At 63.4% G+C, this 56317-nt stretch carries 51 protein-coding genes and 1 riboswitch (2 of these 52 only partly in view); of the genes, 33 read left to right on the top strand and 18 right to left on the bottom strand.

The features are described 5' to 3' along the window. The 3 genes from WG899_RS17745 to WG899_RS17755 form a co-directional block, all read right to left on the bottom strand. Positions 1-681, bottom strand: the 5' portion of a protein-coding gene (locus WG899_RS17745; protein WP_339596987.1) for a glutathione S-transferase. The gene continues 3 nt to the left of window position 1, outside the view; the window shows 681 of its 684 coding nt (coding positions 1-681); the start codon lies at positions 679-681; the stop codon falls past the left edge of the window. Positions 682-784: 103 nt separating this feature from the next. After that, positions 785-1747 carry a complex I NDUFA9 subunit family protein gene (locus WG899_RS17750; RefSeq protein ID WP_339596988.1) on the bottom strand — a complete coding sequence of 321 codons (963 nt, stop codon included), beginning with the start codon at positions 1745-1747 and terminating at the stop codon, positions 785-787. Then, positions 1747-3714 (bottom strand): lytic transglycosylase domain-containing protein, encoded by a 1968-nt coding sequence (locus tag WG899_RS17755; RefSeq protein ID WP_444718870.1) that lies wholly within the window; start codon positions 3712-3714, stop codon positions 1747-1749. The genes WG899_RS17750 and WG899_RS17755 overlap by 1 nt, the downstream gene beginning before the upstream one ends. A 146-nt stretch (positions 3715-3860) precedes the next feature. On the opposite strand from WG899_RS17755, the gene WG899_RS17760 reads away from it, so the two are divergent. From WG899_RS17760 to WG899_RS17770, 3 genes are all read left to right on the top strand, one after another. Beyond that, positions 3861-4505, top strand: coding sequence for a 5-formyltetrahydrofolate cyclo-ligase (locus WG899_RS17760; RefSeq protein WP_339596990.1), 645 nt, complete (start codon positions 3861-3863; stop codon positions 4503-4505). 96 nt (positions 4506-4601) lie between these two features. Continuing rightward, positions 4602-5873 carry an AGE family epimerase/isomerase gene (locus WG899_RS17765; RefSeq protein ID WP_444718867.1) on the top strand — a complete coding sequence of 424 codons (1272 nt, stop codon included), beginning with the start codon at positions 4602-4604 and terminating at the stop codon, positions 5871-5873. 8 nt (positions 5874-5881) lie between these two features. Then, the gene (locus WG899_RS17770) at positions 5882-6820 is read left to right on the top strand and encodes a carbohydrate kinase family protein (RefSeq protein ID WP_444718871.1); all 939 of its coding nucleotides are present in this window, start codon (positions 5882-5884) and stop codon (positions 6818-6820) included. On the opposite strand, the gene WG899_RS17775 is transcribed toward WG899_RS17770, so the two are convergent. Next, positions 6817-7407 carry a Crp/Fnr family transcriptional regulator gene (locus WG899_RS17775; protein WP_339596992.1) on the bottom strand — a complete coding sequence of 197 codons (591 nt, stop codon included), beginning with the start codon at positions 7405-7407 and terminating at the stop codon, positions 6817-6819. The genes WG899_RS17770 and WG899_RS17775 overlap by 4 nt on opposite strands. 49 nt (positions 7408-7456) lie before the next feature. On the opposite strand from WG899_RS17775, the gene WG899_RS17780 reads away from it, so the two are divergent. Next, positions 7457-8506, top strand: coding sequence for a sterol desaturase family protein (locus WG899_RS17780; RefSeq protein ID WP_339596993.1), 1050 nt, complete (start codon positions 7457-7459; stop codon positions 8504-8506). Here WG899_RS17780 and WG899_RS17785 read toward each other — a convergent pair. Both WG899_RS17785 and WG899_RS17790 read right to left on the bottom strand, forming a co-directional pair. After that, a complete protein-coding gene (locus WG899_RS17785) occupies positions 8406-10229 on the bottom strand; it encodes an ABC transporter substrate-binding protein (protein WP_339596994.1) in 1824 nt (607 codons plus the stop codon). The two genes, WG899_RS17780 and WG899_RS17785, sit on opposite strands and share 101 nt — an antisense overlap. Positions 10230-10332: 103 nt before the next feature. Continuing rightward, on the bottom strand, positions 10333-11139 hold the full coding sequence (locus WG899_RS17790; RefSeq protein WP_339596995.1) for a basic secretory protein-like protein: 807 nt from the start codon (positions 11137-11139) through the stop codon (positions 10333-10335). A 351-nt stretch (positions 11140-11490) separates the two neighbouring features. Between WG899_RS17790 and WG899_RS17795 the strand changes: the two genes are divergently transcribed. The 3 genes from WG899_RS17795 (at position 11491) to WG899_RS17805 (ending at position 17842) form a co-directional block, all read left to right on the top strand. Next, positions 11491-14250 carry a TonB-dependent receptor gene (locus tag WG899_RS17795; RefSeq protein WP_339596996.1) on the top strand — a complete coding sequence of 920 codons (2760 nt, stop codon included), beginning with the start codon at positions 11491-11493 and terminating at the stop codon, positions 14248-14250. A gap of 229 nt (positions 14251-14479) precedes the next feature. Beyond that, on the top strand, positions 14480-16816 hold the full coding sequence (locus tag WG899_RS17800; RefSeq protein WP_339596997.1) for a GH92 family glycosyl hydrolase: 2337 nt from the start codon (positions 14480-14482) through the stop codon (positions 16814-16816). A gap of 3 nt (positions 16817-16819) precedes the next feature. Beyond that, on the top strand, positions 16820-17842 hold the full coding sequence (locus tag WG899_RS17805; protein WP_339596998.1) for a LysR family transcriptional regulator: 1023 nt from the start codon (positions 16820-16822) through the stop codon (positions 17840-17842). Between the two features lie 8 nt (positions 17843-17850). On the opposite strand, the gene WG899_RS17810 is transcribed toward WG899_RS17805, so the two are convergent. Then, positions 17851-18519, bottom strand: coding sequence for a YiaD family glycine zipper/OmpA-like lipoprotein (locus tag WG899_RS17810; protein ID WP_339596999.1), 669 nt, complete (start codon positions 18517-18519; stop codon positions 17851-17853). Between the two features lie 195 nt (positions 18520-18714). Between WG899_RS17810 and WG899_RS17815 the strand changes: the two genes are divergently transcribed. From WG899_RS17815 to WG899_RS17840, 6 genes are read left to right on the top strand one after another with little or no spacing between them, the layout of a single operon-like run. Beyond that, positions 18715-21750: a monovalent cation/H+ antiporter subunit A gene (locus tag WG899_RS17815; RefSeq protein ID WP_339597000.1), complete on the top strand. Its 3036-nt coding sequence runs from the start codon at positions 18715-18717 to the stop codon at positions 21748-21750. Beyond that, the gene (locus tag WG899_RS17820) at positions 21750-22130 is read left to right on the top strand and encodes a Na+/H+ antiporter subunit C (protein WP_339597001.1); all 381 of its coding nucleotides are present in this window, start codon (positions 21750-21752) and stop codon (positions 22128-22130) included. Before WG899_RS17815 ends, WG899_RS17820 begins: the two co-directional genes overlap by 1 nt. Then, a complete protein-coding gene (locus WG899_RS17825; RefSeq protein ID WP_339597002.1) occupies positions 22127-23854 on the top strand; it encodes a monovalent cation/H+ antiporter subunit D in 1728 nt (575 codons plus the stop codon). The genes WG899_RS17820 and WG899_RS17825 overlap by 4 nt, the downstream gene beginning before the upstream one ends. Then, a complete protein-coding gene (locus WG899_RS17830) occupies positions 23851-24372 on the top strand; it encodes a Na+/H+ antiporter subunit E (protein ID WP_339597003.1) in 522 nt (173 codons plus the stop codon). Before WG899_RS17825 ends, WG899_RS17830 begins: the two co-directional genes overlap by 4 nt. Then, the gene (locus tag WG899_RS17835) at positions 24369-24647 is read left to right on the top strand and encodes a K+/H+ antiporter subunit F (RefSeq protein WP_339597004.1); all 279 of its coding nucleotides are present in this window, start codon (positions 24369-24371) and stop codon (positions 24645-24647) included. The genes WG899_RS17830 and WG899_RS17835 overlap by 4 nt, the downstream gene beginning before the upstream one ends. After that, positions 24644-25012, top strand: coding sequence for a Na+/H+ antiporter subunit G (locus WG899_RS17840; RefSeq protein WP_339597005.1), 369 nt, complete (start codon positions 24644-24646; stop codon positions 25010-25012). The genes WG899_RS17835 and WG899_RS17840 overlap by 4 nt, the downstream gene beginning before the upstream one ends. A 5-nt stretch (positions 25013-25017) precedes the next feature. Here the strand turns inward: WG899_RS17840 and WG899_RS17845 are convergent, their stop codons facing one another. Next, positions 25018-26037: a LysR substrate-binding domain-containing protein gene (locus WG899_RS17845; RefSeq protein ID WP_339597006.1), complete on the bottom strand. Its 1020-nt coding sequence runs from the start codon at positions 26035-26037 to the stop codon at positions 25018-25020. A 134-nt stretch (positions 26038-26171) separates the two neighbouring features. Between WG899_RS17845 and WG899_RS17850 the strand changes: the two genes are divergently transcribed. Further along, on the top strand, positions 26172-26510 hold the full coding sequence (locus tag WG899_RS17850; protein ID WP_339597007.1) for a DUF2917 domain-containing protein: 339 nt from the start codon (positions 26172-26174) through the stop codon (positions 26508-26510). A 13-nt stretch (positions 26511-26523) separates the two neighbouring features. After that, positions 26524-27006 carry a cupin domain-containing protein gene (locus WG899_RS17855; protein WP_444718868.1) on the top strand — a complete coding sequence of 161 codons (483 nt, stop codon included), beginning with the start codon at positions 26524-26526 and terminating at the stop codon, positions 27004-27006. On the opposite strand, the gene WG899_RS17860 is transcribed toward WG899_RS17855, so the two are convergent. The 3 genes from WG899_RS17860 to WG899_RS17870 all read right to left on the bottom strand — a co-directional run bounded on the left by WG899_RS17860 (position 26988) and on the right by WG899_RS17870 (position 29070). Then, positions 26988-27935, bottom strand: a complete 948-nt coding sequence (locus WG899_RS17860) for a class I SAM-dependent methyltransferase (protein ID WP_339597009.1) — start codon at positions 27933-27935, stop codon at positions 26988-26990. The genes WG899_RS17855 and WG899_RS17860 overlap by 19 nt on opposite strands. 158 nt (positions 27936-28093) lie before the next feature. Then, on the bottom strand, positions 28094-28330 hold the full coding sequence (locus WG899_RS17865) for a hypothetical protein (RefSeq protein ID WP_339597010.1): 237 nt from the start codon (positions 28328-28330) through the stop codon (positions 28094-28096). 335 nt (positions 28331-28665) lie between these two features. Then, positions 28666-29070: a TfoX/Sxy family protein gene (locus tag WG899_RS17870; protein ID WP_339597011.1), complete on the bottom strand. Its 405-nt coding sequence runs from the start codon at positions 29068-29070 to the stop codon at positions 28666-28668. A 136-nt stretch (positions 29071-29206) separates the two neighbouring features. On the opposite strand from WG899_RS17870, the gene WG899_RS17875 reads away from it, so the two are divergent. After that, entirely contained in the window at positions 29207-29776 is a 570-nt protein-coding gene (locus WG899_RS17875) for a 5-formyltetrahydrofolate cyclo-ligase (RefSeq protein WP_339597012.1), read from the top strand. 12 nt (positions 29777-29788) lie between these two features. Next, positions 29789-31102: a Xaa-Pro dipeptidase gene (gene pepQ / locus WG899_RS17880; RefSeq protein ID WP_339597013.1), complete on the top strand. Its 1314-nt coding sequence runs from the start codon at positions 29789-29791 to the stop codon at positions 31100-31102. A 74-nt stretch (positions 31103-31176) separates the two neighbouring features. Here the strand turns inward: pepQ and WG899_RS17885 are convergent, their stop codons facing one another. The 4 genes from WG899_RS17885 to ahcY all read right to left on the bottom strand — a co-directional run bounded on the left by WG899_RS17885 (position 31177) and on the right by ahcY (position 35182). Then, entirely contained in the window at positions 31177-31839 is a 663-nt protein-coding gene (locus WG899_RS17885) for an OmpW/AlkL family protein (protein ID WP_339597014.1), read from the bottom strand. 140 nt (positions 31840-31979) lie between these two features. Further along, on the bottom strand, positions 31980-32825 hold the full coding sequence (gene metF / locus WG899_RS17890; RefSeq protein ID WP_339597015.1) for a methylenetetrahydrofolate reductase [NAD(P)H]: 846 nt from the start codon (positions 32823-32825) through the stop codon (positions 31980-31982). Next, positions 32822-33598: a TlyA family RNA methyltransferase gene (locus tag WG899_RS17895; protein WP_339597016.1), complete on the bottom strand. Its 777-nt coding sequence runs from the start codon at positions 33596-33598 to the stop codon at positions 32822-32824. Before WG899_RS17895 ends, metF begins: the two co-directional genes overlap by 4 nt. Positions 33599-33745: 147 nt before the next feature. Further along, entirely contained in the window at positions 33746-35182 is a 1437-nt protein-coding gene (ahcY, locus tag WG899_RS17900) for an adenosylhomocysteinase (protein WP_339597017.1), read from the bottom strand. 72 nt (positions 35183-35254) lie between these two features. Further along, positions 35255-35370: riboswitch (S-adenosyl-L-homocysteine riboswitch) on the bottom strand. Positions 35371-35439: 69 nt separating this feature from the next. On the opposite strand from ahcY, the gene WG899_RS17905 reads away from it, so the two are divergent. Continuing rightward, positions 35440-36231 (top strand): HAD-IIB family hydrolase, encoded by a 792-nt coding sequence (locus WG899_RS17905; protein WP_339597018.1) that lies wholly within the window; start codon positions 35440-35442, stop codon positions 36229-36231. Here the strand turns inward: WG899_RS17905 and WG899_RS17910 are convergent. Beyond that, positions 36228-37319, bottom strand: a complete 1092-nt coding sequence (locus tag WG899_RS17910) for a DNA glycosylase AlkZ-like family protein (protein ID WP_339597019.1) — start codon at positions 37317-37319, stop codon at positions 36228-36230. The genes WG899_RS17905 and WG899_RS17910 overlap by 4 nt on opposite strands. 124 nt (positions 37320-37443) lie before the next feature. Between WG899_RS17910 and WG899_RS17915 the strand changes: the two genes are divergently transcribed. After that, entirely contained in the window at positions 37444-38409 is a 966-nt protein-coding gene (locus WG899_RS17915; RefSeq protein WP_339597020.1) for a chemotaxis protein CheX, read from the top strand. Positions 38410-38445: 36 nt separating this feature from the next. Then, on the top strand, positions 38446-38817 hold the full coding sequence (locus WG899_RS17920) for a response regulator (RefSeq protein WP_339597021.1): 372 nt from the start codon (positions 38446-38448) through the stop codon (positions 38815-38817). A 133-nt stretch (positions 38818-38950) separates the two neighbouring features. Here the strand turns inward: WG899_RS17920 and metK are convergent, their stop codons facing one another. Next, a complete protein-coding gene (gene metK / locus WG899_RS17925; protein WP_339597022.1) occupies positions 38951-40132 on the bottom strand; it encodes a methionine adenosyltransferase in 1182 nt (393 codons plus the stop codon). 176 nt (positions 40133-40308) lie between these two features. Here metK and WG899_RS17930 point away from each other — a divergent pair, with 176 nt between their 5' ends. The 8 genes from WG899_RS17930 (at position 40309) to WG899_RS17965 (ending at position 48963) form a co-directional block, all read left to right on the top strand. Then, entirely contained in the window at positions 40309-41202 is an 894-nt protein-coding gene (locus WG899_RS17930) for a lysophospholipid acyltransferase family protein (RefSeq protein WP_444718869.1), read from the top strand. A gap of 2 nt (positions 41203-41204) precedes the next feature. Next, a complete protein-coding gene (locus tag WG899_RS17935) occupies positions 41205-42095 on the top strand; it encodes an LpxL/LpxP family acyltransferase (RefSeq protein ID WP_339597023.1) in 891 nt (296 codons plus the stop codon). A 45-nt stretch (positions 42096-42140) separates the two neighbouring features. Beyond that, positions 42141-42998 (top strand): diaminopimelate epimerase, encoded by an 858-nt coding sequence (dapF, locus tag WG899_RS17940; RefSeq protein WP_339597024.1) that lies wholly within the window; start codon positions 42141-42143, stop codon positions 42996-42998. Positions 42999-43006: 8 nt separating this feature from the next. Next, complete coding sequence (locus tag WG899_RS17945) at positions 43007-43723, top strand: DUF484 family protein (protein ID WP_339597046.1); 717 nt, start codon at positions 43007-43009, stop codon at positions 43721-43723. A gap of 16 nt (positions 43724-43739) precedes the next feature. After that, complete coding sequence (locus tag WG899_RS17950; RefSeq protein WP_339597025.1) at positions 43740-44708, top strand: tyrosine recombinase XerC; 969 nt, start codon at positions 43740-43742, stop codon at positions 44706-44708. Continuing rightward, positions 44708-46243, top strand: coding sequence for a hypothetical protein (locus WG899_RS17955; RefSeq protein WP_339597026.1), 1536 nt, complete (start codon positions 44708-44710; stop codon positions 46241-46243). Before WG899_RS17950 ends, WG899_RS17955 begins: the two co-directional genes overlap by 1 nt. Positions 46244-46265: 22 nt before the next feature. Further along, a complete protein-coding gene (locus WG899_RS17960) occupies positions 46266-47447 on the top strand; it encodes a class I SAM-dependent rRNA methyltransferase (protein ID WP_339597027.1) in 1182 nt (393 codons plus the stop codon). Between the two features lie 397 nt (positions 47448-47844). After that, complete coding sequence (locus WG899_RS17965; protein WP_339597028.1) at positions 47845-48963, top strand: trypsin-like serine protease; 1119 nt, start codon at positions 47845-47847, stop codon at positions 48961-48963. Positions 48964-49055: 92 nt separating this feature from the next. Here WG899_RS17965 and WG899_RS17970 read toward each other — a convergent pair whose 3' ends face one another. Further along, entirely contained in the window at positions 49056-49544 is a 489-nt protein-coding gene (locus WG899_RS17970) for an Lrp/AsnC family transcriptional regulator (protein ID WP_339597029.1), read from the bottom strand. A 149-nt stretch (positions 49545-49693) separates the two neighbouring features. Between WG899_RS17970 and glmS the strand changes: the two genes are divergently transcribed. The 5 genes from glmS to WG899_RS17995 form a co-directional block, all read left to right on the top strand. Further along, complete coding sequence (gene glmS, locus WG899_RS17975) at positions 49694-51565, top strand: glutamine--fructose-6-phosphate transaminase (isomerizing) (protein ID WP_339597030.1); 1872 nt, start codon at positions 49694-49696, stop codon at positions 51563-51565. 56 nt (positions 51566-51621) lie between these two features. Beyond that, on the top strand, positions 51622-51891 hold the full coding sequence (locus tag WG899_RS17980) for a hypothetical protein (protein WP_339597031.1): 270 nt from the start codon (positions 51622-51624) through the stop codon (positions 51889-51891). A 66-nt stretch (positions 51892-51957) separates the two neighbouring features. Then, positions 51958-54411 carry an alpha/beta hydrolase family protein gene (locus tag WG899_RS17985; protein WP_339597032.1) on the top strand — a complete coding sequence of 818 codons (2454 nt, stop codon included), beginning with the start codon at positions 51958-51960 and terminating at the stop codon, positions 54409-54411. A 221-nt stretch (positions 54412-54632) separates the two neighbouring features. Then, positions 54633-56012: a cache domain-containing protein gene (locus tag WG899_RS17990; RefSeq protein ID WP_339597033.1), complete on the top strand. Its 1380-nt coding sequence runs from the start codon at positions 54633-54635 to the stop codon at positions 56010-56012. Continuing rightward, a protein-coding gene (locus WG899_RS17995) for a response regulator transcription factor (RefSeq protein WP_339597034.1) crosses the window boundary here: on the top strand, positions 56009-56317 show its beginning. 327 nt of this gene lie beyond the right edge of the window; 309 of the gene's 636 nt are visible here — the first part of the coding sequence; its start codon is at positions 56009-56011; its stop codon lies beyond the right edge, outside the window. Before WG899_RS17990 ends, WG899_RS17995 begins: the two co-directional genes overlap by 4 nt.

Consider the following 56317-nt stretch of genomic DNA (forward strand, 5'->3'; position numbering starts at 1 on the left):
TGGGCATTTGCGGTAGGGCTCTTCGAAGTCTAGAAAGTCTTTTTCCGCAATCGCATCAGCCACCCAGGCGGCGACGGCTGGATGCTGCTCCACCGCCTTGGCATAGGCGGCAGCCGAGGCGCTGAGCGGCAAGCCATAACGGGTCACGCGCATCACCACCGGTGCAAAGTAGGCGTCGACAGCGCCAAATTCCCCAAACAAAAAGGGCCCCTTGCTGGCAGCGACGGCCTCGCTCCACAGCGCGTCGATACGGGCGAGGTCGGCGCGCAAGCCCGCTTCCTCGGCCAGCATCTTGGCGCCTTGTTCGCGCAAATCTGCGTCGATATTCATGGGGCACAGGCTGCGCAGCTTGCCAAAGCCGGCATGCATTTCGGCGCACAGGCTGCGCGCCCGTGCGCGTTGCTGGCGGTCTCGCGGCCAGATCGCATGCGCCGGATATTGGTCGGCAATCGCCTCGGCAATGGCCAAGGTATCCCATATGGAGAAGCCATCGGCTTCGACCAGCACCGGCACCTTGCCGGTCGGCGTCAGCGGTGCGATGGCTTGGTAGAAGGAGGACCCAGGCGTGAAGTCAAAACGCAGCTTCACTTCCTCGAAAGCGATGCCAAAGGCCTTCATCAGCACCCACGGGCGCATCGACCAAGAGGAGTAGTTTTTGTTGCCGATATAGAGCTTATTCATGGTCATGATCCTGACTGAGATGCGTGATTCGTGGCGTTCAGCTTAGGTCATTCCTGGGCGCGCTTGGGTGAGAGATTTGCACGCCACTGATGCGCTTTCAGCATCAGCGCCCCGCCTTGGCGCGCCAGCTTTCAAGCCGCCCACAGCCTTGTTCTGCGCCGAGGTAACTCGGCAGCACGGCGGACATCGCTTGCGGCGTGATCCCCAGCGACTCCAGATCCGGCAAGCTACCGCTGGCCACATTGGGCACGCGCATCGAGGCGAGGTTGTCGCGCGACATCATTGGCTCGCCCGGCATCAATTCCATCATCAGCGCCTGCGCCCAGGCCATGGGGGCGGGCAAGGGCAGCACCGGGCGCGCGTGGCCAGAGTACTGACCGGCCAGGCGCACGATGTCGCCCAGGCTCAGTACTTGTGGCCCCGCCAATTCAATGGTCTGACCTGCCGTGTTTTTGTCCTGCACACAAGCGACGATGGCCTGGGCGACGTCTTCGACCCACACCGGTTGAAAGCGTACCGCGGCGCCGGCCAAGGGCATCAGCGGGAACCAAGCTTGCAGCTTGGCGAACAGATTGACGAAACGATCGGCGGCGCCGAAAACGACCGAGGGCCGCAACAGCGTCAGTTCCAGTCCGGCTTCCTTCAGGATTGCCTCGCCGCGTGTTTTGGAGCGCAGGTAGCGCGAAGGCGCATCCGCTTGCACACCCAGGGCGCTGACATGGATCAGGCGCCGCACGCCGGTGGCCTGGCAGGCCTTGGCCAAGGTCGCCGGTAGCTGCACATGGGCGCGCTCAAACTGCGCTTCCGAGCCTTGCAGAATTGCGATCAGGTTGATGACGATGTCTTGCCCTTGCAGCAAGGCCTGGAGTTGCTGTGGGTCGTGCACGTCGGCGGCCAGCACCGTCAGCCCCGGCATGCCTTGGATGGCCTGGGCGTGGGTCAGGCGGCGTGTCGGCACGGTGATGCGCGCCCGGCCGCCAAACTGGCGCAGCAATTGTTCGCACAGGCTGCGGCCGATGAAGCCGCTGCCGCCCAGAATCAGAATGCGCGGATCGAAATCACTCATCAGGAATTGTCTCCGGGTGTTGTGCCGACGGTTGGCGCGGCGCTGTCGCGCGGCCCGATGCTGCGGCCGAGTCTGCTGCGCAGTCCTTTGCTGGAGTCTTGGCCCAATAGTTGACCGTACAGCGTGGCATTGCTCAGCACCTTTTTGACGTAGTCGCGGGTCTCGTTGAAGGGCACGTTCTCGACCCAGATGGCGGCGTCCAAAGTTGCGCCCTCGCGCCAACGCCGGGGCCGGCCCGGTCCGGCGTTGTAGGCCGCGGCGGCCATCGCCATCGAACCTTCGAAATCATCCAGCACCAGTTTCAGGTAGCTGGTGCCGATGCGGATGTTGAAGTCGCGGTCGGTCATGAACTCGGGCTTGAATTCGGCGCCGATCTTCTTGGCCGTCCAGCGTGCCGTGGCCGGCATCACTTGCATCAGGCCCGAGGCCCCCACATGCGATCGCGCATCCATCACGAAGCGAGACTCTTGTCGGATCAGACCGTAGACATAGGCCGGGTCAATGCCGGTGTCGCGCGACTGATTCAGCAGGGCTTGCCGGTGCGGCGTGGGGAAGCGCTGGGCCAGATCAATCTCCAGCTTGCTGCGTTCGCTGGTGTTGATGCAGCGGTCCCAGATTTCGCGATCACAGGCCTCTTGCGCGGCGGCGCGTAACTCCCGGTCACTCATGCCGCGCAGGGCGTAGTTCCATTCCCGTACGCCCTCGTTGCGCAGGCCGATGGCGATCATCATCAGGGCGCTGTTCAAGCCGGGGTGCATTTGCGCCTGCTTGCGTTCGGCGCTGCTCAGGGCGCTGGGCGTGGGCGGCAGGGTCAGGTTTTGCCCCAAGTCTTCGGCGGCCAGGCGGCCGTAGAAGGTCATCGGTGAAACGATGTTCTGTTGCGCGGTGCGCGCCTCTTGCCGCAGCGCTTCACCGGGCGCGCCGTCGGCGGCCGTGGCCAGCGAGGCACGCGCGCGCCAGTATTGCCAGCTGGCGTCGCGCTGTTCATTGGCGCTCATCAAATCCATCGCGCGCAGGCTTTGGTGCCAGCGGCCGCTGCGCAGCGCCGAGCGTGCGGCCCAGGCCAAGGTGTCGTCGCTCCACTCCATGGGGCTCTTGAGCTTTTGACTCAGTTTCAGTGCGCGTTCAAAGTAGTCGCTGGCTTCGGGCTGCAGTTTGAAGGCCGACTGACGGCCGATTTGGGCCCAGGTCCAGGCGGCCAATTCGGTGGGCAGTTCTTTCTCCCAGCGGCCGGCCAAAAGATCGGCGGCTTGGGCCGGATCGGCGGCGGCCATGCGCATCAGGCCGATCGTGGCCAATTCGCTGTGCGTGCGTCCACCGGTCTTGGCCTTGCGGGCCATATAGCGCAGTGGGTTGTCTTGAATATCTGCCAGATGCAATTCCACTTGCTTGCCGAGCAAGGCTGCCGCCTGTTTGGCGGCGCGCGGCTTGATGGCCTCAATGCTCAAGCGCAGCTTCAGCCAGACATCGTCCACGCTCAGCTGCTTCGCTTCAAACAAGGTGCGGGCCAGGGTGTTGCAGCCCTCGTCGCCATCGCGCTGCGCCAGCCAAGCGCTGCGTGCGGCCTCACGGATATTGCGGCCGGCGGCTTGCTCGGCCATCAGGGCGTAGCAGACCACCTCGCGGTCATCGCGCATTTGGTAGCGCGCATGGTCGATCGAAAAATTCGCCCAATCCCGGCGCCGACCCAACTCCAGCAACCAGTCATTGCGAAGCCGGTCTTCGACATAGCTGCCCGGCCAGCGGGCATAGAAGGCATTCACTTCCGGCTGGCTGACTTCGTACAGGCGCAGCCCCAAGTCCCAGTAATCGACCCAAGCCGCCAAAGGGTGGCGCTGTGCTTGTGCGGCTTGGTTCAGTGCGGCCAAGCGCTTGCGGTCTTTCTTGCGCTGCGCATCATGTGCGTCGGTGATCAACTCGGCTTGACTGACTACGGGCATGGCTTGTGCCTGAGCCTGCGCGTGCATCGGCTGCAATGCACTCAGACTCAGACTGATGGCGCCTATCCAAGCCAGGGCGCGCCGGCCGGCCACTCCTTCATATACTGCCAAAACAATCCTCTTTCTCGATCAAGGGACGCGTGTCCGAAATGCCAAGCCAATCAGCACCCATCATGCCGCATGAACGCGGCGCATTGCGCAAGCAACTCCTGACGCAGCGTGCCGATTGGCTCGCCACACCCGCGGCCCACGCCGCCAGTGCGGCGTTGGGTCACCATCTGCGTGAGGTGCTGAAACAGCTGGAGCCGCAATGCTTGGGCCTGTTCTGGCCGCTTGAGGGTGAATTTAACGCAGTGCAGGCCTTGTCGCAGCCTGTGCTGGAGACCGGCCACAGCCCCGTCGTGCATGAGCTGCACGAGCCTGGCGAGGATTTCGACGCCGAAGAGGAGGATGGCGATGAAGACATGGCCGCCGGCCCGGCGCAATGGAGCTTGCCCTTTGCGTACAAATCGCCCCGCCGCATGGACTACCGTCGCTGGGATGGCACGGAGCCCTCGGTCCAGGATGAATGCGGCATCGCCAGCAGCAGCGGCGCGGTGGTGGTGCCCGATGTGGTCTTGGTCCCTTGTGTGGGCTTCACCCGCGAGGGCTATCGCCTGGGCTATGGCGGCGGCTACTACGACCGCTGGCTGGCTGCTCACCCCGGCGTCACCAGCATCGGCATCGCCTGGCAGCTCAGCGAATGCCATTTCGCGGCCGAGCCACATGATCAGCCCTTGACCTTGATTCTCACCGAGCGCGAAGTGATCTCTCCTTGAGACTTCGGTACCGCGGCAAGCGCTGGATCTGGCCTAGAAATGCTCAGGCCATGACCGAGCAAGTCTCGCGTGTCCAGCCTGCGCGGCGCGACGCTTATGTCTTCTAATTCAGCGATGCACAAACTGAACGAAGCGACCATGGGCGTTCCTGAGGCTCCAGATTTCCGTGACCCCGCGGCTCTACGGGCCCATGTTCAGCACATGCTCGCGTTTTACGATCCGCGCTGCGTTGACCCCAGCGCCGGCTTCTTCCATTTCTTCAAAGATGCGGGCGAGGTCTATGACCGCGAGACCCGGCACCTGGTCAGCAGCACCCGCTTTGTTTTCAACTACGCCATGGCCTATCGGCACTTTGGCGATGCCGATTATTTGGCCAAGCTGCGCCACGGCTTGCAGTTCTTGCGTCAAGCTCATCGCCAGGCCGATACCGGCGGCTATCTCTGGTGCCTGCGCTGGCAAGGGGGCCAAGCGTTGCCGCTGGACGCCGACAACCATTGCTATGGCTTGGCCTTTGTGATGCTGGCCTACGCACATGCGCTGATGGCGGGCGAAACGCAGGCCAAGGCGTGGCTGGAGGAGACCTGGGACTTGATGGAGTCGCGCTTCTGGGAACCGCACGCGGGCCTCTACGCCGATGTGGCCAGCGCCGACTGGACCAGGCTCGACCCCTACCGTGGTCAGAACGCCAATATGCATGCCTGCGAGGCGCTGCTCGCCGCCTTTGATGCCACCGGCGAGTCGCGTTACTTGTTGCGCGCGGAGCAAGTGGCTAAAAACATCACGGTGGTTCAGGCCGCGCTGGCGGATGGTTTGATTTGGGAGCATTACCGCAGCGACTGGCAGATCGACTGGGACTACAACCGCGATGACAAGAGCAATATTTTCAGGCCCTGGGGCATTCAGCCCGGCCACTTGAGCGAATGGGCCAAGCTGCTGCTGACGCTGGAGCGGCATCGCACGCACCTGAGCGGCGATGCAAGCTGGTTATTGCCGCGCGCGCGCGCCTTGTTTGATGCCGCGATGCGGCATGCCTGGGACGAACAGCATGGCGGCCTGGTCTACGGCTTCGCGCCCGACGGCACGGTCTGCGACGCCGACAAGTACTTCTGGGTGCAGGCCGAAAGCCTGGCCGCGGCCGGCCTCTTGGCACTGCGGACCGGTGATGCCAACTACTGGAATGAATACGAGCGCATCTGGCGCTATGCCTGGGCGCATATGGTCGACCACCGCCATGGCGCCTGGTACCGAATTCGTCGGCCCGACAACAGCGCCTACAGCGATGAAAAAAGCCCAGCAGGCAAGACCGACTATCACACCATGGGCGCCTGCTACGAGATGATGGCCGCGCTGGAGGCCGCCTCGCAATGACGCTGCCGATGTGCTCGCCCAACGTCCACTGGCCCAGGTTTGTATCGTTCGGCGAAGCCCTGACCGACATGATTCGCGTTGCCCCGGATCAATGGCTCTCGGTCAATGGTGGTGCGCCTTGGAATGTGGCGAGGGCGATGTCCAGCTTGGGCGTGCCGTCTGCATTCGGCGGGGCCATCAGCGCGGATGTGTTCGGTGATGCGCTGCTGGCCGCCAGCCGATTGGCCGGCTTGGATTTGCGCTTCATCCAGCCAGTGCCGGGCAAGTCGCCCTTGCTGGCGATGGTGCATCAGTTGACGCCGCCGCAGTACTTCTTTGTCGGCGACGACAGTGCCGACCTGCACTTTCATCCCGAAGCCTTGCCTAGCGGCTGGCGCGAGTCCCTGCTGTGGGCGCATTTCGGCGGCATCAGCCTGGCCCGCGAGCCGCTGGCGACACGCTTGCTGGTTTTGGCCCAGTCGCTCAAGGCCGCGGGCAAGCGCATCAGCTACGACCCCAACTTCCGCGCTGCCGCCATGGGTCGCCCTTATGACGAGACGCTGCAAGCCATGTGCCGCCTGGCGGACCTCATCAAGGTGTCGGACGAAGACCTGCGCGGCTTGTTCCGCAGCGATTCGATCGACGCGGGGCTGGCGCAGATCCGGGCTTGGAATCCGCGCGCCTTGCTGCTGCTGACCCAGGGCGCTGAGGGCGCCACGCTTTGGCAGGATGAGCAAGTGTTCCATGCCAGCCCGCCGCAGATCGAGGTGGTCGACAGCGTGGGTGCCGGCGATGCTTCCATGGCCGGCGTGCTGTTCAGCTTGATGCAGGGGCCCGATGCCGAGCCTGGCCAGCATTTGCGCTGGGCGGTGGCCGCCGGTGCCGCGGCCTGCCAGTCAACGGGCGCCAGCGCCTTGAGCCCCGCGCAGATTGAAGCGCTCTTGCCGCTGGTTCAGATCAAGGCTTAAGTCCGGCCGGCGCCTTCCCGCTGGCGCCTGCGGATGCGCGAGAGCGCCACTTCGGTGATGCCCAAATAGCTCGCGATGTGTTTTTGACTCAAGCGTTCGGCCAAGGCCGGGGCGCTGTTCAAGAACGATTGATAGCGCGCCGCCGCATCCAACATCAGCAAGTCCTGCTCACGCTGCGTCTGCCGCGCCAAGCCGGCAAGCAAGGCTTGCATGATCAAGGCTGGGGCTTGCGGCCAATCCGCTTGCAGGGCTTGCAAATCTTGGGCGCTGAGTTCGACGGCAAGGCCAGCCTCCAAGGCTTCCAAATGCCAGGGGCTGCGGGCGCCGATGCTGGCCGCACCCAACCAGTCAAGTTCGGCGTAGAACGCATGGTTGCGCTCGCGGCCTTCGGTGTCGAGGAAAAAGCCGCGCGCCAAACCCTGCTCCATCCACCAGATCCGGTCTATGGTCTCCCCTTGGGCCAAGAGGCGTTGGCCGCGGCGCAGCTTGCGTCGCGGCAGCGCTTGCCAGCGCGCCGAGCGCTGGGGGCAAGCCGCCAACCATTCGACAAAGGCGGGGCCGCAAAGTGGGCAGGGCTGTGATTCCATGAACCTAGGTTAATGCGCAAGGCGATCAGAAGGCTCAGCATCATGCCCCATGAAAGACCATGATGCCTCGCGCCGCCAAGTCCTATTGCCTACCGCTGAATTCAATCCCGAGCCGCTCAATTGGCCGCACCTGATCCTGCTGTTGGCCCTGCCAGCCTATGCTTTGCTGACTTGGCACTGGGGCTGGAGTCATGAGTTGACCCTTGCCGCGGGCACGCTGCTGGCGCTGGCCTGGTTGATGCTGTGCGAACGCTTGCGACCGGGGCGTGCCGATTGGCAGGCCAATGCCGCCGATATGCGGCGCGATGCCAGCTCGCTAGGTCTGGCCGCGCTTGTGGACACCCTGTTCTCGCTGGGGGCCAATCTGGTTGCGCTGGCTTGGCGTGAATACAGCATGGTTGGGGGTGCACAAGCTGGCGTCAGCCTACTGTTGCAGCAAGGCTGGCAAATCCTGCCCTTGCCGATCGCATTGATCTTGGTGATCGCCGTGGGTGAGTTCCTGCCGTACTGGCTGCATCGCTGGGCCCATGAGCGGCCCGCGCTGTGGCGATGGCATGCCCTGCATCACTGGCCGACGGCCGTGAACACCAGCAATAGCGTGTTGGTCCATCCCTTCAATCTGCTGTGGAACAAGTTGGGGCGCTGGCTGCCCTGGTTCTTGCTGCAGGTGCCGGCGGACTTGATGCTTTGGGCCGCGCTATTCATTCAGGCACAGGAGTTGGCGGCGCATGCCAATGTGGCGGGCAGTCTGCGCGGTTTGCGCGTTTGGCTGGGTGGGGCGGAGCCGCATCGCTGGCATCACAGCGTGTTGCTGAACGAGGCCGGCAACTATGGCACCGTCGTACCCTGGTGGGATTGGGTCTTCGGCAGTCGCTTCCATCCGATTCACCAGGGGCCTGCGCATGTGGGCTGGGCCGCTGGGTCTTGGCGGCCGGAACGCCTGCATTTGCGCGAGCTGATCTGCGGACCACTGCCGGGCGAAAGCCGCCGGGGCAGCGTCAGCGCGGGGTCGAACTCAGATCCACATACTGCCACCAGTCGCTCCAGAACAAGGGGCGGCGATAGCCCTGCACCCAGGGCTGAGCGACATCGTTGCTGATCAAATGGGCGACAATTTTGTAGGGCGCGAACGCCACTGCGAGGCGCTTGCTTTCGCGGAACACGGCTTCGCGTTCGGGGCCGTCGGGCAAGGCTTCCAGACGCTGGTACAAGCGATCCAACTGCGGTAGCGAAAAGCGCGAGACGTTTTGCGAACCGGCCTGCGGACCGTTGTAGCGCGCCAGCGCAGCCAGCCCGTCGGGCACGTCGGACTGCACGGCAAAGCCCCAGATCATCAGCTTGCCGGCGCGCGCCGACTTCAGATGTTCGGGGAATTTGGCGGTGATGAATTGGACCCGCAGACCCAGGCGCTGCAGATTGATGCGCCACAGCTCATCGCTCTGCCTTGCGGCCTGGTCGGGCGTGGTGGCCACCTCCAGCGTCAGGCGCTCGCCCTGCGGCTGCAAGCGAAAGCCCTCGGCATCGCGCTGGCCCCAGCCATAGGCATCCAGCAAGGCATTGGCGCGTTGCGGGTCGAACTCGCCCATCTCGCTCTTGAAGGCGGGGTCGTAGCCACTGGTGTGCGGCACGATGGGGCTTTGCGCCGGGATGCCCTGGCCGCGGCGCACCAAGGCGATATTGCGACGCACGTCGTAGCCCAGGGAAATGGCGCGGCGCAGCGCGATGCGCTCGGGCGAGAGGCCGCCCACCACCGGATGGGTCATGCCGAAATAGATCAGCGAGCAGTCGGCATTGAGTTGCCTGAACAGCTGCACCCCGCGCTTGGCCAGAAACGGCGCCAGTTGGCCGTGCGGCACGGCTTGGCTGATGAAGGGCGGTGGCACGCCGTCGCCCGGGGCCGCGAGGATGTCCAGCTGACCGTTCAAGAAGGACAGCCAACGCGGCTGGTCTTCTTCAATGATGGCGATCTCCACCCGATCCACCATCGGCAGCAGCCGGCCCTTGAAGCGCTGTAGCAAGGCCTGACCCTCGGCGTCGTCGGCCGCCGGCGCGGCGTCGTAGAAGCGTTCCCGGTAGACCGGATTGCGCTCCAACACAATGCGCGAGGAACGCCGCCATTCCGCCAGCCGGTAGGGGCCGGTGCCGACCGGATGCGCGTCGACATCGCGGCCATAGGCTTCGACCACCTCGCGGGCCACCGCGCCAAAGATATCGCTGCTGGCCAGGCGTTCGATCAGGCGCGGGCGCGGTTCGGCCACGCGGATCTGCAAGGTGTAGCGGTCCAGGGCGCGCAGGCCGGGGATGTCTTGTTCGTAGTCCAGGCCCTTGCCGCTCTTCAGCGCCTGCTCGCGCAGCTCGTTCAGGCCCAGCATTTGGGCCGTTAGCAAAAAGGGCAGCATCGGCGACATAGTCGCCGGGTCCACGATGCGCTTGAAGCTGTAGACATAGTCGGCCGCCACCAACTCACGCGGCTGGCCTTTGAAGGCCGGGTCGGGGGCGAACAAGATGCCGGGCCGCAAGCGAATGGTGAAGGTCTTGAAGTCGCTGCTGATCTCGGGCAGGGCCGCCGCCGTCAAGGGCTTGATCAGTACCGGCCGGGCCAGCGGATCGAAGCAGAACAAGGCTTCAAAGATATGGCCGGTCACGGCGCGCGAGTAGCCGTCGGAGATGCGGGCCGGGTCGAAACCGGTCTCGGCCGCCTTGAAGGCCAAGCGCAGGGTTTTGGTGCCGTCTGCGGCTTGGCTGAGTTCGGGCGCGGCGAGCCAGGGCAGGCCAATGCCGGCACCCAGAAGTTGGCGGCGACGCAAGGAATTCGGGGTCATGTTTGCTCTGTTGGCATTGCGCGAGGACGGCGGATGATGCCTCGCCTGCCCACTATTGTGGCGAGATCGGTCCCCTGTGAGCCCATGGGATGACGCACGCGCATTACTTCGTCGTTTGAGTGGGGATCCATGCCTGGTACTCGGACCATAGCGCTTTCACGTCGCCGCCGCCGGCGCAAGCACCGATCGCGTTCTCCCAGGTCCATTTGAACTGGGAGCCAGGTTTTGCTGTGGCATTGAAGCAGGGGCCAAAGTCGGCGAAGCCTTTTTGCTCAACCAGGTAGGCAAAGAAGAAGGCGCCCGACTTGTAGGGGTCGGTGTAGCTGCCGCCCACGCGGCGGTCCTTGGCATAGCCGAAACCAGCTTGGTAGCGCACCAAATCGGCCAAGCTTTCCAGGGCTGCGCCGTGCATGCCTTCGTAATGCTGGTAGGCATGGACCATTTCGTGGAACAGGATGCCCTTGACCTCGTCGGCCATATTGCCGCCCTTGGCCGCGTACTTTTCTAGCCAGCGGGTGTTGACGTTGACGATGATGCGCTCGGGCGGTTCGCCGTCCTTCCAGGCGATGCCGTCTTGGGGTTCTACGCTGCCTTTTTCGCCATGCCATTCTCGAATGCGCAGCTCCAGCGTCTTGAAGGCGGGGACGTCGGCCGGGCTTTTGTAGAGGCGCTGCACCACGCCGCGCGCGATGGCGTGCACATAGCGGTCGATATCGGGGACCAGGGCCGCGAAGGCCTGGGCACCCGGGGATCCGTCGTTCTTGTAGTCCACCGCCGGTGTGGCCACCCTTACCCAGCCGGCGTCATCGGGCGCGACGGTGGGCGAGAGCTTGGGCGCTGCGGGCGGCAGCTCGGCCCGGGCGGCGGACCATGCCAGTAGCGCGAGCGACAGAAAGAGGCGAATGTTCATTGGATGTGTTTCAAGCGTCATGTCAGCGGCCTCGTCAGCGTTTGAGCTGCGTTTCGGCATGGCTGGACCTGCGCCTTGGCTAAGGATGGCTCCATTCTTCGTGCGCAAGGCAGGGAAGGCGATAGAGCAGAACTGAGTCTGGCTCGCAGCTTTTCTGGGTCAGGGGTTTGTCCTCGCCCAGTTTTCTTTGAATTCAGCCGCAGCTTTGCTCGCTTGTGGGGGCGCCATGTGCCCACCACACTGCGCCGCTTGGTTTGCCGCAAGCCGCTCGAGGTCTACGTTAGTGCCTTCCTGCTGCGGGCAAGTCTTGAGAGTTCAAAGATTCTTTCGCACACCGAGGAGACATCATTCATGTTCAAGCCCACACATATCTCGCGAGCCCTGGCCGTTCTGGTCTCGGCCTGCACGGCCCTGAGCGCGGCTCAGGCGCAGACCCAGGCAGACGCCGCACAGCTGGAGCGGGTGGAGATCACCGGCTCGTCCATCAAGCGCATCGCGTCCGAGGGCTCGCTGCCGGTGCAGGTGGTGACAGCCAAGGAAATCGCCCGCAGCGGCGCCACTTCGGCCGCCGAGGTGATCCAGCGTCTGCCGGCCATGCAGGGCTTTGCGGTGATTGACAGTGCTGTCGGCGGAGGTGGCGGTCGCGCCGAGGCCAGCATCCATGACATCGGGGCCTCTTACACCCTGGTGCTTTTGAACGGTCGCCGCGTGGCGCCCTATGGTTCGGGCAATGCGGTGGACCTGAACTCCATCCCCCTGAGCGCCGTCGAGCGTGTTGAAGTGCTGACCGATGGCGCTTCTGCGCTTTATGGTGCCGACGCCATTGCTGGGGTGATCAACTTTGTGCTGAAGAAGAATGTGCAACGCTTCAGCATCGAGGCAGGGCTGGGTGTTCCCCTGGAGGGCGGCGGCCGCAACGGCAATCTGAGCATCACCGGCGGCGTGGGGGATATCGACAAAGACCGCTTCAATGTGATGCTGTCCTACCGCCACGACGAGCAGCGCCAGTTGGCCGCCACCGACCGCAAGTTCGGCAGCACCTCCTATTTGCCGGTGAGCTTCCAGGGCAAGAACTACATCTACGACCAGACCAGCTCCTACGCCGTGCCCGCCAATGCCACGGTGAAGTTCAAGCCTGAGGCCAAGCTGCCGGCCTGGGTTTTCAATCCCTACTACAAGGGCAATGGCAATCAGTGCGCGGAGCGCAATTTCTATAGCTTGTCCAACGCCGTCAGCAAGGATGTGGTGACCGAGCGTTGCAGCTTTGACTTCGCCAGCACCATCGAGATCTATCCCGAAAACAAGCGCGACGCACTGTTTGTCTCCGGCCAATTCAAGGTCAATGACTCGCTGCGCCTGTTCTCGGACGTCGCCTTGTCCAAGTTTTTGATCACCTCGCGCGTGGCGGCCAACCCGGTGCCCATCGACATTCCGCTGAGTTCGAGCTACTTCAAGAAGTCCATCCTGCCCTATCTGAGTGCCGAGCAGGTCGCCAACGTCACCGATGTGACCGCCGCTTACCGCGGCCAGGACTTCGGCCTGCGCACCACTCGCCAGCACTACGACACCCAGCACCTTGTGCTGGGTGCCGAGGCCGAGCTGGGTTCTTGGAGCCTCAGCGGTGGCCTGACCTATTCGGCCAGCAAGAGCGATGAGGTCTATGACGGGGGCTACTTCCGCACCGACAAGTTTGAGGCCATGATGGCCAATGTCAGCTTTGACCCATTTGTCCCCGCCGGCAATCAGACGCCCGAGGCGCTGCAGAAGATGCAGGATTCGATCTTCCACGGCCAGACCTCGACCGCCAAGACCGCTTTGACCGGCATCGATGTGCGAGCCTCCGGCGAGGTCCTCAAACTGCCCAGTGGCGCTTTGAGTCTGGGCCTGGGTGGCGACCTGCGTCACTACAGCTATGAGCAGGCACCTTCCGTCGCGGCCACCAATGGCGATATCTACAACTACAGCCCGACCGAAGCCTACAAGCTGGAGCGCCACACGGCCGGCGTCTTCGTCGAGGCCCTGATCCCCATCATCAAGGGGCTGGAGCTGACCACAGCCCTGCGCTATGACAACACCGGCGCGATCAAGGACAAGCTCAACAACAGCACTGTGGGCAAGAGCGCCAGCGGCACCACCTACAAGATCTCGGGTCGTTATCAGGCGCTGTCTAGCCTGCTGCTGCGCGGCTCCTACGGCACCGGCTTCAAGATGCCTTCGATGCTGGACATCGCTCAGCCCGAAGTGCCTTTTGGTGTGACCGGCGGCCGCTACGACTGCCCCGTCCCCAATACAGCGCCTTGCAAGCTGGGCCCGGACCAGTACACCCAGATGTCTGGCGGCAATGCCCAGCTGCGGCCCGAGACCTCCAAGCAAGCGGCCTTCGGCATTCGCTTCGAGCCCACGGCCCAATTCGGCATCGGCCTGGACTATTGGCAGGTTAAGCTGAAGGATGCGGTTTCCGGCGTGTCGGAAGAGCAGGCCTTTGCTGACCCGGCCAAGTACAAGGACTTGTTCACCACCTTTCAGCAACCCAAGGAGAAGCAGGCCTATTACGCCTTCCGCAACGTCTCCACCAATATTGGTCAGGCCATTTACCGTGGCGTCGACTGGAACCTGATCGCTCGCGCCAACACCGACATTGGGCGCCTGACCGGCGAGCTGAGCGGCACGTACATGATCGAGTCCTCCTACACCCGCGCGGGCACCACGGACGACTTCACCAGCAGCCTGGGCCGTTACGGCGAAAACGGCGGGGTGACGGCGCGCAATATTGCGCGTGCCACGGTGACGCTGGACTCAGGGGGCATCAGCAATAGCTTTGCCCTGAATATGCGCTCGGGCTATGCCGATCGCACGGCGCCTGTGCGTGACCTGGCGACCAACAAGAACACCACCATCACCCTCGATGTGCCCCGCTATATGACGCTGGACTGGCAGGGGCAGTGGAACGTCAACCCGGCCTTGGAGCTGCGTCTGGGTGTGAAGAACCTGCTTAACCAGGAGCCGCCCCTGAGCCTGCGCTCGGGCTCGGGTCACCAGGTGGGCTATGACTCGCGCTACGCCAGTCCCATGATGCGCACCGTCTACCTGACCGGCGCTTATCGCTTCTGAGGCGGCTGAACCAAGGCCACCGGCTGAGTGCGGGGGCCATGAGATGAGAAGGGCGGGCGCTTGCAAGAGGCCCGTCCTTTTCTTGCGTTTTGGAAGCCCCTTAAAAAAGCTGACCCCAGCACCCAGAAACAATCGCCCATCGTGGCCGCGCGCTTTGACCCTGCCGCCACTAGCATGGCTGCACTTCGAAATTCTCTCCGCTGCCGGTGTCGCCCCGGCGCTCAAGACCATGTCTATTTTCAACACGCCCAGCCAGCCTCAAGGGCCGGCATCGCAGGGCCAGTTCGCGACCGATTCGGCCTATGCCGCGGTTGACGTTTTCATCGGCACCGGCGGCGACGGCCATTGCCACCCGGCGGCCACCCGACCCTTCGGCATGGTGCAGGTCGGCCCGGACACCCAGCATCGCCACCACCGCCAGGCCTACCCCTGGTGCGCTGGCTATCGTTATGAAGACGATTCCATCCTCGGCTTCTCGCACACGCATTTCTCTGGTACCGGCCATGGCGATCTGGGCGATGTGCTCTTGATGCCCTTCACCGGCGCCACCAAGCTGGAGCCCGGCTACCCCGAGCGCGCCATGACTGGCTATCGCTCGCGTTTCTCGCATGATCTGGAGCGCGCTCAGCCCGGCTATTACGCGGTGCGCCTGCTGGACCATGAGATCGATGTGGAGTTGACCTGCAGTGATCGCGTCGGCCTGCACCGTTATCACTTCGAGCCCGGCGCAGCCCCAAAGCTGCTGCTGGACCTGCGCTCCAGCGTCTACAACCACCCGGGGAAAAACCTGTGGTCAAGGCTGCGCCTGCGCACGCCGCAGCTGCTGACCGGCATGCGCGAGACGCGCGGTTGGGCGCCGGGCCGCCAGCTCTATTTCGCCATCGAGTTCTCGCGTCCGCTTGCCCGCCACGAGTTCCACAACACCGAGACCGATGTGGAGTACCGCGGCTTTCGAACGCCCGGCCGCGAGGCGCATGAGAAGCGCGTGCTGGAAGGCCGCGCGCTGGTGGCAGCCTTTGAGTTCGACATCCCGCCCGACCAGCAACTACTGATCAAGGTGGGCATCTCGGCCGTCAGCGAAGACGGCGCCATCGCGAACCTGAGCGAGATGCCGGGCTGGGACTTCGAGGCCCAGCGCCTGCTGGCCGCCAAGGCCTGGGCCGACACCTTGGAGGTGATGGCCATCGACGCCGAGCCCGAACTGCGCACCAGCCTTTACACCGCGCACTACCACGCTTGCCAGGCGCCCAGCCTCTTCATGGATGTTGACGGCCGCTACCGCGGGCCCGACAACGCGGTGCACCAGGCCAAGGACTTTGGCCCGTCTTTCAGCTACCACTCCACCTTCTCGCTCTGGGATACCTATCGGGCCCTGCATCCCTGGCTCTTGCTGACGCAGGGCGCACAACGCAATGGCGACTTCATCAACTCGCTGCTGGCCTCTCAGCAGTACAGCCCGCATGGCATCTTGCCGGTCTGGCAATTTCATGGCCTGGAGACCTGGTGCATGATCGGCTACCACGCCCTGCCGGTGATCGCCGACGCCTACCTCAAGGGCTTGCGTGGCTTTGACGCCAAGGCCGCGCTGGGCGCCATGCAGGCCAGTGCCGAGTACACGCCTTACGGCGGCATCGGTGACTACCTTCAGCATGGCTATGTCCCGTTTGATAAGGAAGGCGAGGGCGCCTCCAAGACGCTGGAGTACTCCTTCGACGACTGGACCCTGGCCCGCATGGCCGAAGCTCTGGGCGAGCACTCGGTGGCGGCCCGTTACTACCAACGTGCGCAGAGCTTCCGTCATCTGCTCGACCCCGCCACCGGCTTTGTCCGCGGCAAAGGCAGCGACGGCCAGTTCCGCCTGCCTTTTGACCCCACGGCCGCCGGCTATGGCAGCGACTACACCGAGGGCAGCGCTTGGCAATATTCTTGGTATATGCCGCATGACTGCGCGGCCCTGGTGGGCAATCTGGGCGGTGATGCCGGCTTGGTGAATCGCCTGGATGAGATCTTCGAGGCCGAAACCAATCCCAAGATGTACGCGCATATGGAGGACATCTCCGGCCTGATCGGCCACTACGCGCATGGCAACGAACCCAGCCACCACATCGCCTATTTGTATGCCTATGCGGGTGCCCCGTGGAAGACCCAGCAACGCCTGAGCCAAATCGTGCCGATGCAGTACGCCAGTGGGCCGGCCGGTCTGGCGGGCAATGACGATCTGGGCCAGATGTCGGCCTGGCTGCTCTTCACCGCCCTGGGCTTTTACCCGGTGGCGCCGGGCAGCAATGAATATGTGATCGGCCGGCCCTTCGTCCAGCAGGCCCGACTCAAATTGCCCAATGGGCGTGAGTTCAGCGTCCGTGCCGAAGGGCTGACGGCGCAGAATGCTTTTGTTGGTGAAGTCTTTTTGAACGGCCAAGTGCATGCGTCCAGCGTCCTGCGCCATGAAGATCTGATGCAAGGCGGCGAGCTGGTGTTTCAGATGCAGGCGGCGCCGAACACCGAGCGCGGCGTCGCTCATGCGAACCGGCCTTACAGTCAGACGCCGTATCTTGATCTGCCTTGATTCATGAGTTCATCCCGCGCCCCCTTGGAATCGCTGCGCCCCGTGTTGAAGGAGCGTCTGCCGCCGCTGAATGCTTTGCGCGCCTTTGAAGTGGCCGCCCGCAAGCTCAGCTTTACGGCGGCCGCCAAAGAGCTGTTTGTCACGCCCGGCGCGGTCAGCCTGCATGTCAAGCAACTGGAAGATTATCTGGACGTGCAGCTCTTTGTGCGCGAAACCAAGAGCCTGCGTTTAACAGCGGAGGGTGAGCGCTACCTGCCCTTGGTCAGCGAAGCCTTCAGCATCTTGCGCCAGGCGACGCAGGGCTTGCGCGGGCGCCAGCTGGAGACGGTGCATCTGTCGGTGCGACCCTTGCTGTGTCATCGATGGTTGCTGGCACGCCTGCCGGCCCTGATGGCGGCGCTGCCCAACTGCCATCTGGAAATCGAGTCCGAGCTGGATCGCGATGTCGAGCGGCAAGACCTGTTGCTGGACTATCAGCCCGCCGTGGGGGCCGAGCTCAGTAGCCAGTTGCTGTTCAGCACCGAGGTGATTCCGGTCTGCAGCCCGGCCTACTTGCAGAGCTTGGGCCTGCAGGGCTTGAGTTTGGACAGCGACTGGACGCGCTTGCGCCTGCTGCACGATCGCCCCTTGCAAGGTATGAGCGAGTACCCCAGTTGGCCGCGCTGGCTGCAGGCCTGTGGCTTGATGCTGGAGCAGCAGTTGGAAGAGGGCGGCGTCGGTAGCGCCAGCTTTGCCAACGGCATGATGTGCTTGGAAGCGGCGCGCGCAGGCTTGGGGCTGGCGCTGGCACCGCGACTCTTGGTGCAGGACGACCTGCGCGAGGGGCGCTTGCTCGAGCCTTTGGCGGGGCAGACCCTAGCGAGCAAGGCCAAACCGCCGAGTGAGCTTGGCCCCTTGCAGCAAAGCTATTACCTGGTTTATCGCCGTGCGGCGCTTGACCGCCCGGTCGTGCGGCAGCTACTTAGCTTCTTGTTGAGCGACTGCTCGGCTTCAGCGGATGCGGCGGCAAGTCCGCAAAGCCCTTAAGCCCAGGCTCAGCTCTTGGCCTGCGGCTCGCGCAGGAAGATCTCCACCCGGCGGTTCTTGGCGCGATCCTCGGCGCTGTCATTGCCGGCCACCGGCTCGCGAGAGCCGCGGCCGACGGCTTCAATGCGGTTGCCGCTGATGCTGCGATCCTCCAGATAGTCGCGCACGCTCTCAGCGCGACGCTTGGACAGCGGGTCGTTGATGCCATCGGAGCCGGTGCTGTCGGTGTGGCCGACGATGCGCACCAAGAGATTGCCCTGGCCGCTCAGGCCGTTGGCAAAGGCATCCAGCACCGGCCGCAAGCGCGGCTCAATCGCTGCGCTGCCCACGGAGAAGGAGATGTCGCTGGGCACTTCCAGCTTCAGCTGGTTGTCCGGCGTGCGCGTCACTTCCACGCCGGTGCCTTGGGTGGCTTGCTCCATGGCGCGGCGCTTTTCTTCCATGTTTTTGGACCATAGATTGCCGCCCACGGCGCCCAGCGCGCCGCCAATGACGGCGCCTGTGCCCGCGTTGCCGCCGGTGGCCGAGCTGAGAATGGCACCTGCCACCGCACCGATGGCCGCGCCGCTGGCCGTTCCCCTTTGGGTTTCGTCCATATTGGCGCAGCCGGCCAGGCTGAGCAGGGCGAGCACCAACAGGGTCGGGGCAGCCGAGTTCTTGCGAGAGATAGAGGGCATGACGGCTTCCTTCTTGAATGCGTGAATCGGTGCGGATGAATGGGAATCGGGGCGCTGAGGATGCTTGATGTTAGCGCTGGAAAATGACTCCGGTATGCTTGGGCGCCAAGCTCGCAGGCTGATGTCCCGCTGGCCCACCCTTGGTTGGCCAGGCCTGCGCGGCCTTGATCACACGCGAAGGACAGCCCTGTCTCCATGACTTTTTCGTTCGACAGCATTCAGCATTTCTTTCAAAGCTTCGGGCTCATCAGCCTGGTGGCGCTGCCGTTTCTGGCCAGCTTGTTGGCGGCGGTCTTGCCCGCCAATGCGCGCAATCTTGAGTCCACGCTGGCCGGCGCGGTGGCCTTGTTCTGCGTGCTGCAAGCGGCCTTACTCTTTCCTGAAGTCGCTGCCGGCGGCGTGATCCGGCAGGAGTTTGAATGGCTGCCTTCGCTGGGCCTGAACTTTGTCTTGCGCATGGATGGCTTTGCCTGGATGTTCTCCCTGCTGGTGCTGGGCATGGGGGCGCTGGTGGTGCTCTATGCGCGCTACTACATGTCGCCGGACGACCCGGTGCCGCGCTTCTTCTCCTTCCTGCTGGCCTTTATGGGCGCGATGAGCGGGGTGGTCTTGTCGGGCAATCTGCTGCAGCTGGTGCTGTTCTGGGAGCTGACCAGCCTGTTCTCCTTCCTCTTGATCGGCTACTGGCATCACCGGCGTGATGCGCGGCGCGGCGCCCGCATGGCATTGACCGTCACCGGCGCTGGCGGCCTGTGCTTGTTGGCCGGCGTGCTGGTGCTGGGCCATATCGTCGGCAGCTATGACTTGGATGTGGTCTTGGCCGCGGGCGAGCAGGTGAGGGCGCATCCGCTCTATGTCACCACCTTGGCGCTGGTCTTGCTCGGCGCCTTCACCAAGAGCGCGCAGTTTCCGTTTCACTTCTGGCTGCCTAACGCCATGGCCGCGCCGACGCCGGTGTCGGCCTATCTGCATTCGGCCACCATGGTGAAGGCCGGCGTCTTCTTGCTGGCGCGCTTGTGGCCGGTGCTGGCCGGCAGCGATCAATGGTTCTGGATCGTCACCGGCGCGGGCTTGTGCACCTTGCTGCTGGGTGGCTTCATCGCCATTTTCCAGACCGATTTGAAAGGCGTGCTGGCCTACTCCACCATCTCTCATCTGGGCTTGATCACCACGCTTTTGGGCCTGAACAGCCCCTTGGCCGCGGTGGCGGCGGTCTTCCACATCATGAACCACGCCACCTTCAAGGCCTCGCTCTTCATGGCCGTGGGCATCATCGACCATGAGACCGGCACCCGCGACATTCGCCGTCTTAGCGGCCTGCGCCGCAGCATGCCGGTCACCGCCACCCTGGCCATGGTGGCCAGCGCGGCCATGGCCGGCGTGCCGCTGCTGAATGGCTTTATTTCCAAGGAGATGTTCTTCAGCGAAGCCGTCTTTGTGACCAGCGCGCCTTGGTTTGACTGGCTGCTGCCGGTGGCTGCGGTGCTAGCGGGCATCTTCAGCGTGGTCTATTCGCTGCGCTTCACGGTTGATGTCTTCTTCGGGCCCGACAGCAGCGCCGAGCTGCCGCGCCACCCGCATGAGCCGCCGCATTGGATGCGCGTGCCGGTTGAGTTATTGGTGCTGGCCTGCTTCTTGGTGGGCACGCTGCCGCAATGGACCATGCAGAGCGTCTTGAGCGCGGCTGCTGCGCCGGTCGTCGGCGGGGTCTTGCCTGAATTCGATTTGGCCGTTTGGCACGGCTTCAACACGCCTTTGTTGATGAGCTTCATCGCCCTGTTCGGCGGCATTGCGCTGTATGCCTTGTTGCGCGGCCCTTTGCAGCGAGAGCACTTCAAGCGCACGCCGATCATCGGTGCGCTCAGTGGCAAGCGCGCCTTCCAACAAAGCTTGGCGCGCTTGACCGCTGGCTCGCGCAGCTTGTTGCGTCTGTTCAGCAGTCGGCGCCTGCAAACCCAGTTGCTCTTGTTGGTGATGGTTGTGCTCGCAGCGACGGCGCTGGCGGCTCAGGGCGCGCAGTTCTTCGCGGGGCAACGGCCGCCGGTGCCTTTTGCGCCGATGTTTGCCTTGCTCTGGCTGATCGGTGGCGCGGCGGCCTTGGCCTGCGCGCGTGCCGCCAAGTTCCAGCGTTTGACGGCGCTGGCCATGATGGGCGTGGCGGGCCTGTGCACCGTGATCACCTTTGCCTGGTTCTCGGCACCTGATCTGGCCCTGACCCAGCTCTCGGTGGAGACCGTCACCACCGTCTTGCTCTTGCTCGGCCTGCGCTGGCTGCCCAAGCGGATTGAGGCGCTGGAGGCTGCCGAGGCTTTGGCCGAAACGCTGCTGGACAAAGCCCGCCGCCGCGTCCGCCGCGCGCGCGATCTGCTGCTGGCGTTGGGCGTCGGTGGCGGCATGGCCTTGCTGTCCTACGCCATGATGACGCGGGACTTTTCGCAAAGCATCTCGCCATTTTTCTTGGAGCGCGCCCTGCCCGAAGGCTTTGGCACCAATGTGGTCAATGTGATGTTGGTGGACTTCCGCGGCCTCGACACCTTGGGCGAGATCACCGTGCTGGGCATCGTCGCGCTGACGGTCTACGCTTTGCTGCGGCGCTTCCGCCCCGCCAGCGAAAGCACCGAGTTGCCGCTGCAACAGCAGGCCTTGGCGGGTGATATCGACACCGATTTGGTCCACGCCAATACTGCCACCGATACGGCCAGCGGCTATCTCCTGGTCCCTGCGGTGCTGGTGCGCTTGCTGCTGCCGGTGGCGGTGGTGTTCGCGGTGCATCTCTTCATGCGCGGCCACAACCAGCCGGGCGGCGGCTTTGTGGCGGGTCTGGTCTTGTCCACCGCTTTCATCCTGCAATACATCGTCTCGGGCACCCAGTGGGTGGAGGCCAATATCCGCCTGCGACCGCAGCGCTGGATCGCCAACGGGCTGCTGATCGCCACGCTGACCGGCATGGGCTCCTTTGTCTTCGGCTATCCCTTCCTGACGACGCATACCGCGCATTTCCACGTGCCGCTCTTGGGCGAGATCCATATTGCCAGTGCCTTGTTCTATGACATCGGCGTGTTCAGCCTGGTGGTGGGGGCGACACTGCTGATCCTCACGGCCCTGGGCCACCAAGCGGTGCGTGGGCATCGCATTCAACGCCAGGAAGAACTGGAAGACATGAAAGAAGCCGCCGAGCGGGCTGTGCAGGCCGCCCGGGTCGCAGTAGTGACGCAGAAAGGGCTCAGCTGATGGAATTCGTCATGGCCTGTGCCATCGGTCTGCTGAGCGGCTGCGGCGTTTGGTTGCTGCTGCGTCCGCGCACCTATCAAGTCATCATTGGCCTGAGCCTCTTGGGCTACGGCGTCAACCTCTTCATCTTCAGCATGGGGCGCTTGGGCATCGACAAAGAGCCGGTCTTGGCTGCCGGCGTGCCGGCCACGCTGCAAAACTATATTGACCCGATGCCGCAGGCCTTGGTGCTGACGGCCATCGTCATCGGTTTCGCGATGACGGCGCTGTTCCTGGTGGTCTTGCTGGCGCAACGCGGCTTCTTTGGCAATGACCATGTGGATGGCACGCCCGACGAGTTGTCCGAGCCAAGTGCTGCTGCAAAGGAGCCGCAGCCATGATGGCGCTCTTGACGCACTGGGCGCTGGTGGCCAATGCGGCGCTGATGCCGCACCTGACCATGGCGCCGATTCTGCTGCCGCTGCTCGCCGCCTGCTTGCTGCTGATGCTGGGCGAGCGCCGCCACCGCCGCAAGGCCTTGCTCTCGATGTTGGCGGCCGTGGGCAATCTGGCCGTGGCGGTGTTCTTGATGCTCAGCGTGGCCATGGAGGACGCGCAGCCCATCGGCTTTGGCGTCTATCTGCCCTCCAACTGGGATGTGCCCTTCGGCATCGTGTTGGTGCTGGACCGGCTCTCGGCCTTGATGCTGGTGGTGGCCGCTGTGGTGGCCTTGATGGCGCTGTTGTTTGCCTCGGCGCGCTGGCACAAAGCGGGCGCGCATTTCCATGTGCTGCTGCAGCTGCAAATCATGGGCTTGAACGGCGCCTTTTTGACCGGTGACCTGTTCAACCTCTTTGTCTTCTTCGAGGTGATGCTGGCGGCCTCGTATGGGCTCTTGCTGCACGGCAGCGGGCCGGCGCGGGTGCGCTCGGGCCTGCATTACCTGGCCATCAATTTGGCAGCGTCTTCGCTGTTCTTGGTGGGCGCTGCGCTGATTTACGGCGTCAGCGGCACTTTGAATATGGCCGACTTGGCGGCGCGCATCCCGGATATCCCCGACAGTGACCGCGCCCTGTTGCACGCCGGCTGCGCGGTCTTGGCGGTGGCCTTTTTGGCCAAGGCGGCGATGTGGCCGCTGAACTTCTGGCTCAGCCCGGCCTATACCGCCGCCAGCGCACCCTCGGCCGCGATCTTTGCTTTGCTGACCAAGGTGGGCGTTTACGTCTTGCTGCGCTTGTCCACGCTTTTGTTCTCAGACCAAGCCGGCGCCTCGGCCGGCTTTGGTCATTTGTGGCTGCTCTGGGGTGGCATGGCGACGCTGGCTTTTGGCGCCCTGGGTCTGCTCAGCGCGCAGCGGCCCGCCAGGTTGGCCAGTTATGCGGTGATCGTGTCCTCCGGTACCTTGATGGCGGTGTTGGGTTTTGCCAAGCCCGAGTTGACGGCCGGCGCGCTCTACTACCTGCCGGGCTCCACTTTTGCGGTGGCTGCTTTCTTCTTGCTGGCGGAGTTGATGGATCGATCGCGCAACCCGGACCCAGCCGCGCAGCGTGCGCCGGAGGATGAGGAAGACCATCTGCCTTTTGCCCTGGTCGAACAAGAGTTGGCGCGCGAGGCCAATCTGGATGAGGACGAAGAGGTGTTGGTTGGGCGCGCCATTCCCGCCGCCACCGCTTTGCTGGGCTTGGCTTTTGTGTGCTGCACCCTCTTGGTGGCGGGTCTGCCGCCCTTGTCGGGTTTCGTCGGTAAGCTGCTGATGCTCTCGGCCTTGCTGGGGCCGCCGAGTGCGCCGGTGTCGGCCCCGGCCTGGGTGTTCTTGGGCCTTTTGATGCTCTCTGGCTTGTTCGCTTTGATTGCCTTGTCGCGCACCGGGATTCGCTTTTTCTGGACGCCGGTGGACCGCGCAGCGCCGGTCTTGCGGGTGGCCGAGCTGACGCCCATCGTGCTTCTGCTGGGGGTGTGTGTGGCCATGACGGTGCACGCTGAGGGGCTGTTCCAATACGCCCGTGCCACGGCGCAATTGCTTTACCAGCCGCAGGGCTATATCGAGGCCGTCTTGAGCACCCAGCCGGTGCCCACGCCGACCAACGCAGAACGCCTGCGGCAAGCGCAGGAGGCCAAGCCATGACTCGGGCCACGTCTCGCAAGCCCTGGCTGAAGCGCCTCTTCCCCGCGCCGCTGCTGAGCTTGGCCCTGGTGGCCCTGTGGCTGCTGCTCAACGATGCCTTCAGCCTCGGGCATTGGCTCTTGGCCATTGCGGTGGGCGTGTTGGCGCCGAGCTTGACGGCCTCCTTGCGGCCCACGCCGGGCAGCTTCAAAAAGCCCGGCCTGGCTTTCCGCTTGTTTTGGCAGGTGGGCCTGGATGTGCTGGTATGGAACTGGCGGGTGCTGTGCGGCACGCTGCGGCCGGCTGATCGCTTGCCTCAAGGGGGCTTTGTCACCGTGCCGCTCGATCTGCGCGACCCGAATGGGCTGGCGGTCTTGTCGGCCATCATGTGTGTGATCCCCGGCACCATCTGGTCGGAGCTGGCCCTGGACCGCAGCGCCTTGCTGGTGCATATGTTCGAACTCGAACATGCGGAGGCGGAAGTGGCCCTGATCAAGTCGCGCTACGAGCGCCCCTTGATGGAGATTTTTGAATCATGAGTACCTTCCTGTTTGGTGCCATTCTTTGCACCCTGGCGCTCTATGTGGCGGGCATGACCCTGTGCTTGTGGCGCATGGTGCGCGGCCCGGCCTCGCAAGACCGGGTGCTGGCGTTGGATGTGGTGTGCACCATCGCCATGCTGACGCTGATGGTGCTGGCGATTCGCTACCGCAGCGCCATGTACTTCGAGGCTGCGCTGCTGATCGCCTTGTTTGGTTTTGTCGGCTCCACGGCCATGGCCAAGTTCTTGTTGCGCGGCGAGGTGATCGAATGAGCCCTGAATTGGCCTTGCCACTCTGGGTGGAGATCCCGGTGGCCCTGCTCTTGCTGGCCAGCGGCGTGTTTGTGTTTGTCGCGGCGCTGGGCCTGGTGCGCTTCAAGAGTTTTTTCATGCGCATGCATCCGCCAGCGCTGACCTTCACCATTGCGGCCTGGTGCGTGACCCTGGCCACCATCATTTACTTCTCGGCGCTGGAGCAAGGCCTGGCCCTGCATGCCTGGCTGATCATCATCTTTCTTGCACTGACGGTGCCGGTGACCACCATCATGCTGTCGCGCGCGGCGCTGTTTCGCAGCCGCACCTCAGGCTCGCCTGAGGAGGCGGTGCCGCCCTCGCTGAGTCGGCCCAAGCCCGACTGAGTCCTTCAAGCGGCCGGCGCGGCCTCTTCGCCAATGTCGCGCCGCGTCTGCTCGGCCTGCTTGAGCAACCAGTCTCTGAACTGCATGACCTCGGGCCGCCCTTCGCTGTGGCGTGAGCAGAGCAGCCAATAGGCCACCGGGCTGCTCATGCGGCCCGCCCGGCCAAAGGGCTCGACCAGATCGCCGCGCTCCAGCTGTTCGCTGACCAAGGCCAGCCTTGCCAGCGCCACCGCCTGACCGCCCAATGCCGCTTGAACTTGCTGGTAGGTGAAGTTCAGGTACATCCAGCGGCGCGGTTGCAAGTCAGGCTCGCCATGCGCACGCAACCATCGCCGCCAGCTCAGGAACTCGGCCGTGGGACGGCTGTCGTCCTCCTCGGCCAAGGTGTAATGCGCCAAATCAGCGGCGCTGCGCAGCGCCGGCCGCTCGCCTTGTTCGGCTTGGGCTGCCAGCCAGCGGCTGACCGCCGGCGTCAGGGTCTCACCGAACAATCGGGTGGCTTGGTTCGGCGTGTTGCCACGCTCGGTGTAGCGCAGGGCAATGTCGAATTCGCTGTCGTCCAGCTCGATCACCGCGTCATTGGCCGAGACGCGGATATCGATGTCCGGATGCTCGCGCTGAAAGGCCTCCAGGCGCGGGATCAGCCAGAGTGAAGCAAAAGAGGCAAAGGTGGTGACATTGACCACCCGGCGCGAGCGCTTCTCGCGCATCTGCCGCACGGTTTGGTCCAGTCGCTCCAGCAGCGGCACCGTCGTGGCCTGCAGCGTCGCGCCGTCGCTGGTCAGCTGCACATGGCGGGTACCGCGCAAGAACAGCGCGCAGCCCAATTCCTCTTCCAAGGATTGGATCTGCCGGCTGATGGCCGATTGCGTTAGGAACAACTCCTCGGCCGCGCCTCTGAAGCTCAAGAGCCGCGCCACCGCCTCAAAGGCGCGCAGCGGCCCTACCGCCAAGGGGCGCTGCCGCAAGGGCTGGGGCTGGGCGCGCGGCGGCGATGCGGTTTTGTTGTCAGCGTTTTGATTCATGCGTGAATGGTATCAATCCATTTCGCCGATCTCATTGGACGCGCCGAGGCTCCATCCCTAGCATTCAAGCCTGTCAGTTAAGAGTCGCCGCGGTTTCGGTGATGCTGTCAGGGGATGAAGAAGGGAGTGAAGTCATGAGCAATTCGCAAGAACAAGCGCTGTGGCGCCTGGCCTCGGGCGAGGCCTTGAGTCTGCCGATTGGGCCCGGTGCCCGTGAACTTAGCGTCAGCGAAGGCCGTCTATGGCTGACGCTGAAGGGCAGCGCCCAGGCGCCAGCGCAAGACATCTGGCTGCAAGCCGGCGAAAGCCTGGCCCTGGCCTCGGGCAGTCAGGTGGTGCTGGAGGCCTGGCCGCAAGCGGCGTTTCAGCTGCTGGTGCCGCCGGCTGCGTGCAAAGAGTTTGCGTCTCGGCCGGTGGCGCGGTCACGGCGACAGTCCGCGATGGCGCTGACTTCGCTGCAGCCCGCAGCCTGATCAGCTTGCAGCCGTGGTGCAAACCAACCCTGTCAGCCTACTCAAGGCCGCCGATATCGCTGTACTGCCGCAGCTCAGCAAGATTCATGCACTGAATCCGCAGGCGATGCGTGACAGTCGATCTTTGTCGGACTTGACGGGGTTAAAAGCCCTGGGCATTCAACTGGTGACGCTGCAACCGGGGCGGCAAGCCTGGGAATACCACCGCCATCTGTATGAGGAGCAGTGCTTCTACATCCTTGCCGGCCAGGGCCATGCCGATATCGACGGTGTCTTGCATGCCCTCGGCCCTGGCGACTTTCTTGGCTTTGCGGCCCAGGGTGCGGCGCACACCTTGATCAACACCGGCACAGAGCCTCTGGTCTTTATCGCGGCACGAACGCAGTTGGAGTTGGATGTCTGTGACTACCCGCGGCTGGGAAAGCGGCTCTATATGAACGGTGACGAAGAGGCCTTGGTTGATTTGGCGGCGGTCAGTCAGCCCGGGGTTCTGTAAATCAAGACCTTCAGCGATCGCTCGTCCGACACATCGGCAAACACCGCCGGGTTGGCCACGCGCTCGACGAACTGCAACTCCGGCGCCAGGGCCTGCATCTGGTCTTTCAAGAAGGCCTGATCAAGCTTGGGTGTGTTCAGACACAGCATGGCATGGCCGCCCGAGGCCAGTAGATCGGGCAGGCGGCGCATCAGGCGGGCGTAGTCTTTGGTCGCCACAAAGCTGCCTTTTTGATAGCTGGGCGGGTCCAGGATGATCAGCTCATAAGGCCCGCCGCGAGTGATCTTGCCCCAGGAATTGAAGATGTCATGGGCCAGGAAGCTGGCGCCGGCCTCATGGCCGGTCGGCAAATCGTTCAAGCGATGGTTCTGTCGCCCAATGGCCAGAGCGCCGGCGCTCATGTCCATATTGACGACCTTGTGCGCGCCGGCCTGCAGCGCCGCCACCGAGAAGGCGCAGGTGTAGGCGAACAGGTTCAGCACCTTCAGCTCGGGTTTGACGGCGCGCCGCTGCTGCACAAACTCGCGAACCCAGCGCCGGCCCTCGGCCATGTCCAAAAACAGGCCATGGTTCTGGCCTTTCAGCACATGCACCTGATAGCGGGCGCCGGCCTCGACCACCACATGAGGCTCCGGCACCTGGCCTGCCATCAAGCGGGTCTCGCTGAGCTGCCCTTCGGCGCGGCATTGGTAGACCCAGTTCAGCGCCTGCCCTGGGGCCAGGTCTTGCCAGCGCGCGGCGAGAGCGGCGTGGATGGTTGCCAATACTTCATCGCTGCAGGGCTCAAAGCTGGTCAAGACCAGCACCGGCGGATAGGCGTCCAGCGACCACTGCTCGCAACCAGGGTAGAGGCCACCTCGGCCATGAAAAATGCGCTGGGCGTCGGCGGGCAGGGCCATCGTGGCGATGGCGTTGAGCAGGGCTTGCATGGGCGGGATGAACTGAAGGGCGCGGAAGAAGAGGCTGACAAAAGTCTAGCGAAGCAAGTGCAGCGACGGGCATTGCCGCTTTGCTGGGCCCCAGGGTCAAGCCCCTTCGTCGGCTTTCAGCGATAGCAAAAGAATGCTGCTCTGCTGGGCGTACGGCCTCACTTTTCGGCGGCAGCCCCATTCGGAGAGCTGGCGGCTGATGTCGCTTTAACACCCGCCTGGAAGCCGGACTGTGCATCGCTCATCGCGACGTGCGCATAGTCGCCGAACACGCCCGAAAGATAGAGTGCAATCGCTGCAGCCAACATGATCTGGCGGTGGTTCTTGAAGTAACCATAGAGCAGGGTGGCGAAGCTGCAGATGAAGAGCGCGATCGAGAGTGTGGCGATGGTCATGATTCAAGCAAAGAGTGTTGCTGTTAATGGCAAGGTCCGAGACGTACCCTGGGCCTTATTGCCAGGCGCTGCAGCCTGAGACGCTGGACGGTGTGGGCACTATTTCCATGTCGCCATTGTCGACGCTGGCTGAATAAATAGGCAAAAGCCACGCCCAGGGGAGCGGACAGTGTTTTCGGCACGAGGTACAGGAGCCTTCGGAGGGTCTGAGTGAGCGAATTTCTCATAGACGCCTCAGGGATGCCTCGACAGCATGCGGCGAACTCTAGCGGCTTGAGAGGGGCGAGAAGAAAGTTGTACCAGCAGCAACTCGCGTAGCTCCGATGTAAGTAAGCTCAAGGGGTAGTTCGTTTGACTGGCGCCTTCTTGGCCCTGGTCAAGCCTTTGGACGTCTTGGGGCGAGCTTTCTCAGCCCGTGCTCTGAGCGCGGCACCCAACGCCAGCCGTCCCCAAGGCTCCATCAGCGCCGGAGACTCCATTGCTTCCTCGGGCGCCACGAAGTAGCCCAAGGTCGCCACTTGCCCTTCGCGCTCGTATTGAAAGGGTGCGCAGCCGGCGGCCAGGAATTGCTCGCGAGTCTGGGCGTCGGCTTTCAGGTAGAGCTGATCAAAGGCGATGATGGCGATGAACAGGTCGTCCACGTAAATGCCCCAGCCACCAAACATGCGGCGATGGCGCAAGGGGCCCAGGGGGCTGAGCAGCTCAAGGCTGTGGTCCAGCAGTTCTTGATGGTTTGCCATGCGTCAAATTAAGGGTTTGAACGGACAGGATGGCCCGGGGCAGGACGCCGACTGCACTCACAATCAGACTCAGCCGGCGCGAGACCTCGAGCCAAGTACCGGCTGATTGTTACGTCCTTTGCCAGGGGAATTGTCCGTGGATCTGAATGACCGCAGCGCTTTGCGCCACAAGCTGATCGAAGATCGCCTGAATCTGCCGCATCGGCTGGAACTCGCCGACCACTTGCAAGAGGTCTTGCGCGTTTGGCTCTTGCGCCGCCCCGAGTTGACGATTGGTGCTTATTGGCCGATCAAGGGCGAGTTTGACCCGCTGCCGGCCTTGTACCGCTGGAGCGAGAACCACCCCGAGCGCCGCATCGGCCTGCCGGTGGTGGACAAGGCCCATGGCACGCTGCGCTTTCACGTGTGGTATCCCGGCTGCCCGATGGAGGAGGATGCTTACGGCATCCCCAAGCCCAAGGACACCGAGGTGTTCGAGCCGCAGCTCTTGATCGTGCCTTGCGTGGGCTATGGACCTTTCGGCTTGCGCCTGGGCTATGGCGGGGGCTTTATGGATCGCACGCTGGCCGCCTTGCAACCGCGCCCCGCCACGGCCGGTATTGCTTATGCACATGGCTTTCAGCCGCTGTTGAAGGCCGAGCCTCATGATGTGCCGCTGGAAGCAATGCTGACCGAAGAGGGTGTGGTCTGGGACATCCATGGCTGACAATCTGCGCCCATGACTACCTACGCTCAACACCTGACCCTGCTGCAGCAGCGCACCGAGAGCGCGCTGGCCCGTTGCGGCTTCGACGCGCTGCTGATCGCCTCCGGCATCGAGAAATTTGCCTTTCTGGACGATCGGCCCTATCTGTTTCAGCCCAATCCGCATTTCAAGCAGTGGCTGCCCTTGGTCAACCACCCCAATAGCTGGCTCTTGCTGCGCCCCGGTCACAAGCCGCGCGTGGTCTATTACCAGCCCGATGATTACTGGCATGTGCCGCCCAGCGCTCCGACCGGGGAATGGATTGAGCATGTGGAACTGATCGTCATCAGCCGTGCCGAGGATGCGGCCGCTCATCTGAAAGTGCCCGGCCGCTTGGCCATCATCGGTGAGGCCGATGCGGCGCTGGACGGCGTGCAGCCGAACAACCCCGCCGACCTGCTGAACCTGCTGCACTACCCACGAGCTTGCAAGAGCGAGTATGAGTTGGAGCAGATGCGTGCCGCCTCACGCCGCGCCGCGCCAGCGCACCTGGCCGCGCGCGCTGCCTTTTTGGCCGGCGGCTCCGAGGCCGAGATCCACCGCGCTTACTTGATTGCCGCCGGGCACACCGACCGTGATCTGCCCTATGGCAGCATCGTTGCGCTGAACGAGCACTGCGCCGTGCTGCACTACCAGTATCAAGACGAGCAGCGTCCCGCAGAGAGCCTCAGCTTCTTGATCGACGCGGGCGCTCAGGTGAACGGTTATGCCTCCGACATCACCCGCACCTGGACCCATGGTAATGCCGCCAGCGCCGAGTTCGACGCGCTGCTGGCCGCAATGGAGAGCGCCCAGCTGGCGCTGGTGGACGAGGTGCGCGCCGGGGTGGACTACCGTGAGATACATCTCAGCACCCATCGTCGTATCGCTGCCATCCTGCAGCAGCAGGGCATCGTCAAGATGAGCGTCGAGGCACAACTCGCTGAACGCGTGACCTCGAGCTTTATGCCGCATGGCATCGGCCATCTGCTCGGGCTGCAGGTGCACGACATTGGTGGCTTCATGGCTGACGAGCGTGGCGCGCTGGCGCCCAAGCCCGAGGGCCATCCCTATTTGCGCCTGACCCGCACGCTGCAAGCCGGCATGGTGGTGACGATCGAGCCGGGGCTGTATTTCATCCCGACACTGTTGCGCCAACTGCGGGCCAGCCCTGCATCTGCTTCGGTGGACTGGGCCTTGGTGGAGCGCCTCGGCCGCTTCGGCGGCATCCGCATCGAGGACGATGTGGTCTGCCGCGCCGAGGGTGGGCCGGAGAATATGACGCGGGATGCGTTTGCCGTCTTGTAAGGCGAACGAGTCGAAAGAGAAAAGCCGCTGCGGCCCTGATGGGCGGCAGCGGCTTTTTCAATGGCTAGGCTGGCTTAGAAGCGCATGCCCAGGCCCACGCCGACCAGCAGCGGATCGACCTTGAATTCGCCGATGTCCGTGCCCTTGGAGTAGACGGTGGTCTTGATCTGAACCTTCTTGATGTCGATGTTCAGGTACAGATTCTTGGCAACTTCAATGTCAGCACCGATCTGTGCGGAGAAGCCCCAGCTGTTGTTCTTCAGGCTCAGGTCCAGCGGCGCCACGTTCGAGTCGAACTTGATGCTGGACAGATTGGTGTAGTTCACGCCCAGACCCACGTAAGGACGGAAAGTGCTGGTGGGGCTGAAGTGGTACTGCGCGCTCAGGGTGGGAGGCAGGTGCTTGAAGCTGCCGATCTTGCCCACGCCAGTGACCGACAGGTCTTGCGATTGCGGGTAGGTCAGGATCAACTCGGCGGCAATATTGGGGGTGATGAAGTAGGTGATGTCCACTTCAGGCAGCCACTTGTTGTTGATCGAGGCTTCGGCAGGCGAACCCACCACGGCGCTCAAAGTGGTGCGCAGTTTGTCGCTGTTGGTGTTGGCCGAATCCAGATGCACAGCGCGTGCGCGCACCAGCCAAGGGCCTTCTTGTTGGGCTTGAGCGGCGAAAGAGGTGCAGGCCAAAGCGGCGGCTGCGGACACGGTGGCGATAACGCTGAAGAGCTTGCTTGTCATTGATCTACTTCCTAAAAAGCCGGGAACAGCCCCGATGGAAGAGATTTGAAGCTGTTGGCCTGGGTAAACCCTTGATCTAACGCAAAGTCAAAAAAGCCCTCGCGGGGAGGGCTTCTTCAAATTGATCTTGCGCAAGAAGCTCAGCCAAGACTGAGGCGTTTGCACAACTCCAACGTCAAAGCGGATTGATTGAGCGTATAGAAGTGGATGCTGGGCGCGCCGCCGGCGATCAGGCGCTCGCAAACGCGGGTCATCACCTCCAGCCCGAATTCGCGAATGCTGGCCACATCGTCCATATAGCCTTCCATCTTCAGGGCCACCCAGCGCGGGATCTCAATGCCGTCGCGTGCCGCGAACTGGGCGATGCGAGCGTAGTTGTGGAAGGGCATGATGCCCGGCACGATCGGCGCGTCCACACCCAACTTGCGTGCTTCATCGACGAAGTGGAAGTAGGCATCGGGGTTGAAGAAGAACTGCGTGATCGCCGAGTTAGCCCCGGCACGCATCTTGGCGGCGAAGTGTTGCAGGTCCTTGGCCGCGTAGCGCTGCTGCGGGTGGTACTCGGGGTAGGCGGCCACTTCGATCTGCCAATCCGCGCCTTGGGTTTCGCGGATGAAGGCGACCAGCTCGGAGGCATAACGGAACTCACCGGCGGTAGCGGTGCCGCTGGGCAGGTCGCCGCGCAAGGCCACCACACGGCGAATGTTTTGCGCGCGATAGGTGGCCAAAATCTCGGCGATGTTCTCGCGCGTGGAGCCTACGCAGGAGAGGTGTGGCGCGGCCTCAAAGCCGGCCGCCGCAATGTCCATCACCGTGCTGAGGGTCTTGTCGCGGGTGGAGCCGCCGGCGCCATAGGTGACGCTGAAGTAATGCGGCTTCAGCACGCTCAGGTCTTGCACCACGGTCTTGAGCTTCTCGGTGCCCACCGGTGTGTTGGGCGGGAAGAACTCGAAACTGACTGGAATGCGGGGTGTTGCTGTGCTCATGGCTTGTCTTTCGCAGCCTCGGGCGCTTGCGCCCAGAGGAAAAATTCTTTGTTGCCGTCACCGCCGGTGATGGCACTCTCAAAATAGCCCAGCACCTGCCAGCCCTGCTCTCGGGCGGCTTGGCGTGCCTGGGTTTCCAGCAGCGGGTATTGCTTGGCGTCTTTGACCAGGCCGCCGCGGGCCAGCGCCTTCTTGCCCAGCTCGAACTGCGGTTTCACCAGCAGCAAGACCTGACCCTTGGGCGCCAGCCAGGCGGCCAGATGGGGCAGGGCGCCCAGCATCGAAATAAAGCTGAGGTCACCGACGATCAAGGCAAAGCCTTCGGGCGGCGCGTGCTGCGCCAGCGCCGAACCTGCCAGCTCGCGCACATGCAAATGCTCCAGCCCCACCACCTGGGGGTTCTGGCGCAGCTGCTCGTGCAACTGGCTGTGGCCCACGTCCACGCCGACCACCTTGGCCGCGCCCGCTTTCAGCAGGCAGTCGGTGAAGCCGCCGGTGCTTTGACCCATGTCCAGCACCGTCAGGCCGCTCACATTCAAGCCGCTCTGGTGCAGCGCGCCCTCCAGCTTGAGCCCGCCGCGCGAGACGAAGCGCAGTTCCGCGTCATCGCTGACCCGCAACTCGCAGTGCTCCGGCAATTCCTCACCCGCCTTGCGGATCGCCTGCCAGTCTTTGGGGCCTTGCCACTGCGCCGCACCGGCCGTGATCAGCCGCTGCGCCGCCGAACGAGTCGGCGCCAGGCCTTTGGAAACTAACAGTTGATCAGCGCGCATAGGAGAGGGGTCAGGTGTGTCGAGGCGTAGCGAGCGGTCGTCAGGCTAGACGCGGGCGGATCCGCAGACCGGAGCGTAGCTTGGGCTACGTGAGGATCTGCGGAGGGACCCGCAACAACGCCTGGCGACCGCGTAGTAGCCTTCAGATCAATAGCGGTAGGTGTCGGGCTTGTAGGGGCCTTGCTTCGGCACTCCGATATACGCCGCCTGCTCCTCGGTCAACTCGCTCAGCTGCGCATTCAGCGTGGTCAGCTGCAAGCGCGCCACCTTCTCGTCCAGGTGCTTGGGCAGCACATAGACCTTGCCGATGTCATAGGCGTCCTTGTGCGCGAACAGTTCGATCTGGGCGATCGTCTGGTTGGCGAAGCTGGAGCTCATCACATAGCTCGGGTGGCCGGTGCCGCAGCCCAGGTTCACCAGACGGCCCTTGGCCAGCAAGATGATGCGCTTGCCATCGGGGAAGATCACGTGGTCGACCTGTGGCTTGATCTCTTCCCACTCGTACTTCTCGAGCGCGGCGACATCGATCTCATTGTCGAAGTGACCGATATTGCAGACGATGGCGTTGTTCTTCATCGCGGCCATATGTTCATGGCGGATGACGCTCTTGTTGCCGGTGGTAGTGACGAAGATGTCGGCCTTGTCGGCGGCGTATTCCATGGTCACGACGCGGTAGCCTTCCATCGCTGCCTGCAGCGCGCAGATCGGGTCGATCTCGGTCACCCAGACCTGGGCCGACAGCGCGCGCATGGCTTGGGCCGAGCCCTTGCCCACATCACCGTAGCCGGCGATGACGGCAACCTTGCCGGCGATCATCACATCGGTGGCGCGCTTGATACCGTCCACCAGCGACTCGCGGCAGCCGTACAGATTGTCGAATTTGCTCTTGGTCACCGAGTCGTTCACATTGATGGCGCGGAACAGCAGCGAGCCCTTGGCGGCCATTTCCTGCAGACGGTGCACGCCGGTGGTGGTCTCTTCGGTCACGCCCAGAATCTCGGCGCTCTTGCGGGTGTACCAGGTCGGGTCAACGGCGATCTTGGCCTTGATGGCTGCGAACAGCACGCGTTCTTCTTCGCTGCCTGGCTTGTCGAGCACGCTCAGATCCTTCTCGGCCTTCTGGCCCAAGTGCATCAGCAGCGTGGCGTCGCCGCCGTCGTCCAGGATCATGTTCGGGCCTTCGCCGGGCGTGCCCTTGGCGCCGAAGTCGAAGATGCGGTGCGTGTAGTCCCAGTAGTCCACCAGGGTCTCGCCCTTGTAGGCGAACACCGGCGTGCCCACGGCCACCAGCGCGGCGGCGGCTTGGTCCTGGGTCGAGTAGATATTGCACGAGGCCCAGCGCACTTCGGCACCCAGGGCTTGCAGTGTTTCGACCAGCACAGCGGTCTGGATCGTCATGTGCAGCGAGCCGGTGATGCGCGCGCCCTTGAGCGGCTGGGTGGCGGCGTATTCCTTGCGGATCGCCATCAGCGCCGGCATTTCGCTCTCGGCGATGTTCATTTCCTTGCGGCCCCAGGCGGCGAGGCTCAGGTCGGCAATGTGGTATTGGTCTTTGGACAGGGTTGTCGATGCAGCGGTGGTCATTGCGGGCTCCTTCAGAATTTGAAGCCGCTACCGTCATCATTTGGGCAAACCGATCACCCACGCGAAGACGTCAGCGGGTGAGCGCGGTTGCAGGTCTTGCCGGTCGATTCAAGTTGAATGCAGCCTGGCGCAAAACTTTTCCGAGCCTGGCCTGCTGTGTGTAGCAGGTTGCAACGCTCCTCGGAACGGCGCAATTCTAGACGCATCATGGCTGGCAATTGCGGGAACAGCCCATTGTTTTGCGGACAATCCTGCCCATGCGACCTTTCAGCCAATGCCCTCCCGACTCGCTGCGCGGCCTGCGCGGTGTCCTGACCGATATCGATGACACCTTGACCGCCGACGGTCAGATCGCCCCGGCCGCCTTGCAATCCCTGCATGATCTGCGTCGGCATGGGCTGCCGGTGATTGCCATCACCGGACGGCCCGCCGGTTGGAGCGAGCCCTTTGCCATGGCTTGGCCGGTGGCGGCCATCGTGGCCGAGAACGGCGCGGTTATGCTGCGCGGCGAAGGCGAGCAATTGCGCATTGCCTTCAGTCAAGATGAGCCTACCCGACTTGCCAATTTCGAGCGGCTGCAGGTCTGCGCGGCGGAGATCCAGGACCGAGTCCCAGGTGCGCGCTTAGCCACTGATTCGGCCGGGCGCCTGACCGACATTGCCATCGACCACAGCGAGTTTGCCCATCTGGATCAGGCTCAGATCGCCGCCGTGTGTGGGCTGATGCGGGCCCATGGCTTGGTCGCCACCGTCAGCTCGATCCACGTCAACGGTTGGATCGGCGAACACAGCAAATGGACGGCCGCACACTGGGCGGTGCAGGCCGTGTTGGGTGAGGCCTTCGAACCCGGGCAATGGCTGTATGTTGGCGATTCGACCAATGACCAGCAGATGTTCGCACGCATGCCCTTGAGCGTCGGGGTGGCCAATATCGCTCGCTTTGTGCCGCAGCTGCAGCATCTGCCGAGCTATGTGACGGATGCGGAGCAGGGCATCGGGTTTGCCGAGGTGGCGGCCGCCTTGCTCGCCGCTCGTTCGGCCTTGGCTTAGGCCGCGGGCAAGGCCAGGAATTCGCGCATACGGGCCAGTTCGGCCTGCCAGGCCGGACCGAAGGCTTTGTCCGGCGGCGCGTCTCCGTTGATGAAACCGCTTTGGGCTTGCAGGCTGTCTTGTTGCACCGCAAGATTGGCCCATCCCAACACCTGGCCTCGCCACAGCATCGGCAGGGCGTAGTAGCCGAGCTTGCGTTTCGGTGCCGGGGTGTAGGCTTCAAAGCGATAGGCCCAGCCCCACAGCAATTCGAAGCGCAGGCGATCCCAGACGATCGGATCGAATGGGGCCAGCAGGCGCAATTCCTCATCGAACTGCCAGCGCTTGGCGCAGGGGTTTTCCCCTTCGGGCCAGAACCAGCGCAGGCCGTCGAGCTCCACGCTGGGCCAGTTTTTGCGGGCGAGCAGCAGGGCCTGCTTGAGTTCGGCCGCTAGATGCGGCGCGCCATAGCCCAACAGACTGCACAACTGCCCGAGGCTGCGCGAGGGCAGCGGCGCGTATTTGGCCAGTACCAATTGCAACAGCGCCTGGGCCTTCTCCATCGGCGTGCGTTCGTCGACGGGGTGCTCGGCGGGGGCGTAAATACGAGTCCCAGCTTCGCGTTTGTGGACGCGCAAGAGGCCGCGGTAATGCATGCTGTCAAGCAGATGGGTGGTGGCATTGCTGCTGCCTCCCCAGGCATTGCGAGTGTTGCCCAGATCTAGCCGGGCCTGGATGTCGCGCGGGTGGCTCGGGCCGAGTTCTTGCAGCAAGGCGAGCAGTTGGGTGGCATGCTGGGTGGTCTCTGCGTTCCAGCCGCGCCGAGCCACGCGCGGGTGCATCAGGCGCAAGTGTTCGCGAGGCAGGAAGCCGTAGTTGACCAGGCAGTCTTCCTCGACGTCCAAGCGCGGGTAGCGGCGCTCTAGATCGCCGACTCGGTAGCCCTTGACGCGCAGCCTCAGGGTCAGGTCTTGAGCTCGCGCCGGAGCTCGGATCGGATCGGCCTGCACAAAACCGAGCCGAGTAATCGCCTGCGGCAGGCTGGTCGGGGTGAAGAGGGTGCGAGCGACCGCGTAGCGGCGCAGATCATCGAGACGGGGTGTGCGCATGGGCGGATTGTGCCGCCGCAATTGAGCCCATCTTTTGCTTCAGAAAACCCGGAAGCTGCCGAAATAGTCCGGAATAGGTGGCCCCAATGGGCCGAGAGGGCGGGCGCCTGCGCACCGAAATGACATGACGGAAACCACTCAACTCGCGGCCAAGGTTCTTTTGCTGGAGCACGACCCGGTGCATTACGCCAGCCTGGTCGACTTCTGTCAGCAAGTCGGGCTGCAGATCTTGCCGCGCTCGGCCAGTGATGCCTTGGCGGCTCTGGCGCAGCACAAGGATCTAGGCGGCGTTTTGCTGGCCGAGGATCTGCCTTGCGAGGGCCCCGATGGCCTGACCTTGGCGCGTGCCATTCACAAGCTGCGGCCTGAGCTGCCGATCTTTTTGCGCCGCACCAGCGATCGCGAATTGACGCTGCAGGAGCAAGTTGCGGTGCGGCATCGCTGGACGAGTGGGGACCTTCCTCGCCTGCGGGAGGCGGTCGACCATGCGATCTTCAGCCTCAGCTATCCGACCGTGCTGGTGCGAGGCATCGTCGAGCTGACTTGTGAGGCCTTGAAGGCGATGTTCCCCTTTGCCAGTGTCGAGGCCGAGTCGCCTTATGTGGTGCACGACCGAATCATTCATGGCGAGGTGTCGACGCTGATCCCGATCGAAAGCACCTGGTGCCGCGGCTACATGATGTTGCAGACCGAGGAAAATGCGCTGCGGCAGGGGCTGATCCAGGGCTTCAGCTATGAGGGCATGGGCGGCGACCTGAACTTTCGCGAGCTCAACAATATGTTGGGCGAGACCACCAACCTGATCTGGGGCGCGTTCAAGAATCGCTACATCCCGCCGCAGGATCTCAGCAAGCAGCAGATTCAGGTGCCGATCGTCATCAACCATCAGCACAAATACATTTCCTTCGGCTCGCAGGATCCGCAACTGTGCATCCGCTACCATTTGTCTGATCCGGCCCGGCCGGGCATGCCGCCGCTGGTGATTGTGCAGCGAGTTATCTTCAATCTGCATTGGTCGGTGGATGAGTTTGCCGAGTTCATGGCGCATGCGCCCTCGGCCGGCCCGACCGGCGAGCTGGATCTTTTTTAGAACCGCGGCAGCCGCTGCGACGGGAGACTTTGGGATATGGCGAATGTGCTCGTGGTTGACGATTCCAGCACCATGCGTGAGATCGTGGCCACCTTTCTGGGGAAGAATGGTTTTCAGGTGATCGTGGCCACCGACGGCCGCGATGGTCTTTTGCAGCTTCGCGGCGATCCAGACATCCGACTGGTTGTCAGCGATGTCAATATGCCCAATATGGATGGCCTCACCATGGCCGAGAAGATCCGTACCGAGCTGGGCAATACCAGCGTGCGCATCGTTATGCTGACCACCGAAGACAACCCGCAGCTGCGCGCTCGCGGCAAGGCCATTGGCGTGACCGGCTGGATCGTCAAGCCCTTCCGTGGCGAGGCCGTGCTGGGGCCGTTCAAGAAGCTTTGTGGGCTGAGCTGACGGTTGTGACGTGAATGAAAAAAAGGCCGCCCGGGAAACCCTGGGCGGCCTTTTTGTTGGCTGTTGCGCTCGTTACAGGCCTGCTGCAGCCCTGAGGGCCGACAACCTCACAAGCTCGCTGTCGCTCGAGGCTTTACAGGCCAGCCGCAGCGCGTAGCGCCGCAGCCTTGTCAGTACGCTCCCACGTGAACTCGGGTTCTTCGCGGCCGAAGTGGCCATAAGCGGCGGTCTTGGCGTAGATCGGGCGCAGCAGGTCCAGCATCTGGATGATGCCCTTGGGACGCAGATCGAAATGCTCGTTGACCAGGGCGGCGATCTTGTCATCGCTGATCACGCCGGTGCCTTCGGTGTACACCGTCACATTCATCGGCTTGGCGACGCCAATCGCGTACGCGACCTGAATCTGGCACTGGCGTGCCAGGCCGGCAGCGACGATGTTCTTGGCTACATAACGGGCTGCATAGGCGGCCGAGCGGTCGACCTTGCTGGGATCCTTGCCGGAGAAGGCACCACCACCGTGCGGGCAAGCGCCGCCGTAGGTGTCAACAATGATCTTGCGGCCGGTCAGGCCGCAGTCGCCTTGCGGGCCGCCAATGACGAAACGACCGGTTGGGTTGATCAGGTACTTGGTGTCTTGCAACCAAGCCGGCGGCAGCACCGGCTTGATGATCTCTTCGATCACCGCTTCGATGAACTCGGGCTTCATCTTCTGGCCGTCGCTCATCTCGGGGCTGTGCTGGCTGGACAGCACCACCGTGTCGATCGAGTGCGGCTTGCCATTCACATAGCGCATCGTCACCTGGCTCTTGGCGTCGGGGCGCAAGAAGGGCAGGCGGCCGTCCTTGCGCAGCTGAGCTTGGCGCTCGACCAGACGGTGTGCGTAATAGATGGGCGCCGGCATCAGCTCGGGCGTTTCGTCGCAGGCGTAGCCGAACATCAGGCCCTGATCGCCGGCGCCGATGTTCAGGTGGTCGTCGGAAGCGTGGTCCACGCCCTGGGCGATGTCATTGCTTTGCTTGTCATAAGCCACCAGCACCGCGCAGCCCTTGTAGTCGATGCCGTACTCGGTGTTGTCGTAGCCGATGCGCTTGATGGTGTCGCGCGCCACCTGGATGTAGTCCACATGGGCGTTGGTGGTGATTTCGCCGGCCAGCACGACCAAGCCGGTGTTGGTCAAGGTTTCGGCCGCCACACGCGAGCGCGGATCTTGGGCGAAGATTGCGTCGAGAATCGCGTCCGAGATCTGATCCGCGACCTTGTCGGGATGACCTTCCGAGACAGATTCAGAAGTAAAGAGAAAATCGTTGTTCGCCACTTTTACACTCCAGTTAACAGTTCATCGGCGTTGCCGTGCTGTCGGGAGACGCGGCGAACGCTTTAGCAGCATTTGTTGAGCATCGCAGCCCGGCGGATGTTTCATTCCCTTGAATAAAGCCCGCATCGCCCCGCAAGTTGTCCAAATTAACTCGGCGATAACGAGATTATAGAAATATGTTGATGCTGCTGTTCCGAATCTTGTCGAAACTGCCCTTGCGCGTCTTGCATGGCATTGGGGCGGGCCTCGGCTGGCTGACCTATTGGTCCTCGGGCAGCTACCGGCGGCGCTACCTGGCCAATGTGAAGATCGCCGGGCTGGCTTGGTCCGCCGCTCGCGGCGGCATTGCCGGAGCGGGCCGGATGATGATGGAAATTCCCTGGTTGTGGATGCGGCCGGCGCAACTGCCGCTCGGCGACCTGGTGCGTTGGCACGGGGTTGAATTGATTCAGCAAGCGATTGCGCAGGGGCGCGGCATGGTCTTGTTGACGCCACATCTGGGTTGCTTTGAGATCACCGCTCAGGCCTATGCGGAACGCTTCGCCACGGCCGAATCGCCCATCACGGTGTTGTATCGGCCGGCCCGGCAGGTCTGGTTGCGCGCCGTGGTTGAAGCCTCGCGCAGCCGACTCGGCTTGGCGACGGCGCCGGCCACACTGGCCGGTGTGCGTCAGATGATCCGGGCGCTGCGACGCGGCCAGACCATCGGCCTGTTACCTGATCAGGTGCCGCCCGAGGGGCTCGGCGTCTGGGCGCCGTTCTTCGGTCAATCGGCCTATACGATGACGCTGGCCGCGCGCTTGCTGCAGCAGACCGGCGCCACGCCGCTGTTGATCTGGGGCGAGCGCCTGCCGGCTGGGCAGGGTTATGCCGTGCATGTCTACCCAGGCCCGCAAATTTCGGCCGATTCCGCGCCAGAATCCGCTGCCACCCTCATCAATCAATCCATGGAACAGCTGATCCGACTTGCCCCCGCCCAGTATTTGTGGGGCTACAACCGCTACAAGCAGCCGCGGGGCCTGGACATTGGCGCCGCGCCCGCCGACCTTGACGCCAAGCAGGAGTCTTGAGGATGTGGTCTCGCTTGGGGGCGCATGGCGCCATTGGCCTCTTGTGGCTGTTGCATTTCTTGCCGCTTTCCGTGTTGGCTGCGCTGGGCCGGGGTCTGGGTGGGCTGCTGTGGCAGTTGGCCAAGCGGCGCCGGCGCATCGCACTGCGTAATCTGGAACTCTGCTTTCCGGAGCGCTCGGCCGCCGAACGCGAGCAATTGGCGCGCGAGCATTTCGGCTGGATGGGCCGCAGCGTGCTGGAGCGCGGTTTGCTCTGGTTCGCCTCGGCCGAGCGTCTGCAGCGGCTGATGCACATCAAGGGCGACATCAAACTGGCCGAAACCAGCTCGGCACCGGTGATGTGGGTGCTGCCACATTTTGCCGGCCTTGAGTGGGCCGCGCCGGCCTTGATGCTGAATCAAAAATGTCCCGGTGTGGATGTCTATCAGCCGCAGAGCAATGCGGTTTTTGATGCCCGCATGCTGGCCGGTCGAGCCCGCTTCGGCAAGACGGCCTTTGTGGATCGGCACGAAGGCATCCGGCCAGTGCTGCGGCTGATCCGCCAGGGCTATGCCTTTTTGAACGCGCCGGACATGGACTTCGGAGTCAAGGACTCGGCCTTTGTGCCCTTCTTCGGCGTGTCGACCTGCACCTTGCTGGCACCGTCCAAGATCGCCAGCAATATGGGCATGGTGGTGCAGCCCTTGATCGTCACCATGCTGCCGGGCGGCCAGGGCTATGTGGTCGAAGCCTGGCCGGCGCCCGAGGGCTACCCGAGTGGCGACTTGGTGGCCGATGCGACGCAGATGAATGCTTGGCTGGAGGCGCGCGTACGCGAGAACCCGGCGCAATACCTGTGGGTGCACAAGCGATTCAAGACCCGGCCCGAGGGCGAGCCGTCCTTCTACGCATGAGCGTCGGCGGCGCAGCGGTGTGTGGGGCGCGGTGATAATCGGCCGATGAAATTGCAGTTCACCAAAATGCAGGGCGCCGGCAATGACTTTTGTGTCATCAACGCGCTGGAAACTCCCTTGTCCCTGAGCCCGGAGCAGATTCGTCGCCTCGGAGACCGGCGCTTTGGGGTCGGCTGCGATCAGATTTTGGTGATTGAGCGCAGCGAGTCGCCGGATGTGGATTTCCGTTACCGCATCTTCAATAACAGCGGCGACGAGGTGGAGCATTGCGGCAATGGGGCCCGTTGCTTTGTCCGTTATGTGAATGAGAAGGGCCTGAGCGCCAAGCGCAGCATCCGGGTTCAGACGGTTAATGCCTTGCTGGAGTTGCATCTTCGAGAGGACGGCCGGGTCAGCGTGGACATGGGCGCGCCGGTGTTCGAGCATGCCCGCCTGCCCTTTGATTCGCAGGGGCTGACCCCGCGGCGCCTGGGCGACTTTGAGCTCTGGCCCTTGGCCGAGGCCGACTGCGAGGTGGCGGTGCTGTCGATGGGCAACCCGCATGCGGTGCAGTTGGTGGCGGATGTCGACACGGCGCCGGTGGCCAGTCGCGGCCCCTTGGTCGAGGCTCATCAGCGCTTTGCCCGCAAGGTCAATGCCGGCTTTATGCAGATCGTGTCGCGCAGCGAAGTGCGGCTGCGCGTGTTTGAGCGCGATGCAGGCGAAACGCTGGCCTGTGGCACGGGGGCTTGTGCTGCGGTGGTGGCCGGCATTCGTTTGGGCTTGCTCGATGAAGCGGTCGAGGTGCATGCGCGTGGTGGTGATTTGAAAATTGAATGGGCCGGCTTGAGTGTTGGCCTGCAGGCCTCGGTGTTTTTGACCGGGCCGGCGCAAACCGTGTTTGAAGGAGTGATCGAGCTGTGAGCAAAGAACTGGGGACGCAGGGCATTACCGAACAGGACATTGCCGATTTCCTGGCCAATACGCCGGGCTTTTTCGAGCGCCATGCCGAGCTGTTGGCCAGCGTTCAGCTGACGCACCCGCACAGCGCCCGTGCGGTCTCGCTGCAAGAGCGCCAGGCTGAAATGCTGCGCGACAAGATCAAGGGCCTGGAGTTCAAGATCATCGAAATGATCCGCAACGGCCAAGAGAATGTGGCCATTGCCGACCGTCTGCACCGTTGGACCAAGCGCCTGATGCTGACGGCCAATGCGGCGGACTTGCCCGATGTGCTGACGCAGGAGTTGCGGCATCAGTTCATGATTCCGCTGGCAGGCCTGCGGCTGTGGGATGTGGCGCCCGAACACGCCGAAGCCGATTTCGCCCAGGCCGTCAGCCAGGATGTGAAGAGCTTTGCGAGCAGCTTGAGTCAGCCCTACTGCGGCGTTAACTCAGGCTTTGAGGCAGCGCGTTGGTTGCGCGGCGAAGAGGGCGGAGCCACCGGCGCCAGTTCCTTGGCCCTGATCCCGCTGACGCGTGGTGGCCAGCCGGGCCAAAGCTTGGGTCTGCTGGTGCTGGGTTCGCCCGACCCGACACGCTACACCGCCGAAATGGGCACCGAGTTCCTGACGCGGGTGGGCGATATTGCCAGCGCGGCGCTCTCGCGCCTGGCTTCGGTCAAGCCCGAGCCCGAGCCTGCCTCGTCCTGATCGCCAGCGACGCGGCGTGTCCGAAGGTTTGAGCTCCGATGACTCGCCCGAGCCGCTGCTGGCCTGGTTGGGCGTGTATCTGGACTATGTGCGGGTGCAACGTCGTTTGGCGCCGCGCAGCCTGGTCATTTATGAAGATGGCTTGCGCCGCTTGCAAGGCCTGGCGGCACAACGAGGCCAAGACCTGCTGACACTGCGCTCGCATCAGGCGCGTGCTCTGGCCGCTAGCTTGCATGCGCAGAGTGATCTCGGGCCGCGCGGCATGGCCTTGATGTTGTCGGTTTGGCGTGGCCTTTACCGGTGGTTGGGGCGTGAGCGCCTGGTCGAGTTGAATCCCTTTGACGGGCTGCGGGCACCGAAGGCGGCCAAGCCGCTGCCCAAGGCCTTGGGTGTCGATGACGCGGTGCAACTGGCCAACTACGTAGCCGATGCACAGCCGGGCGGGCTGGACGAGCGGCTGGAGGCACGCGACCGCTGTGTGGTGGAGTTGCTGTATGGCTGTGGCCTGCGGGTCTCTGAGTTGGTCGGGCTGGATGCGCAGGCGAGCGCCAGCGCCTTGGGTTGGGTTGACCTGCAGGCCGGCGAGGCGCAGGTCTTGGGCAAGGGCAGCAAGCGGCGCAGTGTGCCGCTGGGGTCGGCCGCCTTGCAGGCCTTGCGGCAGTGGCTGGCGCTGCGCGGCCAAGTGGCGCGGGCCGATGAGCCTGCCTTGATGGTCGGCGCGCGAGGGGGGCGTTTCGGCGCGCCGCAAGTTCGCGCCATGCTGAAAGAGCGCGCCCTGGCGGCCGGCATGCCCAGCCATGTGCATCCGCATATGCTGCGGCACTCTTTTGCTTCACATCTGCTGCAGTCCAGCGGTGACCTGCGTGCGGTGCAGGAGTTGCTGGGCCATGCCCACATCACCACCACCCAGGTGTACACACAGCTGGACTTTCAACACCTCGCGAAAATCTACGATGCCGCGCACCCGCGGGCCAAGAAAAAATAATGTCATTCGCTCTCCCTACATCATCCGTTTTTGTCCCACGTGGCATCGCGCTGGCCTGTGCCTTGGCGGCTTGCGCCACTGCTTCGGCCAATACCAACGTCGCACGACTCACGCCGCTCAGGCCTGCGGCCATCGAGACCAGTTGGACGCCATTGCGGCTGCCGAATGGCGACAAGACGGCCCTGCTCGGTGGCAGCTATCTGATGGCCGTCAATGACGAATGGGGCTTTGGCCCGAGCGTCTATGGCGCGGCCAAGGGCAATTACGGCGGCCTCTTCACGCTGGGCTTGACGGCGCAAGGGCGCTGGCGCCTGGGATCCAACGCTCATGTGGCGGCAGGCTTGTATGCCGGTGCCGGTGGCGGCGTGGGTTCGAACCAGGTGCGTTTCGGTGGTGGGCTGATGCTGCGGCCGGAGTTGTCGATTCGCCTGCAGGGCGGCGATTGGTATGGCGGCGCATCGCTGGCGCATGTGCGCTTCCCGAGCGGCAATATCAGCGATAGCAGCATCGGCCTGGTGCTGGGGCGCTCCAGCAGCTTCGCCAGTTTCGCGCCCAGCGATGCCGGCAAGCGCGGCCGCGCCAGTCAGCGCACCGGCCTTGGGTTTGACGAGATCGCCTTGCAGGGTGGCTTGGCCACGCCACGCGCTGGCACACGAAATCGCAGCGGTGTGCCGAGCAGCAAGCGCATGGGTTTTGCCGGCGCCGACCTGCGGCAGTACATCGCCGACGGCAGTTGGTGGGGTGTCGAGGCCGCGGGTGCCGCGCAAGGCGGTGCCGATGGCTATATGGAAGTGCTGGCCACGGCCGGCCAAGACTGGGCGATCGGCAGCCCGCGTCTGCGTGCCGGTGGGCAGATTGGGGTAGGCCTGGGCGGCGGCGGCAATGTGAACACCGGTAGCGGCTGGCTGTTGCGAGGTGGGCCAACGCTGCGCTGGATCACCCCATGGGGTGCGACGCTGCGGCTGGATGGCGGCATCAGCAAGGCGCCCCGTGGCCAGTTTTCGGCCAATTTTGTGCGCCTGGGCCTGGCCTTGCCGCTTGACCAGACACCGTCGTTCGGCAGCACCTCCGAGCAGGAGTTCGGCACCGTGCGTACCCAGCAATTGTTTGCCAGCTACCAGTACCTGCCCAAGGTACGGTTCAAAGATGGCAGTCATGACGCCATTGGGCAAATCGGCATGGTCATGACCCGGGAGCTGACGCCGATGATCTACGGTGTGGCCCAGGCCGGCAGTGCCGCTTTTGGCAAGGCCGGTGCCTATTCCTTTGGCCTGTTTGGTGTGGGGCTGCAGACGCAACCGCTGTGGTTGTCAACGCGCTTCGGTACCGAGCTCTTGGCCGGTGCGGCGGGCGGAGGCGGCGTCGATGTGGGTGGCGGGGCTCTGCTGCAGGGCGAGGCCTATGCCTTGTGGGAAGGTGAGCGCCTGCGTCTGCGTGCCGGATTGGGCCATTGGCGCGGCATGCGCAGCGGGGCTCAGTCCTCGTCCTTGCTGAACCTGTCGGTGGGTTACGCCTTCGGCAGCCTGGCGCGTTGAAATCCAAGAGAGGGCCTCGGCCATGAAGAAAATTGTTATCCGCGCGGGCAAAGAGCGCTCCTTGGAACGCCGCCACCCCTGGGTGTTTGAAAGCTCAATTGCGCGCGGCAGCGCCGACCGAGGCGAGACCGTGCGGGTCGAGTCCGCTGAAGGGTTGTTCCTGTGCTGGGCCGCATTCAGCCCGCAATCGCAGATCCGCCTGCGCGCTTGGAGCTTCGATGAGTCCGAACGCATTGACAGCGCATTCTTCAAGCGCCGCATTGGGCGTGCGCTGGCGTTGCGCAGTCGCTTGCCGGTGGCGTCTGATTCGATTCGCCTGATCCACGGCGAGGCCGATGGTTTGCCGGGTCTGGTAGTGGATCGTTATGCCGGGACCTTGGTGGCGCAATTCTTGTCCAGCGGCGTCGAGCGCTGGAAGGATCAGATCGTTGATCATCTGCTGGCCGCCACCGGCCTGAGTCGTTTGTACGAACGCTCGGACGCCCAGGTGCGTGAGTTGGAGGGCTTGCCACTGCAAACCGGTTGGCTGCGCGGTGAGGGGGCGACGGAAGTGACGATCAGCGAACACCAGTGGCGCCTCAGCCTGGATGTGGCCGAGGGGCACAAGACCGGCTATTACCTGGATCAACGAGACAACCGCAAGCGCTTTGCCGAGGCGGTGCGCCACTACGGCTGTAAGACGGTGTTGAATTGCTTCAGCTATACCGGCGGCTTTTCGGTGGCGGCGTTGGCCGGTGGGGCCGAGCAGGTCATCAGCGTGGACTCTTCCGCTCCTGCTCTGGCGCGTGCTACTGCGCATGTCAGCCTGAATGGTTTCGACCCGGCGCGCCACCAGGCCCTGGATGCCGACGTCAACGCGACGCTGCGCGGCTACCTGAAAGAGGGCCGGCAGTTCGATGCAGTCGTGCTCGACCCGCCCAAGTTTGCGCCCACCGCCGCGCATGCTGAGCGCGCCGCGCGCGCCTACAAAGACATCAACCGACTGGCGCTGCGCCTGTTGGCTCCCGGAGGCTTGCTGTTTACCTTCTCGTGTTCCGGCGGCATTTCGCCCGACCTGTTCCACAAGATCGTCGCCGGCGCCGGGCTGGATGCACAGGTGGATGGCTTTATTCTGGACCGCGTTGGCGCAACGCCCGATCACCCGCAGACCATATGCTTCCCGGAAGGGGAGTATCTGAAGGGCTTGTTGATCCTGAAGACTTGAGTGTTGGCGCTGCGCTCAGACTTGATCTGGGTCCGGCGCTTGCTGCGGCCCAATCGGGTCTACTTGGCGGTGCAAAAGGCCTGACGCAGCCGAATGCGAGCCTTTGCCATGACAACGCTCTGGCGAACTCGACATCAAAGTGAGCCGAATGGTCTAGTGGACCCGTCTCGTGGGCATGCATAACTTTCATGCATGTCGGCTAGGTGAATTCCTTGATGGGGTTTATTCGACCCGTGCATGCGGGGGTATTCGCGGTTTTTAGGTATGACCAAACCGTGACAATATTGGCATATCGATGGATAAAAAGAGTCGTTGGGAACGCAGCCGCGGGGCAAAACCCGGCAGAGCTGCTCGGGGCATCGATACACCCACAACCAATTCTTTGAGGAGTAGGACCTTGATCAAGCAATTGAATGTCATCGCCGCAGCGGCGTTGTTGGGCCTGGCTGGCGCGGCCCATGCCGGCGGTGACCTGACGGTTGCCAATATGCGAGTGCCTTCGGGCAGCGCTGGCTACCTGGACCCATTGACCGGCAATACCAGCGCGGTTGCCAACTGGCGTTTTGCGCCCGGTCAAGTGATCGGAGGCGTGGCTGGTTTGTTGGATGGTGTGGCTCGTTTGAGCTTCTCCAATGCGGACGGCAATTGGGCCTGTTCGGGTTCTTTGCTGGCGGGTGGCCAGTATGTGTTGACGGCCGCCCATTGCGCCGACGACTTCACATCGATGAAGGTTCAGTTTGGCTACTTCAACGGTGTTGCCGCCGAGACCCGCAATGTGTCCGTTGGCAATGCCTTTGTGCACAAGGATTGGAACGGCAATCTTGATACTGGTGCCGACATCGCCATTCTGAAGCTGGACTCGGCCGTTACGAGCATTCAGGGCTATAAGCTGAGCACCACTAATGATGTCGGTAAGACGCACATCATGGCCGGCTACGGTACGACTCAGACGGCCACGGCCGATGCAGGTACCAACTGGAATGATGGCAAGTATGGTCACTTCGCCTTCAATACCTTTGACATTGACAGTCAGACATTCAATAAGGTCTTAGGTGATGCGATTGGGCCGGATTGGGGTTACGACGCCAACTATTACAAGCCCGGTGTGACTTATATGGTCGACTTCGACCGAGGCCTCGCTAAGAACAACACCCTGCAGCGGATCGCTGACTTGTCCGGCAACAAGTTCAGCAGCAATGAAGGTCTGGGTGGCATGGAAGGCCTGATCGCCGGCGGCGACTCGGGCGGCGGCGACTTCGTCTGGAACGGTACCGAATGGGTCTTGTCCGGTGTGCACTCCTGGGGCTGGCAAGCTTGCGGTAACTTTGGCCTGGATTGCGATGTCAGCACCAAGAACTCTTCGAGCTATGGTGACCTGTCGGGTTCCACGGCTGTGTTCTCCCACGTCGATTTCATCAACGGCGTAACAGCTGTGCCCGAGCCTCAAACTTATGCTCTGATGGCGCTGGGCCTGTGGGTCGTTGCCGGGGCAGCGCGTCGTCGCAACCGGGTTTGATGGCTCTCACCATTCGGCGAATGACTGAAAGCGGCCTTCGGGCCGCTTTTTTATGCCCGCATCACATGCCCTTGTCATGTCCACGCCAATCATCAGCGCGTCGGCAAGCTGACTCGAGGTTCGAATTTCCCGCGCCTCACGCTGAAGAAGGCTTTGACGTTGCGCACATTGGCGTCCTGGGTGAAGAGGCGCAGCACCAGGGCGTGATAGGCCGGCATGTCTGCCACTTGCAGGATCAGCACAAAGTCCGGGCCCGGCGAAACCTGATAGCACTGCTGTACGGCTGCATCCGTCAGCACGCGAGCCTCAAAGGCTTGCAGATGCTCGGCCCCTTGGCGATCGAGGGTGATTTCGACAATCGCGGTCAGTCCGGCGCCGAGTTTTTCAGCCGACAACAGTGCCACCCGGCGCTCGATGATGCCGCTGTCGACCAAGCGCTTCACGCGACGCAGGCAGGTCGCCGGCGACACATGGGCAAGACCGGCGAGCTCCTGGTTCGATAAGGCTGCGTCTTGCTGCAGGAGTTCCAAGATCCGCAAATCGCTGGCATCAAGACTCAAAGCTTCGGTTGAATCATTCATTTTTAATCAATATGTGAAATATCTCATCGCAACTTTGCCTGCGTGGATGATTGTTTCAAATTTAGATGAATTTTGAAAGCATTCATTTGCCCTGAATGCCTACGATTCGCTCCGAACTCAAGCCCAAACATTTTCTGGAGCCAAGCATCATGTGTGGAATCGTCGGAGCCGTCAGTCAGCGCAATATCGTCCCCATCTTGATCGAGGGTCTGAAGCGCCTGGAATACCGGGGCTATGACTCCTGTGGCGTGGCTGTGCATCAAGATGGCGGTCTCAAGCGCGCCCGCAGCACCTCGCGCGTGGCCGAGTTGACCGGCTTGGCGGCTGAGGACGGCATCGCCTCCGGCACCGGCATCGCCCACACCCGCTGGGCCACTCATGGCGCACCGGCGGTGCACAACGCCCACCCGCATTTTTCGCAAGGCCCGAATGCCAGTGCCGACAGCATCGGACGCATTGCCCTGGTGCACAACGGCATCATTGAAAACCACGATGAATTGCGTGCCGAACTGAAGGCGCGCGGCTACGCCTTCAGCAGCCAGACCGACACCGAGGTGATCGCCCATCTGATCGACCACCTCTACAACGGCGATCTGTTGGAGGCGGTGCAGCAGGCCTTGCCGCGCTTGAAGGGTGCCTACGCCGTGGCCGTGTTCTGCCGTGACGAGCCGCATCGCGTGGTGGCCGCGCGCGAAGGCTCGCCGCTGGTTTTGGGTGTTGGCATGGAAGCCGCTGATGGCGAACACTTCGTCGCCTCTGATGCTATGGCCCTGGCCGGCGTGACCGACCAGATCGTTTATCTGGAAGAGGGTGATGTGGTGGACCTGCAGCCGGGCCGCTTCTGGATCAGCCAGCTGAACGCCGAAACTGGCCGTTATGAGTCGCAGCAGCGTGAAGTGCGTACCGTGCATGCACAAAGCGGCGCGGCCGAGCTGGGCCCGTACCGCCACTATATGCAGAAGGAAATCTTCGAGCAGCCCACCGCCATTGCCAACACGCTGGAAGCCATCACCGCCATCAGCCCCGAGTTGTTTGGTGACGGTGCCTACCGCATCTTCAAGGAGGTTGACTCCGTCTTGATCCTGGCCTGCGGCACCAGCTACTACTCGGGTTCCACCGCCAAGTACTGGCTGGAAAGCATCGCCAAGATCCCGACCAGCGTCGAGATTGCCAGCGAATACCGTTATCGCGACAGCGTGCCGAATCCGCGCACCTTGGTCGTCACGATCAGCCAGAGCGGCGAAACCGCTGACACCTTGGCAGCGCTCAAGCATGCGCGTGCTCAAGGCATGAAGCACACCTTGACCGTTTGCAATGTCTCCACCAGCGCGATGGTGCGTGAGTGCGAATTGGCCTACATCACCCGTGCTGGCGCCGAAATTGGTGTTGCCTCTACCAAGGCCTTTACCACCCAGTTGGTGGGCCTGTTCCTGTTGACCTTGGCCCTTGCGCAAACCCGCGGTCACCTGAGCGAAGCCCAAGAGGCTGAGCATGTGAAGGCCCTGCGCCACCTGCCAGTGGCGGTGCAGGCCGTCTTGGCCTTGGAGCCGCAAGTCATTGCCTGGAGCGAGGAGTTCGCGCGCAAGGAAAACGCCCTGTTCCTCGGTCGCGGCCTGCACTACCCGATCGCCCTGGAAGGCGCGCTGAAGCTGAAAGAGATCAGCTACATCCATGCCGAGGCCTACCCGGCCGGCGAGTTGAAGCATGGCCCCTTGGCCTTGGTGACGGCCGAAATGCCTGTCGTGACCGTGGCGCCGAACGACACCTTGCTGGAAAAGCTCAAGAGCAATATGCAAGAAGTCCGGGCCCGCGGCGGCCAGCTTTATGTCTTTGCCGACGGCGACACAGAGATCCAATCCGAGCCCGGTTTGCACGTCATCCGCATGCCCGAGCATTACGGTGCCCTCAGCCCCATCTTGCATGTGATCCCGCTGCAATTGCTGGCCTATCACACGGCCTGTGCGCGCGGCACCGACGTTGATAAGCCTCGCAACCTAGCCAAGTCGGTCACTGTGGAGTGAGCGTTATGTTGTTGGGGCGAACCCTGTAATCAGGGAGGCTGAGGCCCTGGCTCATCGTGTGGAGCGCGCTGTTTGGGGTGACCCAAAAGGCCGTGTTCCAGATGGCGGAGCATAGGGCCGGCTTTCGGACGCTGCAAGCCAAAATCAGCGCGCTTGCAGCTCCCCTGGCTGTTGAGGCAGAGGTCGAAGTGGCGTGTCGCCAACAAGCCCAGAACGAGCCCAAGGTTTTTGTGAAGCGACTGGCGCCGCATATTGCGCGCTGGAAGGTGCAAGGCGTCAATGTGCACGGCAACCTGGAAGACGCGCGCCAATATCGCTTGCATTGACATCGTGCAGGGCAGGGGCGGCGCTGCTAGAGTCGCCGCTTCATTCCAAAACGGCGACAACGATCTATGCGCTTCAGTCCCGCCCCGCATCTTCTGACCCTGGCCATCGCTCTGGCTCTGGGCAGCGTGAATAGTGCTTCACTCGCTCAGGCTCCGGCCGCCTCCGAAACAGAAGGCTATTTGCAGCCCTCGGCGGCCATGCGCGCAGTGCTCGACGCGCCGGGCCTGCCCTCGCACCAACTTTCACCGGATCAAAAGACCCTGGCCGTGCTGCAACTGCAGCGCCACCGCAGCATTGCCGAGTTAGCCCGTCCCATCTACCGCCTGGCCGGCGGCCGCTACGACGCGGCAGCCGGTGGCCCGCAATTGCTGATGGCGATCGAGGCCTTGCAGCTGCGCGAGGTGAGCAAGCCTGAGGCGCCGGCACGGGAAGTGCGGCTGCCGGCCGGTGGCGCTTTTCATCAGCTGCGCTGGTCGCCGGACGGCCGTCGCTTTTTGCTGAATCGCCGCATGGATCGGGCCATCGAGCTGTGGATCGGCGATGTCGCCACGGGTGCGATCAAGCCCTTGCGCGGCGTGCGTCTGAACACCATGTTCGAGCGCAATGTGGCTTGGCTGAATGCTGATGAATTGGTGCTGGTGACCGTGCCCGATCAGCGCGGCCCGGCGCCGCAGTTCAGCGTGCCCAGCGGCCCGGCCATCCAGGAGTCGATGGGCCAGGCCTCGCCCGAGGTCACCCGCCAAGACCTGCTGAAGAACCGCCAGGACGAAGCCTTGTTCCAGCACCAGGCCAGCGCGGTGCTGCGCCGGGTGGACCTGCGCAGCGGCGCCTCGCGCGAGATTGGCGCACCGGGCCTGATCGCCCAGGTGCAAACCGTGGGCACGCAGGGCGCGCTGCTGGTTGAGCGCCTGGTGCCGCCTTTCAGCTACCAGGTGGGCGCCAATGACTTTGGCCGCGAGGTTGAGCTGCGCGATGCTCAGGGCAAGCTGCTGCGCAGCCTGGGCGCGGTCAAGATCCGCCAGGGCGTGCCGGTCGAAGGTGTGATCACCGGCCCGCGCGACTACTGGGCCTCGCCGCTGGCCGATGGCGCCGTCTACTGGGTGGAAGCCCTGGACGGCGGCGACCCGAACACCAAGGTCAGCCACCGCGACCGCCTGATGCGCCTGGATGCGCCCTATCAAGCTGAGGCACGCGAGGTGCACCGCACCGCTGGCCGCCTGGTCAGCCTGAGCTTTGTCGAGGCCAAACCACGCGCCCTGGTGGCCGAGTTTGACCGGGACCGCCGCTGGCTCAGCGTTGACCTGCTGGCGCTGGACGGCAGCGCGCCGCCGCTGCGCCTGCAAGACCGCTCGCTGCGTGACCGCTACAAAGACCCCGGCCAGCCCTTGATGCGTGTGCTGCCCAACGGCCACAACGTCGCTCGCTTGGACGCCGAAGACCGCTTGCTGCTGGTCGGCCAGGGCGCCAGCCCGGCCGGCGACCGCCCCTTCATCGACCGCCTGAGCCTCAAGACCGGCCAGACCGAGCGCCTGTTCCAGTCCGGCAGCACGCATTACGAGCGGCCCATCAGCTTGCTGGCCGATGGCCGCCTGCTGAGCAGCCGCGAGAGCTTCAACGAGCCGCCGAATCTGCTGCTGCGCAGCGGCGCCGATTTCGGCCAGATGCAGGCCCTGACCCAGCACCGCGACCCGACGCCGCAGCTGCGCGACATCAAACGCGAGCTGGTCAAGTTCAAGCGCGCTGATGGGGTGGAGCTGAGCTTCTGGCTCTACCTGCCGCCCGACTTTAAGAAGGGTGAGCCACGCCCGACCTTTGTCTGGGCCTACCCGCTGGAGTTCACCGATGCGTCCACCGCCGGCCAGGTCAGCGGCTCGGCCACGCGCTTCAACACCTTTGGCGGCAGCAGCCCGCTGATGCTCTTGCTCGATGGTTATGTGGTGCTGATGGATGCCACCATGCCGGTGGTCGGCGACCCGAAGACGGTCAATGACAGCTTTGTCGAGCAGATCACCGCCAATGCCCAGGCCATCATCGACAAGGCGGTGGAGCTCGGCGTTAGCGAGCGCTCGCAGATGGTGGTGGGCGGCCACAGCTATGGCGCCTTCATGACGGCGAATCTGCTGGCTCACACCGATTTGTTCAAGTCCGGCATTGCGCGCAGCGGCGCCTACAACCGCACGCTCACGCCTTTCGGCTTCCAGAGCGAGCGCCGCACCTACTGGGAAGCGCAAGACGTGTATCTGCGTCTGTCGCCCTTCAATTACGCCAACAAGCTGAAGGAGCCCATCCTGCTGATCCACGGCGAGAACGATGACAACCCCGGCACTTACCCGATGCAAACCCAGCGCCTGTACCAGGCCCTGGCTGGCACCGGGGGCAATGTTCGTTATGTGACCTTGCCGCTGGAGTCGCATGGCTATGCGGCGCGCGAGTCGCAAGGTCATGTGCTGCGCGAGATGAGCGACTGGATGAAGCGCCAAACTCACGATCCGCGAGTTCCTAGCGCCATCAAACCCTGAGGCCGGCCCCGCGCGCCTTGGGCGGGCGGGCGGTCCAAGTGCCATTTGCTGACCAAGGCGGTGCTTTATCTCCAGTCTGGCCAGGGCGTCAAAGCTTTGCGATGGGCCGAGACCCTGCGCTAGCCCGGCCGGCCTGACCCTCAGCTTGAGCAGTTCATTGCGCGCTTGAAGCCTATGGCTTGAATTGGGGTGAGGGCGGTCTGGCACTATCCTTGCCACCCATGCAGCTCCGCGCCAAATTCATTCTCCTCGCCGTCTTGCCCCTGGTGGCCAGCCTGATCCTGATCGCGCTGGCGGTGCGCCATCAAGAGCGCGAGCTGGTGCAGCGCGAACATGCGCTGGTGGAGCAGGCCTATATGGAGGCTCGCCGCGCTGAACTGAAGGCCTATGTGGCGCTGGCGGTCAGCACGGTCAAGCCGCTGTACGAGGCGCCGGGCGACCCGCTGGCGCAGCGCGCCCAGGCGCTCCAACTACTGGCTTCGCTGGACTATGGGCCGGACGGTTATTTCTTCGTCTACGACCTGCAGGGCAATTCGCTGATGCACTCGCGCCAGCCGGAGCTGGTGGGGCGCAATTTGTGGGACATGCGTGACCCCCAGGGGCGCCCCACCATCCAAGAGTTGATTGCACAGGCGCGCCAGGGCGGCGGTTTTGTAGACTATCTGTGGCGTCGCCCGTCCAATGGTCAAGTTGAGGCCAAGCTGGGCTATGTGGTGCCGCTAGAGCGCTGGGGCTGGATGATTGGAACCGGGCTGTATCTCGGCGACATCCAAGCCACCATGGCCCAGCTGGATGCTCAGGCCAGCAGCAATATCGCTACCACCTTGCTGTGGATCGCCGGCATTGCCGTCTTCGGCGTGGCTTTGATCAGCAGCACCAGCCTCTTGCTGAACGTCAGCGAGCAGCGTGTGGCCGACGCCAAGCTGCGCCTGCTGGCCCACCAGGTGGTGCAGTCGCAAGAGGATGAGCGCGCGCATCTGGCGCGCGAGCTGCACGACGGCACCAGCCAGACCTTGGTGGCGACCAAGCTGTTGGTCGAGTCCGCGGTGGATGCGCTCGAGGCCGGGCGGCCGCTGCCGGCGCGGGTCTTGGCCACGGCGCTGGAGCGGCTCAAGGCCAGCTTGGACGAGGTGCGCCGCATCTCGCACCGCTTGCGCCCGGCGCTACTGGACAGCCTGGGGCTGCCGGCTGCACTCGAAACCCTGGGCCGCGAGTTTGAGGACGATGGTGGCGCCGAACAGGTGGAGGTGAGCGTGCAGGGCGAGCCGGTGGAACTGCCGGAGTTGGTCAAGACGGTGCTGTTCCGCGTCGCGCAAGAAGCATTGACCAATGCCGCCAAGCATGCGGCCGCTGTCCATTTGCGCTTGAGCCTGAGCTTCGAGCCCGGCCGGGTGCGGCTGCAGATCAGCGATGATGGCGCCGGTTTTGATGAGGCCGCCGTGCAAGAGCATCCGCGCCAAGGCATTGGTCTGCGCAATATGCGTGAGCGCCTAGCCTCCATCGGCGGGCGCTTGCAAATCCGCTCGCAACCCGGCGCGGGCACCGAGGTTTGGGCCGAGGTGCCGCTGTTTTTGAACCCCGCTTCTACTGCCTCCGCATGAGCACACCTGCCTCCGCCGCTATCCGCATTGCCCTGGTGGACGACCACCCGCTGGTGCGCGATGGCCTGCGCCTGCGTCTGGGGGCGGTGCCCGAGTTCGAGGTGGTGGGCGAGGCCGGCGATGCGCGTGAAGCGCTGGCCTTGTTGGCGCACACGGCGGTGGACATCGTGCTGATGGATGTGGGCATGAAGGAGGTCAGCGGCATCGAGCTGGCGGCGGACCTCTTGCAGCGTCACCCCGGCCTGCGCGTGCTGATGCTCAGCATGTACGACAACCCCGAGTATGTGCAGCGTGCGCTGCAGGCC

Origin of the sequence: Paucibacter hankyongi (genome assembly GCF_037482915.1) — a bacterium.
Classification (GTDB): Bacteria; Pseudomonadota; Gammaproteobacteria; order Burkholderiales; family Burkholderiaceae_C; genus Paucibacter_A; species Paucibacter_A hankyongi.

Excerpts from the sequence above, each read along its gene's own strand:
- WG899_RS17750 (WP_339596988.1), bottom strand. The coding sequence starts at position 1,747 with ATGAGTGATTTCGATCCGCGCATTCTGATTCTGGGCGGCAGCGGCTTC.
- WG899_RS17755 (WP_444718870.1), bottom strand. The coding sequence starts at position 3,714 with ATGCACGCGCAGGCTCAGGCACAAGCCATGCCCGTAGTCAGTCAAGCC.
- WG899_RS17760 (WP_339596990.1), top strand. The coding sequence starts at position 3,861 with ATGCCGCATGAACGCGGCGCATTGCGCAAGCAACTCCTGACGCAGCGT.
- WG899_RS17765 (WP_444718867.1), top strand. The coding sequence starts at position 4,602 with ATGTCTTCTAATTCAGCGATGCACAAACTGAACGAAGCGACCATGGGC.
- WG899_RS17770 (WP_444718871.1), top strand. The coding sequence starts at position 5,882 with ATGTGCTCGCCCAACGTCCACTGGCCCAGGTTTGTATCGTTCGGCGAA.
- WG899_RS17775 (WP_339596992.1), bottom strand. The coding sequence starts at position 7,407 with ATGGAATCACAGCCCTGCCCACTTTGCGGCCCCGCCTTTGTCGAATGG.
- WG899_RS17780 (WP_339596993.1), top strand. The coding sequence starts at position 7,457 with ATGAAAGACCATGATGCCTCGCGCCGCCAAGTCCTATTGCCTACCGCT.
- WG899_RS17785 (WP_339596994.1), bottom strand. The coding sequence starts at position 10,229 with ATGACCCCGAATTCCTTGCGTCGCCGCCAACTTCTGGGTGCCGGCATT.
- WG899_RS17790 (WP_339596995.1), bottom strand. The coding sequence starts at position 11,139 with ATGAACATTCGCCTCTTTCTGTCGCTCGCGCTACTGGCATGGTCCGCC.
- WG899_RS17795 (WP_339596996.1), top strand. The coding sequence starts at position 11,491 with ATGTTCAAGCCCACACATATCTCGCGAGCCCTGGCCGTTCTGGTCTCG.
- WG899_RS17800 (WP_339596997.1), top strand. The coding sequence starts at position 14,480 with ATGTCTATTTTCAACACGCCCAGCCAGCCTCAAGGGCCGGCATCGCAG.
- WG899_RS17805 (WP_339596998.1), top strand. The coding sequence starts at position 16,820 with ATGAGTTCATCCCGCGCCCCCTTGGAATCGCTGCGCCCCGTGTTGAAG.
- WG899_RS17810 (WP_339596999.1), bottom strand. The coding sequence starts at position 18,519 with ATGCCCTCTATCTCTCGCAAGAACTCGGCTGCCCCGACCCTGTTGGTG.
- WG899_RS17815 (WP_339597000.1), top strand. The coding sequence starts at position 18,715 with ATGACTTTTTCGTTCGACAGCATTCAGCATTTCTTTCAAAGCTTCGGG.
- WG899_RS17820 (WP_339597001.1), top strand. The coding sequence starts at position 21,750 with ATGGAATTCGTCATGGCCTGTGCCATCGGTCTGCTGAGCGGCTGCGGC.
- WG899_RS17825 (WP_339597002.1), top strand. The coding sequence starts at position 22,127 with ATGATGGCGCTCTTGACGCACTGGGCGCTGGTGGCCAATGCGGCGCTG.
- WG899_RS17830 (WP_339597003.1), top strand. The coding sequence starts at position 23,851 with ATGACTCGGGCCACGTCTCGCAAGCCCTGGCTGAAGCGCCTCTTCCCC.
- WG899_RS17835 (WP_339597004.1), top strand. The coding sequence starts at position 24,369 with ATGAGTACCTTCCTGTTTGGTGCCATTCTTTGCACCCTGGCGCTCTAT.
- WG899_RS17840 (WP_339597005.1), top strand. The coding sequence starts at position 24,644 with ATGAGCCCTGAATTGGCCTTGCCACTCTGGGTGGAGATCCCGGTGGCC.
- WG899_RS17845 (WP_339597006.1), bottom strand. The coding sequence starts at position 26,037 with ATGAATCAAAACGCTGACAACAAAACCGCATCGCCGCCGCGCGCCCAG.
- WG899_RS17850 (WP_339597007.1), top strand. The coding sequence starts at position 26,172 with ATGAGCAATTCGCAAGAACAAGCGCTGTGGCGCCTGGCCTCGGGCGAG.
- WG899_RS17860 (WP_339597009.1), bottom strand. The coding sequence starts at position 27,935 with ATGCAAGCCCTGCTCAACGCCATCGCCACGATGGCCCTGCCCGCCGAC.
- WG899_RS17865 (WP_339597010.1), bottom strand. The coding sequence starts at position 28,330 with ATGACCATCGCCACACTCTCGATCGCGCTCTTCATCTGCAGCTTCGCC.
- WG899_RS17870 (WP_339597011.1), bottom strand. The coding sequence starts at position 29,070 with ATGGCAAACCATCAAGAACTGCTGGACCACAGCCTTGAGCTGCTCAGC.
- pepQ (WP_339597013.1), top strand. The coding sequence starts at position 29,789 with ATGACTACCTACGCTCAACACCTGACCCTGCTGCAGCAGCGCACCGAG.
- WG899_RS17885 (WP_339597014.1), bottom strand. The coding sequence starts at position 31,839 with ATGACAAGCAAGCTCTTCAGCGTTATCGCCACCGTGTCCGCAGCCGCC.
- metF (WP_339597015.1), bottom strand. The coding sequence starts at position 32,825 with ATGAGCACAGCAACACCCCGCATTCCAGTCAGTTTCGAGTTCTTCCCG.
- WG899_RS17895 (WP_339597016.1), bottom strand. The coding sequence starts at position 33,598 with ATGCGCGCTGATCAACTGTTAGTTTCCAAAGGCCTGGCGCCGACTCGT.
- ahcY (WP_339597017.1), bottom strand. The coding sequence starts at position 35,182 with ATGACCACCGCTGCATCGACAACCCTGTCCAAAGACCAATACCACATT.
- WG899_RS17905 (WP_339597018.1), top strand. The coding sequence starts at position 35,440 with ATGCGACCTTTCAGCCAATGCCCTCCCGACTCGCTGCGCGGCCTGCGC.
- WG899_RS17910 (WP_339597019.1), bottom strand. The coding sequence starts at position 37,319 with ATGCGCACACCCCGTCTCGATGATCTGCGCCGCTACGCGGTCGCTCGC.
- WG899_RS17915 (WP_339597020.1), top strand. The coding sequence starts at position 37,444 with ATGACGGAAACCACTCAACTCGCGGCCAAGGTTCTTTTGCTGGAGCAC.
- WG899_RS17920 (WP_339597021.1), top strand. The coding sequence starts at position 38,446 with ATGGCGAATGTGCTCGTGGTTGACGATTCCAGCACCATGCGTGAGATC.
- WG899_RS17930 (WP_444718869.1), top strand. The coding sequence starts at position 40,309 with ATGTTGATGCTGCTGTTCCGAATCTTGTCGAAACTGCCCTTGCGCGTC.
- WG899_RS17935 (WP_339597023.1), top strand. The coding sequence starts at position 41,205 with ATGTGGTCTCGCTTGGGGGCGCATGGCGCCATTGGCCTCTTGTGGCTG.
- dapF (WP_339597024.1), top strand. The coding sequence starts at position 42,141 with ATGAAATTGCAGTTCACCAAAATGCAGGGCGCCGGCAATGACTTTTGT.
- WG899_RS17955 (WP_339597026.1), top strand. The coding sequence starts at position 44,708 with ATGTCATTCGCTCTCCCTACATCATCCGTTTTTGTCCCACGTGGCATC.
- WG899_RS17960 (WP_339597027.1), top strand. The coding sequence starts at position 46,266 with ATGAAGAAAATTGTTATCCGCGCGGGCAAAGAGCGCTCCTTGGAACGC.
- WG899_RS17970 (WP_339597029.1), bottom strand. The coding sequence starts at position 49,544 with ATGAATGATTCAACCGAAGCTTTGAGTCTTGATGCCAGCGATTTGCGG.
- glmS (WP_339597030.1), top strand. The coding sequence starts at position 49,694 with ATGTGTGGAATCGTCGGAGCCGTCAGTCAGCGCAATATCGTCCCCATC.
- WG899_RS17985 (WP_339597032.1), top strand. The coding sequence starts at position 51,958 with ATGCGCTTCAGTCCCGCCCCGCATCTTCTGACCCTGGCCATCGCTCTG.
- WG899_RS17990 (WP_339597033.1), top strand. The coding sequence starts at position 54,633 with ATGCAGCTCCGCGCCAAATTCATTCTCCTCGCCGTCTTGCCCCTGGTG.